This is a genomic window from Niallia sp. FSL M8-0099 (genome assembly GCF_038006945.1).
GTDB classification, from domain to species: Bacteria; Bacillota; Bacilli; order Bacillales; family Cytobacillaceae; genus Niallia; species Niallia circulans.
In genome coordinates this window covers 1,326,446-1,384,116 of sequence record NZ_JBBOWF010000001.1, presented here as the reverse complement: position 1 = coordinate 1,384,116, position 57,671 = coordinate 1,326,446, and the positions used below count along the sequence as shown (strand labels likewise).

Annotated in this window: 60 protein-coding genes and 1 other annotated feature (2 of these 61 running past the window's edge); of the genes, 6 read left to right on the top strand and 54 right to left on the bottom strand. The window is 35.4% G+C overall.

Going from position 1 to position 57,671, the window contains the following annotated elements; genetic code table 11:
• The 35 genes from ileS to NSQ92_RS06280 form a co-directional block, all read right to left on the bottom strand.
• Positions 1-2,115, bottom strand: the 5' portion of a protein-coding gene (gene ileS, locus NSQ92_RS06450) for an isoleucine--tRNA ligase (protein ID WP_047939928.1). Its footprint begins 645 nt before the window's first position; the window shows 2,115 of its 2,760 coding nt (coding positions 1-2,115); the start codon lies at positions 2,113-2,115; its stop codon lies beyond the left edge, outside the window.
• Positions 2,116-2,214: 99 nt separating this feature from the next.
• Positions 2,215-2,449 (bottom strand) — a binding site (T-box leader).
• Between the two features lie 60 nt (positions 2,450-2,509).
• A complete protein-coding gene (locus NSQ92_RS06445; RefSeq protein WP_016201026.1) occupies positions 2,510-3,007 on the bottom strand; it encodes a DivIVA domain-containing protein in 498 nt (165 codons plus the stop codon).
• Between the two features lie 201 nt (positions 3,008-3,208).
• Positions 3,209-3,982 carry a YlmH family RNA-binding protein gene (locus NSQ92_RS06440; RefSeq protein WP_061796768.1) on the bottom strand — a complete coding sequence of 258 codons (774 nt, stop codon included), beginning with the start codon at positions 3,980-3,982 and terminating at the stop codon, positions 3,209-3,211.
• A gap of 54 nt (positions 3,983-4,036) precedes the next feature.
• Positions 4,037-4,300, bottom strand: a complete 264-nt coding sequence (locus NSQ92_RS06435) for a YggT family protein (RefSeq protein WP_095257580.1) — start codon at positions 4,298-4,300, stop codon at positions 4,037-4,039.
• A 6-nt stretch (positions 4,301-4,306) separates the two neighbouring features.
• Entirely contained in the window at positions 4,307-4,804 is a 498-nt protein-coding gene (locus tag NSQ92_RS06430) for a cell division protein SepF (RefSeq protein WP_047939925.1), read from the bottom strand.
• Positions 4,805-4,816: 12 nt separating this feature from the next.
• The gene (locus NSQ92_RS06425; protein ID WP_095319931.1) at positions 4,817-5,494 is read right to left on the bottom strand and encodes a YggS family pyridoxal phosphate-dependent enzyme; all 678 of its coding nucleotides are present in this window, start codon (positions 5,492-5,494) and stop codon (positions 4,817-4,819) included.
• The gene (gene pgeF, locus NSQ92_RS06420; protein WP_095319930.1) at positions 5,495-6,319 is read right to left on the bottom strand and encodes a peptidoglycan editing factor PgeF; all 825 of its coding nucleotides are present in this window, start codon (positions 6,317-6,319) and stop codon (positions 5,495-5,497) included. It lies immediately after the preceding gene.
• Between the two features lie 241 nt (positions 6,320-6,560).
• Positions 6,561-7,340, bottom strand: coding sequence for an RNA polymerase sporulation sigma factor SigG (sigG, locus tag NSQ92_RS06415; protein ID WP_047939922.1), 780 nt, complete (start codon positions 7,338-7,340; stop codon positions 6,561-6,563).
• 152 nt (positions 7,341-7,492) lie between these two features.
• Positions 7,493-8,212 carry an RNA polymerase sporulation sigma factor SigE gene (gene sigE / locus NSQ92_RS06410; RefSeq protein ID WP_047939921.1) on the bottom strand — a complete coding sequence of 240 codons (720 nt, stop codon included), beginning with the start codon at positions 8,210-8,212 and terminating at the stop codon, positions 7,493-7,495.
• A 45-nt stretch (positions 8,213-8,257) separates the two neighbouring features.
• On the bottom strand, positions 8,258-9,190 hold the full coding sequence (gene spoIIGA, locus NSQ92_RS06405; protein ID WP_047939920.1) for a sigma-E processing peptidase SpoIIGA: 933 nt from the start codon (positions 9,188-9,190) through the stop codon (positions 8,258-8,260).
• Between the two features lie 352 nt (positions 9,191-9,542).
• Positions 9,543-10,709, bottom strand: a complete 1,167-nt coding sequence (gene ftsZ, locus NSQ92_RS06400) for a cell division protein FtsZ (protein ID WP_047939919.1) — start codon at positions 10,707-10,709, stop codon at positions 9,543-9,545.
• A gap of 171 nt (positions 10,710-10,880) precedes the next feature.
• Positions 10,881-12,164 (bottom strand): cell division protein FtsA, encoded by a 1,284-nt coding sequence (gene ftsA / locus NSQ92_RS06395; RefSeq protein ID WP_047939918.1) that lies wholly within the window; start codon positions 12,162-12,164, stop codon positions 10,881-10,883.
• A 332-nt stretch (positions 12,165-12,496) separates the two neighbouring features.
• Positions 12,497-12,862 carry a small basic family protein gene (locus NSQ92_RS06390; protein ID WP_047939917.1) on the bottom strand — a complete coding sequence of 122 codons (366 nt, stop codon included), beginning with the start codon at positions 12,860-12,862 and terminating at the stop codon, positions 12,497-12,499.
• Complete coding sequence (locus NSQ92_RS06385; protein ID WP_445669258.1) at positions 12,862-13,590, bottom strand: DUF881 domain-containing protein; 729 nt, start codon at positions 13,588-13,590, stop codon at positions 12,862-12,864. The genes NSQ92_RS06390 and NSQ92_RS06385 overlap by 1 nt, the downstream gene beginning before the upstream one ends.
• Positions 13,591-13,622: 32 nt before the next feature.
• On the bottom strand, positions 13,623-14,321 hold the full coding sequence (locus NSQ92_RS06380) for a DUF881 domain-containing protein (protein ID WP_341152485.1): 699 nt from the start codon (positions 14,319-14,321) through the stop codon (positions 13,623-13,625).
• Positions 14,311-15,087, bottom strand: a complete 777-nt coding sequence (locus NSQ92_RS06375) for a cell division protein FtsQ/DivIB (RefSeq protein WP_095321263.1) — start codon at positions 15,085-15,087, stop codon at positions 14,311-14,313. The genes NSQ92_RS06380 and NSQ92_RS06375 overlap by 11 nt, the downstream gene beginning before the upstream one ends.
• A gap of 95 nt (positions 15,088-15,182) precedes the next feature.
• The gene (gene murG, locus NSQ92_RS06370; protein WP_047939913.1) at positions 15,183-16,286 is read right to left on the bottom strand and encodes an undecaprenyldiphospho-muramoylpentapeptide beta-N-acetylglucosaminyltransferase; all 1,104 of its coding nucleotides are present in this window, start codon (positions 16,284-16,286) and stop codon (positions 15,183-15,185) included.
• Between the two features lie 478 nt (positions 16,287-16,764).
• Positions 16,765-17,865, bottom strand: coding sequence for a stage V sporulation protein E (gene spoVE / locus NSQ92_RS06365; RefSeq protein ID WP_047939912.1), 1,101 nt, complete (start codon positions 17,863-17,865; stop codon positions 16,765-16,767).
• A 312-nt stretch (positions 17,866-18,177) separates the two neighbouring features.
• A complete protein-coding gene (gene murD, locus NSQ92_RS06360; protein WP_047939911.1) occupies positions 18,178-19,530 on the bottom strand; it encodes a UDP-N-acetylmuramoyl-L-alanine--D-glutamate ligase in 1,353 nt (450 codons plus the stop codon).
• On the bottom strand, positions 19,530-20,504 hold the full coding sequence (gene mraY / locus NSQ92_RS06355) for a phospho-N-acetylmuramoyl-pentapeptide-transferase (RefSeq protein WP_047939910.1): 975 nt from the start codon (positions 20,502-20,504) through the stop codon (positions 19,530-19,532). The genes murD and mraY overlap by 1 nt, the downstream gene beginning before the upstream one ends.
• Before the next feature lies 1 nt (position 20,505).
• Complete coding sequence (locus NSQ92_RS06350; RefSeq protein WP_095319928.1) at positions 20,506-20,946, bottom strand: hypothetical protein; 441 nt, start codon at positions 20,944-20,946, stop codon at positions 20,506-20,508.
• The gene (locus NSQ92_RS06345) at positions 20,930-22,411 is read right to left on the bottom strand and encodes a UDP-N-acetylmuramoyl-L-alanyl-D-glutamate--2,6-diaminopimelate ligase (RefSeq protein WP_047939908.1); all 1,482 of its coding nucleotides are present in this window, start codon (positions 22,409-22,411) and stop codon (positions 20,930-20,932) included. The genes NSQ92_RS06350 and NSQ92_RS06345 overlap by 17 nt, the downstream gene beginning before the upstream one ends.
• 313 nt (positions 22,412-22,724) lie before the next feature.
• On the bottom strand, positions 22,725-24,635 hold the full coding sequence (locus tag NSQ92_RS06340) for a stage V sporulation protein D (RefSeq protein WP_061796777.1): 1,911 nt from the start codon (positions 24,633-24,635) through the stop codon (positions 22,725-22,727).
• A gap of 501 nt (positions 24,636-25,136) precedes the next feature.
• Entirely contained in the window at positions 25,137-26,042 is a 906-nt protein-coding gene (locus NSQ92_RS06335) for a nuclease-related domain-containing protein (RefSeq protein ID WP_341152484.1), read from the bottom strand.
• A 121-nt stretch (positions 26,043-26,163) separates the two neighbouring features.
• On the bottom strand, positions 26,164-28,287 hold the full coding sequence (locus NSQ92_RS06330; RefSeq protein ID WP_341152483.1) for a penicillin-binding transpeptidase domain-containing protein: 2,124 nt from the start codon (positions 28,285-28,287) through the stop codon (positions 26,164-26,166).
• 3 nt (positions 28,288-28,290) lie between these two features.
• Positions 28,291-28,650, bottom strand: a complete 360-nt coding sequence (gene ftsL / locus NSQ92_RS06325) for a cell division protein FtsL (RefSeq protein WP_047939904.1) — start codon at positions 28,648-28,650, stop codon at positions 28,291-28,293.
• A gap of 24 nt (positions 28,651-28,674) precedes the next feature.
• Positions 28,675-29,607 carry a 16S rRNA (cytosine(1402)-N(4))-methyltransferase RsmH gene (gene rsmH, locus NSQ92_RS06320; protein ID WP_047939903.1) on the bottom strand — a complete coding sequence of 311 codons (933 nt, stop codon included), beginning with the start codon at positions 29,605-29,607 and terminating at the stop codon, positions 28,675-28,677.
• A gap of 63 nt (positions 29,608-29,670) precedes the next feature.
• Positions 29,671-30,102: a division/cell wall cluster transcriptional repressor MraZ gene (gene mraZ, locus NSQ92_RS06315; protein ID WP_047939902.1), complete on the bottom strand. Its 432-nt coding sequence runs from the start codon at positions 30,100-30,102 to the stop codon at positions 29,671-29,673.
• A gap of 534 nt (positions 30,103-30,636) precedes the next feature.
• A complete protein-coding gene (gene bshC, locus NSQ92_RS06310) occupies positions 30,637-32,271 on the bottom strand; it encodes a bacillithiol biosynthesis cysteine-adding enzyme BshC (protein WP_047939900.1) in 1,635 nt (544 codons plus the stop codon).
• A 302-nt stretch (positions 32,272-32,573) separates the two neighbouring features.
• Complete coding sequence (locus NSQ92_RS06305; protein WP_047939899.1) at positions 32,574-32,969, bottom strand: DUF3397 domain-containing protein; 396 nt, start codon at positions 32,967-32,969, stop codon at positions 32,574-32,576.
• Entirely contained in the window at positions 32,962-33,879 is a 918-nt protein-coding gene (locus tag NSQ92_RS06300) for a 2-dehydropantoate 2-reductase (protein ID WP_341152482.1), read from the bottom strand. Before NSQ92_RS06300 ends, NSQ92_RS06305 begins: the two co-directional genes overlap by 8 nt.
• Positions 33,880-34,414: 535 nt before the next feature.
• On the bottom strand, positions 34,415-34,984 hold the full coding sequence (locus NSQ92_RS06295) for an RsfA family transcriptional regulator (protein ID WP_047939897.1): 570 nt from the start codon (positions 34,982-34,984) through the stop codon (positions 34,415-34,417).
• A gap of 128 nt (positions 34,985-35,112) precedes the next feature.
• Positions 35,113-35,562 carry a DUF523 domain-containing protein gene (locus NSQ92_RS06290; RefSeq protein ID WP_095257603.1) on the bottom strand — a complete coding sequence of 150 codons (450 nt, stop codon included), beginning with the start codon at positions 35,560-35,562 and terminating at the stop codon, positions 35,113-35,115.
• Positions 35,563-35,706: 144 nt separating this feature from the next.
• Positions 35,707-35,880, bottom strand: coding sequence for a 50S ribosomal protein L32 (gene rpmF / locus NSQ92_RS06285; RefSeq protein ID WP_016200993.1), 174 nt, complete (start codon positions 35,878-35,880; stop codon positions 35,707-35,709).
• 93 nt (positions 35,881-35,973) lie between these two features.
• Positions 35,974-36,486, bottom strand: coding sequence for a YceD family protein (locus NSQ92_RS06280; RefSeq protein ID WP_061796783.1), 513 nt, complete (start codon positions 36,484-36,486; stop codon positions 35,974-35,976).
• A 470-nt stretch (positions 36,487-36,956) separates the two neighbouring features.
• On the opposite strand from NSQ92_RS06280, the gene NSQ92_RS06275 reads away from it, so the two are divergent.
• Positions 36,957-38,171, top strand: coding sequence for a nucleotidyltransferase (locus tag NSQ92_RS06275; RefSeq protein ID WP_047939894.1), 1,215 nt, complete (start codon positions 36,957-36,959; stop codon positions 38,169-38,171).
• A gap of 115 nt (positions 38,172-38,286) precedes the next feature.
• Here NSQ92_RS06275 and NSQ92_RS06270 read toward each other — a convergent pair whose 3' ends face one another.
• Positions 38,287-39,078 carry a patatin-like phospholipase family protein gene (locus NSQ92_RS06270; protein WP_047939893.1) on the bottom strand — a complete coding sequence of 264 codons (792 nt, stop codon included), beginning with the start codon at positions 39,076-39,078 and terminating at the stop codon, positions 38,287-38,289.
• Positions 39,079-39,289: 211 nt separating this feature from the next.
• Here NSQ92_RS06270 and ylbJ point away from each other — a divergent pair, with 211 nt between their 5' ends.
• The gene (gene ylbJ / locus NSQ92_RS06265) at positions 39,290-40,510 is read left to right on the top strand and encodes a sporulation integral membrane protein YlbJ (protein ID WP_095319918.1); all 1,221 of its coding nucleotides are present in this window, start codon (positions 39,290-39,292) and stop codon (positions 40,508-40,510) included.
• 81 nt (positions 40,511-40,591) lie between these two features.
• Here the strand turns inward: ylbJ and coaD are convergent, their stop codons facing one another.
• From coaD to NSQ92_RS06205, 12 genes are all read right to left on the bottom strand, one after another.
• On the bottom strand, positions 40,592-41,083 hold the full coding sequence (gene coaD, locus NSQ92_RS06260) for a pantetheine-phosphate adenylyltransferase (protein ID WP_095257605.1): 492 nt from the start codon (positions 41,081-41,083) through the stop codon (positions 40,592-40,594).
• Positions 41,084-41,086: 3 nt separating this feature from the next.
• Positions 41,087-41,653 (bottom strand): 16S rRNA (guanine(966)-N(2))-methyltransferase RsmD, encoded by a 567-nt coding sequence (gene rsmD / locus NSQ92_RS06255; protein ID WP_047939890.1) that lies wholly within the window; start codon positions 41,651-41,653, stop codon positions 41,087-41,089.
• 500 nt (positions 41,654-42,153) lie between these two features.
• A complete protein-coding gene (locus tag NSQ92_RS06250) occupies positions 42,154-42,429 on the bottom strand; it encodes a YlbG family protein (RefSeq protein WP_047939889.1) in 276 nt (91 codons plus the stop codon).
• Positions 42,430-42,523: 94 nt separating this feature from the next.
• The gene (locus NSQ92_RS06245) at positions 42,524-42,970 is read right to left on the bottom strand and encodes a YlbF family regulator (protein ID WP_047939888.1); all 447 of its coding nucleotides are present in this window, start codon (positions 42,968-42,970) and stop codon (positions 42,524-42,526) included.
• Between the two features lie 74 nt (positions 42,971-43,044).
• On the bottom strand, positions 43,045-43,473 hold the full coding sequence (locus tag NSQ92_RS06240) for a hypothetical protein (RefSeq protein WP_341152481.1): 429 nt from the start codon (positions 43,471-43,473) through the stop codon (positions 43,045-43,047).
• A 93-nt stretch (positions 43,474-43,566) separates the two neighbouring features.
• A complete protein-coding gene (locus NSQ92_RS06235) occupies positions 43,567-43,806 on the bottom strand; it encodes a YlbE-like family protein (RefSeq protein WP_047939887.1) in 240 nt (79 codons plus the stop codon).
• A 13-nt stretch (positions 43,807-43,819) separates the two neighbouring features.
• The gene (locus NSQ92_RS06230) at positions 43,820-44,239 is read right to left on the bottom strand and encodes a YlbD family protein (protein WP_235844434.1); all 420 of its coding nucleotides are present in this window, start codon (positions 44,237-44,239) and stop codon (positions 43,820-43,822) included.
• Between the two features lie 221 nt (positions 44,240-44,460).
• The gene (locus NSQ92_RS06225) at positions 44,461-45,318 is read right to left on the bottom strand and encodes a CAP domain-containing protein (protein ID WP_268874792.1); all 858 of its coding nucleotides are present in this window, start codon (positions 45,316-45,318) and stop codon (positions 44,461-44,463) included.
• 403 nt (positions 45,319-45,721) lie between these two features.
• Positions 45,722-46,189 (bottom strand): DUF420 domain-containing protein, encoded by a 468-nt coding sequence (locus NSQ92_RS06220; RefSeq protein WP_047939884.1) that lies wholly within the window; start codon positions 46,187-46,189, stop codon positions 45,722-45,724.
• A gap of 314 nt (positions 46,190-46,503) precedes the next feature.
• A complete protein-coding gene (gene cyoE, locus NSQ92_RS06215; protein ID WP_061796789.1) occupies positions 46,504-47,421 on the bottom strand; it encodes a heme o synthase in 918 nt (305 codons plus the stop codon).
• 426 nt (positions 47,422-47,847) lie between these two features.
• Entirely contained in the window at positions 47,848-49,086 is a 1,239-nt protein-coding gene (locus tag NSQ92_RS06210) for an FtsW/RodA/SpoVE family cell cycle protein (protein ID WP_047939882.1), read from the bottom strand.
• A gap of 300 nt (positions 49,087-49,386) precedes the next feature.
• A complete protein-coding gene (locus tag NSQ92_RS06205; protein WP_016200976.1) occupies positions 49,387-49,668 on the bottom strand; it encodes a YlaN family protein in 282 nt (93 codons plus the stop codon).
• Between the two features lie 274 nt (positions 49,669-49,942).
• On the opposite strand from NSQ92_RS06205, the gene NSQ92_RS06200 reads away from it, so the two are divergent.
• A complete protein-coding gene (locus NSQ92_RS06200; protein ID WP_172866629.1) occupies positions 49,943-50,431 on the top strand; it encodes a peptidyl-prolyl cis-trans isomerase in 489 nt (162 codons plus the stop codon).
• Positions 50,432-50,495: 64 nt separating this feature from the next.
• Here the strand turns inward: NSQ92_RS06200 and NSQ92_RS06195 are convergent, their stop codons facing one another.
• Complete coding sequence (locus tag NSQ92_RS06195) at positions 50,496-51,824, bottom strand: PhoH family protein (RefSeq protein ID WP_047939880.1); 1,329 nt, start codon at positions 51,822-51,824, stop codon at positions 50,496-50,498.
• A 221-nt stretch (positions 51,825-52,045) separates the two neighbouring features.
• Here NSQ92_RS06195 and NSQ92_RS06190 point away from each other — a divergent pair, with 221 nt between their 5' ends.
• The gene (locus tag NSQ92_RS06190) at positions 52,046-52,654 is read left to right on the top strand and encodes a YhcN/YlaJ family sporulation lipoprotein (protein WP_047939879.1); all 609 of its coding nucleotides are present in this window, start codon (positions 52,046-52,048) and stop codon (positions 52,652-52,654) included.
• Between the two features lie 70 nt (positions 52,655-52,724).
• The gene (locus NSQ92_RS06185) at positions 52,725-52,925 is read left to right on the top strand and encodes a YlaI family protein (protein WP_047939878.1); all 201 of its coding nucleotides are present in this window, start codon (positions 52,725-52,727) and stop codon (positions 52,923-52,925) included.
• Positions 52,926-52,977: 52 nt separating this feature from the next.
• Here NSQ92_RS06185 and NSQ92_RS06180 read toward each other — a convergent pair whose 3' ends face one another.
• From NSQ92_RS06180 to typA, 3 genes are all read right to left on the bottom strand, one after another.
• Entirely contained in the window at positions 52,978-53,343 is a 366-nt protein-coding gene (locus NSQ92_RS06180; protein WP_047939877.1) for a cupin, read from the bottom strand.
• Positions 53,344-53,491: 148 nt separating this feature from the next.
• Positions 53,492-53,743, bottom strand: a complete 252-nt coding sequence (locus tag NSQ92_RS06175) for a hypothetical protein (RefSeq protein ID WP_095319915.1) — start codon at positions 53,741-53,743, stop codon at positions 53,492-53,494.
• Positions 53,744-53,978: 235 nt separating this feature from the next.
• Positions 53,979-55,811, bottom strand: a complete 1,833-nt coding sequence (typA, locus tag NSQ92_RS06170) for a translational GTPase TypA (protein WP_047943005.1) — start codon at positions 55,809-55,811, stop codon at positions 53,979-53,981.
• A gap of 335 nt (positions 55,812-56,146) precedes the next feature.
• On the opposite strand from typA, the gene NSQ92_RS26800 reads away from it, so the two are divergent.
• Positions 56,147-56,332, top strand: coding sequence for a DUF5325 family protein (locus NSQ92_RS26800; RefSeq protein WP_222426202.1), 186 nt, complete (start codon positions 56,147-56,149; stop codon positions 56,330-56,332).
• Positions 56,333-56,344: 12 nt separating this feature from the next.
• Here the strand turns inward: NSQ92_RS26800 and NSQ92_RS06165 are convergent, their stop codons facing one another.
• Together NSQ92_RS06165 and NSQ92_RS06160 are read right to left on the bottom strand one after the other, a co-directional pair.
• A complete protein-coding gene (locus NSQ92_RS06165; RefSeq protein WP_144579825.1) occupies positions 56,345-57,145 on the bottom strand; it encodes an inositol monophosphatase family protein in 801 nt (266 codons plus the stop codon).
• Between the two features lie 411 nt (positions 57,146-57,556).
• On the bottom strand, positions 57,557-57,671 hold the 3' portion of the coding sequence (locus tag NSQ92_RS06160; RefSeq protein ID WP_047943020.1) for a hypothetical protein. It continues 80 nt past the right edge of the window; only the last 115 of its 195 coding nucleotides appear in the window; its start codon lies off the right edge, out of view; its stop codon occupies positions 57,557-57,559.

Genomic DNA, 57,671 nt, shown 5'->3' with positions numbered 1-57,671 from the left:
ATTATGATAAATCGTAGAGAATTCGTATTTATCATAGGATTCTGTTACGTTTTTAATCAATTTATTTAATTTAATCAGTATAAACTGATCAACTTCACGTAATTCATCATAGGAAAGTCCATCTGTTTCTGGATTGAAATCAGCAAGATTTCCTAATAAGAAACGGAATGTATTTCTAATTTTACGATATCCTTCTGTTACTTGTTTTAAAATTGCATCAGATACACGTACATCTGCTTGGAAGTCTACAGAAGCTACCCATAGTCGTAAAATATCTGCACCTAATTGATTCATAACTTTTGCAGGAATCATTACATTTCCTAGTGATTTACTCATTTTACGGCCTTCTCCGTCTAAAACAAAGCCATGACTTAAAACAGCTTTATAAGGTGCTTTCCCAGTTACCGCTACACTTGTAGATAAAGAGGAGTTAAACCAGCCGCGATATTGGTCAGAACCTTCTAAATATAAGTCAGCAGGACGTTGTAAATCATCTCTTTCTAGCAATACAGCTTGGTGAGAAGAACCAGAGTCGAACCATACATCCATAATATCTGTTTCTTTCGTAAATTCTCCATTAGGGCTTCCAGGATGTGTAAATCCTTCTGGCAATAATTCCTTCGCAGACTTTTCAAACCAAATATTTGAACCATTTTCTCTAAATAAATTAGAAATATGCTCAATTGTTTCATCTGTAATGATGCTGTCACCGTTTTCTGCATAGAACACTGGAATTGGCACACCCCATGCACGTTGTCTTGAAATACACCAGTCTCCACGATCCCGAACCATATTAAATAATCTTGTTTCGCCCCATGCTGGAACCCACTTTGTTTCTTTTACTGCATCTAATAGTTCGTTTCTAAAGTCTTTAATAGAAGCAAACCATTGTGCGGTAGCACGGAAAATAACTGGTTTTTTCGTTCTCCAGTCATGTGGATAGGAGTGAGTGATAAATTGCAGCTTTAATAATGCACCAGCCTCTTCAAGTTTTTCTGTAATCGGCTTATTCGCTTTATCATAGAATAAGCCTTCAAATCCAGGTGCTTCTTCTGTCATTACCCCTTTATCATCAACAGGACAAAGAACTTCTAATCCGTATTTTTGACCAACTAAGAAGTCATCTTCCCCATGTCCAGGAGCAGTATGAACACATCCAGTACCCGCATCTGTTGTTACATGTTCTCCTAACATTACTAAAGAATCACGGCCGTAGATTGGATGTGCAGCTAGAATGTACTCTAGGTCTGCCCCTTTCACTTCTTGAACAACTTTTGCTTCTTCCCAGCCAATTTCTGTTTTGACACTTTCCAATAAGTCTTGTGCAACTAAGTATTTGCTGCCTTTTTCTTCTACTACAACATACGTTAAAGTAGGGTGAACAGATATACCCAAGTTAGCAGGAATTGTCCATGGAGTAGTTGTCCAAATAACGATTTGTACATCCTCTGCTAGAATCCCTTTGCCATCCTTTACTTTAAACCCAACATAAATGGAGGCAGACTTTTTGTCTTTATATTCAATTTCAGCTTCAGCAAGAGCTGATTCACTTGTTGGAGACCAATATACCGGCTTTTTACCTTTATAAATATAGCCTTTTTTCGCCATTTCTCCAAACACTTTAATTTGCTGTGCTTCATATTCAGGCTTTAAAGTAATATAAGGATTTTCCCAATCTCCGCGAACCCCTAAGCGTTTAAATTGTTCTCGTTGACTGTCGATTTGCCCTAATGCATATTCTTCACATAGCTTACGGAACTCGGCAATCGTCATTTCTTTACGTTTAACCCCTTTATTGGTTAAAGCTTGTTCGATTGGCAGACCGTGTGTATCCCATCCTGGCACATATGGTGCTTGAAAGCCAGTCATTGATTTATAACGTACAATAAAATCTTTTAAAATTTTATTAAGCGCATGTCCAATATGGATATCCCCATTCGCATATGGAGGTCCATCATGCAAAACAAACATTGGGCGACCTTGAGTACGTTCCTGCACTTTTTCGTAAATGTTCATTTCTTTCCATTTCGCTTGAATTTCAGGCTCACGATTAGGCAAGTTTCCTCTCATCGGAAATGCTGTTTTTGGCATAAGCAACGTATCTTTATATTCCATTTTCTTCCTCCAACTTAATTCTCTTTTTTCATGTATACTTCCATCTAACCAATATTCTATAAATTCAGTATAGACAGCAAAAAACCTTCTCATCCCCATGAAAGGGACGAGAAGGTCGATCATTAGGTTCCCGCGGTACCACCCTTATAGATAAAAGTTTCTTTTATCCACTTAGACATTTTTTAACGGCAATGAACCGCTTTTTCTTACTTAACTTTTTCAGAAAAAGACTCCAGGGTGATTTTCAATTTCCAACTTATATCAGGCTCCCACCATCCCTGATTCGCTAATCATAAGTTTTTCGGCAATCTACTTTCCCTATCAACGCTACATGAATATATATATTTGTGAAAAATTATATTGCAAATCTACCTTATCGTCAAGGCCATGGCCTTTATTTTGTAGAATTTAACTCTGATGCATCTAATTCGTATTCTAATAAATGATCCCAATCATCGTTGTTTAACATATCTAATTGTGCTTCAATCAGCATTTTGAAACGTGTACGGAATACTTTTGATTGCTTTTTCAATTCTTCAATCTCTAGCGCAATCTTTCTTGCCTTTGATAATGATTCGTTCACAATTCGATCCGCATTCTTTTCCGCTTCTTTAATAATTAGTTTTGCTTCTTTTTGTGCATTACGTTTAACTTCCTCAGCAGCCTCTTGTGCTACAACAATTGATTTATTTAATGTTTCTTCAATATTATTATAGTGGCCGATACGGTCAGTTAACTCGTTTAATCTTTCTTCTAGTTCTTTTTTCTCGCGGATAATATTTTCATAATCTTTAATTACCTGATCAAGAAATTCATTTACTTCGTCTTCATCGTAACCACGGAAGCCTTTGGCAAATTCCTTATTATGAATATCTAACGGCGTTAATGGCATAAAGCCACCTCCCAAACTTCAATTTCTTATGTATCATCCTTATTTCGACAGTATTACCGGATTTCCTGCATTATTTTTAAAAAATAAGAAGAAACATGAAAAATAATGCTGCTAAAAAATATTGTATCATATATACTCGATAAAAAAACTATGTTTTTTGTCTGAAATAGAAATTATGGGAACTCCTTCATTTCTGATTTTTCACTTCAATTTACCTACTACAATTCTCCATTTATCTTTTTTTGTTTTACCTTCAATAGATTTAATCATGGCCCTACCTGCTCCGCGCACTGAGAAGACATCTCCTTCTTCACACATAAAAGAGACATTTTCATTTAAAGTGAAATTTACTTTGACTAAGCCTTGAGTAATATAGGTCTTTGCTTTTTCTCTTGAAAAATTATAAATAGCAGCAACAATGGCGTCAAGCCGAAGAGAAGTAATAGTCGTTGTCATCTCTGTCCAATGTTCTTCTGTTAAAATTATGTTTTCTAAAGATACAGCAGCAAGTGTTACCTTTGCTTTTCCGATAGAATCAAGTTGAAGTCTCACATAATCCTCAACCTCACTAGCAACGACAAATTGAATATCCCCGTCAAGAACGAATATATCTCCGAATTTACTTCTATTTAATCCAAGAGACATTAAACTTCCTAAAACATGCGGATGCTCTATTGTGATGAATTTCTTGGGATAATTCACTTCTAATAAGGACAAATTAAAATCCGCTTCCATCGGTTGATAATATTCAGGGTATAGGATAGCTCTTTTTCTTTCCGCTTGTTCATGGCCGCCAAAAAATGCATATTTCACTTCCTGATTTTCTCCGATAATCATCCGAAGAACTTTCTGTTCACGCGGATCCAAAAAATCAGTCAATTTCGGTGCATAAGTATTCGCGACATAACTTTGCCAATTTTGCACTTGATCGATAAATTCTCTTTCTTCCGGACGAAAATGTTGATAAATTGACATCTTTGTAACTCCTTTTTGGCATAGAAAAAGGGCTGCCTTAGCCCTTTTGACTTTTTATATAAACCATAATCCTAATTGTTGAATTCCCATTCCTGCAAGATTTAATACGAAGATAGCAACAATTGGCGAAATATCAATCATACCAAGGGGCGGAATAAACCTTCTAAAAATCTCTAAATATGGTTCACAGATTCTAGCTAGGAACATTCCAATTGATGTTTCACGAGCATTGGGAATCCATGACATTAGAATGTAAATAATTAATGCATAAGAGTAATACTGTAATAATTTAGCTAACAAATAGATAATCATTGTCATTCGGTTTTACCACCTCGTATTTTCGTATTCTGCATCTTGCAGGATTTGCGAAATATTCCCTGAAACTTCTACGTTATCCGGCGTACACAGGAATATATCCGTACCGATTTTCTGGATATCGCCGCCAATTGCATAGACAGTTCCACTTAAAAAATCAACAATACGTTTCCCTTGATCTTTTTCAATACGCTGTAAATTCACAACAACTGCACGGCGATTTTTTAATTGATCAGCAATATCTTGTGCTTCTGCGTATACACGAGGTTCCACTAAAAATACTTTCGATGACTTCTGTACACTTTGTAAGCTCACAACATTTTGACTGTTTTTCGGCTGTTGCTGCTGAATATGATGGTTATGGTTATGCTGACTGTGAGTGTGCTGTACAGGCTGCTTATAATTTCTTGCCGGCTCGTTTGGTTCTTCTTGATAGTTTACTTGACCTTCTTCATAATCTTCATCTTCTAAAAAGAAGAACGTTTTAATTTTTGATTTTATGCTCATTTCACTCGCCTCCTATTTCTCGCTTCCTACTAAAGCAGTTCCAATTCTTATCATCGTTGCTCCCTCTTCGATCGCAATAGAATAATCATTCGACATTCCCATAGAAAGCTCTGTACATGGAGCATATGGTAATTGTAGTCCTTTTACATCTTCCTGAATGCTTTTTAATTTTCGAAAGCATTCACGCAAGAATTCTTTATCATCTGTAAATGGTGCCATCGTCATTAATCCAACTACCTGAATATGTGGATATTCGGACAACTGTTTAACAAAATCGATAACTTCCTCTGGCTTCATTCCATGCTTTGACTCTTCGTTCGAAACATTAACCTGTACAAAACACTTTATGGTTCGCTTCGCTCTTTTATGTATTTCTTTTGCTAAAGAAAGCCGATCCAATGAGTGAATGTAGTCTACATAATCTATAATACCTTTTACTTTTCTCGTCTGCAATGATCCGATAAAATGCCATATAGGCTTGTCTTGTAGAACGTCATACTTTGCTAATAATCCTTCTTCACGATTTTCCCCTAAATGAACAATCCCAGCATCGAGTGCTTCTTTTGCTCGCTCTATTGTAACATATTTTGTGACAGCAATTATCGTAACCTCTTCTGGCTGACGATTCACTTTTTTACATGCCGCTGCTATTTCTTGTTTTATTTCATTAAGATTATCTTTCACTAACATTTAATTTCCGTCTTCCTCTCTCCATCCAATATAACTCATCATTCTTCCAGTTTTCCCTTTATCTCTTCTGTGAGAGAAAAAATAAGCATCATCTTCGTAAGTACAATAGTCAGTTAGATGAATATTACTTTCAAGCATACCACTTTCTAACAATATCTGCTTGTTTGCTTCTTGTAAATTCAGTCTGTATTGTCCTGGAGAAATAGTCGTAAATGGCTTTTGTTGCGATTGTATCGCCTTTTCCACTTCATTGATGACACGATCATCCACGACATAATGGCGCTCTGAGATAGAAGGACCAACAACAGCGAGCACTTCTTCTCTTGGAATCTTATGAGAAGCAAAGACTTTCATCATTTCCCCGGCAATACCTTTTACGGTTCCTTGCCATCCAGCATGAGCGATACCTACCGCTTTTGTAGCTGGATGAATAAAATATAATGGAACACAATCCGCAAAACATAAAGTTAATAATATATTTTTTTCAAAAGTAAACAAACCATCCGTATCTTTTAACGCACTATCATAATCGCTTGCACCCATACCTAAATGCGCTTGTGTTACTTCCACAATATTAACCTGATGTGTTTGCACAGCACCAACCCATTGCTCTAATGGGAAAGATAATTTTTGCGCTAGTTCATTACGGTTTGCAACCACTGTATCCTTTTGATCATTTACGTGAAACGCCATATTTAAACTTGCATAATCGCCTATACTTTTCCCACCATTTTTTGTTGTGAAACCAGCTATTAAATTCGGAAACTTCCGCTCCCATAAATCAAGATTGAAAAACTGCTTATTTCTTAAAATAAAAGGTTCCATTATCTAACTCCATCTTTTTGTTTTAGTTTACCATATGGAGCTATCATTGGTCACAGAAAAACATATTTTTCTTTAGAAATAAGCTTGCATTTATGAAATTCACTCTTTTCTTCCCTGCCATTCCTCTCCCTTTTATTTTCCCTCACTAGAGCTATATATAGTAAAATTTTATACCAATAGAAAAGGCTAGACAATCATTAAAGTACCTACTTTAAGAAGTCTAACCTGTTTTATTTCCTATTTAGCTTTGAATGTTTTTATTCATTTGTTTAATAGCAGCTTTTTCCAATCTTGAGACTTGCGCTTGTGAGATGCCGATCTCATCTGCCACTTCCATTTGTGTTTTACCTTGAAAAAACCGCTTTCGCAAAATCAACTTTTCTCGATCATTTAATCGGCGCATTCCTTCTTTTAATGCTAATTCTTCCACCCACTGTATATCCTTGTTCTTTTCATCACTTAATTGATCCATTACATAGATCGGATCTCCACCATCATTATAGATTGGTTCAAAAAGCGATACTGGATCTTGAATAGCATCTAATGCAAAGACAATATCCTCATGTGGAATGTCTAACTCTTTGGCAATTTCCTCAGCTGTTGGTTCTTTTGATGTTTTGTTCATCAACCTTTCTCTGACCTGTAATGCCTTATAAGCAATGTCTCTCAGAGATCTGGAAACCCTAATTGGATTATTGTCGCGTAAATAACGACGAATCTCTCCAATAATCATCGGAACAGCATAGGTGGAAAACTTAACATTTTGACTTAAATCAAAATTATCGATAGATTTCATTAGACCAATACAACCCACTTGAAATAAGTCATCCACGAATTCTCCTCGATTATTAAATCGTTGTATAACACTTAATACGAGGCGGAGATTCCCATTTACGAGACTTTCCCTTGCGGATGTATCTCCCTCATGCATTTGCTTGAAGAGCAATCTCATTTCTTCGTTTTTTAACACTGGAAGCTTTGATGTATCCACACCGCAAATTTCTACTTTATTTCGAGTCAATCTATTTCCCTCCTCACAGGAGCTGCTGTACAAAAAACAGTATCTCCCCGAGAAGGAAAAATATGCATGGGATGAATTTTTGTTAAATTTCCAATTTACGCTAATTTTAACTGAAATTATGTGGGACAAGGCTTTTCAAACGAAAAATTTTTTTAGACCATTTTATTAAATTCTTTTTGTAGTCTTTTAATAATCCTTTTCTCTAATCGAGAAATATACGATTGGGATATCCCAAGCATATCCGCTACATCTTTTTGCGTTTTTTCTTCTCCCGTTCCTAAACCAAACCGTAATTCCATAATTTGTTTCTCTCTTTTAGACAATTGGTGAAGCGCTTTTACTAATAGCTTTTTATCTACACTTGCATCTAAATCTTTCGTTATAATATCATCCTCTGTCCCCATTACATCGGAGAGAAGAAGTTCATTTCCATCCCAATCAATATTTAATGGCTCATCAAATGAAACCTCTGAACGGATTTTATTATTTCTGCGCAAATACATCAATATTTCATTTTCAATACATCTTGAAGCATATGTTGCCAGTTTTATTTTTTTCTCCGGATTAAACGTATTAACCGCCTTAATTAATCCAATTGTGCCAATGCTGATTAAATCTTCGATGTTAATCCCAGTATTTTCAAACTTTCTTGCGATATAAACAACAAGGCGTAAATTTCTCTCTATCAGCATCGAACGAGCTGCTTGGTCTCCTTTTGGGAGTTTTTCTAAAAGGATTTCCTCTTCTTCTTTCGTTAACGGAGGAGGCAGTGCTTCACTTCCACCAATATAAAATACTTCGTCTGTTTTCAATCCAAGTTTCATCAGTAATTTGTACCAATAATAAGATAAGCGAAGCTTCCATTTACTCATGTGCATTTCCTCCTTCTAAACGATGATTTTCGTGAGTATAATATATTAACTAACCTTTTCTTCGATTGATTTTTTTCCTAAAAGCATTTTCGGATGAACAATACAATCAAATATGCCCTCAGCAGATAGAACTTGACTGGTAAACGAGATTAATCCCTTTTCCACAACAATTACTTCCTGCTCTTTTTTTAAAAACAAAGTATCCGGTTTCACGGCAATAAGTAACTGGTGGTCCTTGCCAACTACCTTATATGGAATAATTCGCATCTTGCTTTCCCATTCTGGTGCGATTGGTTGACTGCCATAGATAATGGCTTCTGGCTGCTCCGTGAGACGAATTATTTCTGCTGGCATATCCTTTTCTATATTTTTCAAAGATACAAACATTACTGGAAGGCGGGAAATGGGATCATATACTTGATTACCACTATCCACCAGACCCTTGATAGAAAATTCTTTTCCCCCTATTTGAAAAATAACGTCGATTATTTGTTCATATTGGATTTTTGTCACTTCCATCCCTTCCAGATTTCTTCTCGAAAAGTACCAAACAATCGGAAATCCTAACAAAACAAAAAGCCAACTTATCGGATCACCAAACCCTTTAATACTAGCAAGAAGGACAGAAGAAGAAAGATCGAAATCAAACTGGATAAAATAATGAGCACCTATCAATGTTCCTCCGATTAAGAAAGTAGCTAAGTAAAATATCATTAAAGCTTGGATATAGGTACGAAATCGCTTATATCCAAAAGCCGTTGCCACCATCACAATAGAAAACAGAAGCTTCGATATGGGATGATTAGAATAGGGACTGAGCGGCGTTATCGAAAAAAGGATAATAAGGGAACCAATTAGCCCTCCAAGCAATATTCGCCAATGGATGATTTTTTTCTTTAATAGAATGCCTGTTAAATATAGTAATAAACTGTCAAACAGTAAATTTAATAGCCATATCACATCTAAATAAATGGCCAAGCATGTAACTCCTCCTCTCTTTTATAAAAGCAACAAAAGAAGTAAATCTTCTCTCTACTAATCTGTTACGAAAAAGTATAACGTACTTGTTCTTGAAATTCTGTCACTTTCTGTAATCAAAATATCAGAAATTTGCTCTATTTCTAACGGTTTTTGTCACTATATCTCCTCTGTTAAAAACTTTAAGTTCTAGCGAAATATTATCAGTTTTTTTACTAATTCTAAGGAATAAAAATAAAAGAAGCGATGAGGTTTACTATAAATAAAAGGGGAGATTGCTTCATTTTTGAAAGAGAAAACAAAAAAACCTTTCCATTATGAAAAAATGGAAAGGTTTTTGCTATAGAAATAATTACCTTCTGCGGTTTCTATTTCTTAAGAATGTCGGGATATCTAAAGCATCCTCTGGTTGTTGTGCATTGCTTCTTGGTTGTTGTTCCTTTTGCACATGCGGCTCTTCGCGTTTTACTTCTCTATTGTTAACCTGATTATTAATAGGGTTTGTATTATTGTTATTTGGCTTTAAACCGCCAAATCCAGGTCTATCTGGCTGCAGCTGCGATAAATCTTGGTTAAAGCCAGTAGCAATCACCGTAACAACAATTTCATCTTTCAAATCATCATTGATAATGGATCCGAAAATCATATTTACATCTTGATCGGAAGCGGATGCCACAATATCGGCTGCCTCTTGTACTTCATACAAGCTTAAATTCGTACCACCAGTGATATTCATTAATATTCCTTGTGCTCCATCAATGGAAGTCTCCAGCAGTGGCGAAGAAATTGCTTTTTTCGCTGCTTCAGCTGCACGGTTTTCCCCTGCTGCAACACCTATGCCCATAAGTGCAGAACCTTTATTCACCATAATTGTTTTCACATCAGCGAAATCTAAGTTAATCAGACCTGGTGTTGCGATTAAGTCAGAGATACCTTGTACACCTTGGCGTAATACATTATCCGCTTCTCTAAACGCTTCAAGCATCGGAGTTGATTTATCTACGATTTCAAGTAAGCGGTCGTTTGGAATAACGATCAATGTATCCACAGCATCCTTCAATGCTGTAATTCCGCTTGCAGCATGTGTGGATCTTTTTCTTCCTTCAAAAGTAAATGGTCTTGTAACTACCCCTACTGTTAATGCGCCTAGGTCGTGGGCGATTTGAGCAATAACTGGTGCAGCACCTGTCCCAGTTCCGCCACCCATTCCTGCCGTAACAAAGACCATATCTGCTCCTTTTAATGCTTCTTCTATTTGTTCTTTGCTTTCCTCAGCAGCCTTTTTCCCTACTTCAGGATTTGCACCCGCGCCTAATCCTCTTGTAAGTTTTCCGCCAATTTGCATCTTGATTTCTGCTTTAGATAAATTTAATGCCTGTGCATCTGTATTCACAGCGATAAACTCTACCCCTTGTAGCCCATGCTCAATCATTCGGTTAACAGCGTTATTTCCACCGCCACCTACTCCTATAACCTTTATTACAGCTAGTGAATCTATATTTGTATCAAATTCCAACATGACAAATCCTCCTAATTCGTCGATATTCAGCAGTATCGAACTGTCCGCATCTCAAGTCTTGGTGATATGGAGTAACATACCATTTTAATACCTAGACTGACCCTAAACGACTCTCAGCCTTCTCGAAGTTCTTTTTATCAAAATTATGCTTGTCCTATTAAAGACATTTCATTAATCAAAGAAATATCCCATAAATTTCTTAAACTTTGAGGGTTCTTTTTCCACTTGTTTTTTCTCATAAGCTGGTTTTTGGGATGCTGTTTTTTGAACTTTTTCCCTTGTTTCAGCAGGAACAGTAACAGGGTTATGAATATTTCCCCCTTGAAGTTTACTATTTTTATAGGAGAATTTAATTAAACCAACTGCAGTAGTATATTGTGGCTCTCTTACTCCGATATAATCAGGAATAGCAATTCTAACTCGGCTTTGGAAAATATCTTGCGCTAATTCTAAAATTCCCTTCGTACTAGCTACTCCTCCAGTTAATACGAATCCTCCTGGAAGATCGTATACTCCTAGTCTCGCTAGTTCATGACCAACAAGTTCAAAGATTTCTTCTAATCTTGCTTCTATAATATCAGAAATCTCCAATTGATTAAATTGCTGATGCTGATCGCTTCCGATAATAGGAACGCTGAATACTTCCTCTTCAGAAGCATGATCATAAAAAGCATAACCATACTTTATTTTTATTTTCTCTGCATCTTCTGTTGTAGTTCGAAGACCAATGGATAAGTCTTTGGTAATATGATCTCCACCTACAGGAATAACGCTGGTGGCTTTAAGGAATCCATTTTCAAATACAGCAATTGTAGTAGATCCTCCGCCTATATCTACTAACGCCACTCCTAAGTCTTTCTCATCTTTTGAAAGCGCAAAAGATCCTGCGGCAAGTGGCTGCAAGGAGATATCTTGAATTTCAAGACCTGCTCTTTCCACACATCTTAAGGTGTTATGTAAAATGGTTTTACTTCCAGTAATAATAGTACCTTCCATTTCCAATCTTACACCAATCATTCCTCGCGGATCAGTAATTTCATCTAATCCATCTACAATAAATTGTTTAGGAATTATATCAATAATCTCTTTTTCTGGGGGAATGGAAACTACCTGTGCAGCATCCTTTACCCTAATTACATCTTCAATTGTAATTTCGCGATTTTCACTTGAAACTGCAACTACTCCACGTGAGGTTTGCAGATTTACATGATTTCCCGAAACGCCAACAACTACTTGCTTTATCTCCATCCCAACCATTCGTTCGGCCTGCTCAATTGCTTGTCGAATAGAATGAACGGTTTCATCTATATCCACAATTGAACCTTTTTTTAAACCTTCTGATGGGACGATGCCTACACCAATAATATTTAAAGATTCGTTAATCATTTCTCCAATGATTACTTTTATGCTGGATGTACCGATGTCTAGACTTACATAAAGTTCATTGCTGTTCATTCTCGGGCACCTCCTTTTGCATTTTAAATAATGTGAACAACAAGTTATGTCATACAGTCAAAAATTCAACTTTTTTATCAGAAGTAACGTCTGCTATTTACATAGTTTATTTGATATACATAAAATAATCTAATCTTCACAACTATTCTATTGTATACCAGGCAACACCATATTTTCACTAAGTTTTCGCAAAGTGTCAACACAATTTTGGTCTTTTTTACTACAAATAGGACTAATTACTTATTCCACAAGGAAATATCGTAATTCACTTCCACTATATCTATTAATATTTAAATTATTCGCCAAAACTAATATATTCCCTTTTTTCTCTGTCAACTTTTTTCATTTTTTTCAAGAGAATGCGCATTTGATTTCTTTAAGATAATACTGCGGATGACAGCTATATTTTGAAATAGTCGAACACCAAATGCAAAAATAGCCGCTAAATATAAGTCTACACCAAGATGTACACCTAGAAAAGCTAAACTTGCTGCAAGAGCAATATTAAAGAAGAACCCAGTTACAAATACTTTCTCGTCGAATATATTTTGCAGATGAGCACGAATTCCTCCAAATAAAGTATCCAGTGCAGCGAGAACAGCGATTGATAAATAGTTAGCATATTCGTCTGGCACTTTTATATCGGTTAATAATCCCAATACTATCCCAACAATCAACCCAAATATAGGAAGCCACATTAAGAATCTCCTCCTTTACTTGTACTTACAGGCTTCATATAATGGATATTTATGGGGTTACTATATGCTGGAATGTTGATCGGTTCTTTTGGCATCACGACATTCAATAACAGATTAGATAAGAAAAATTCATCTGCTGACTTGGAAACCTTCATGTAATTAAATAGTTTTTCAGCAGTGTCAGCATCCTTCGCTATCACTTTTATTTCAATTGGCAGCTGATTCAGGGGGTTCCCATCCATTTTTAACACATTGTTAATTTCACGGATAACCGTTGTATTTACATAACGATTATCATTTATCGCTATCTCCTCAGCACCATATAAGTTTAATTCATTTACTAACCGTTGTAATAATTCAGAGGTAACTACTCCGGGATCTTCACCTAAAAGAATTTCTGTACTGACAGGCTCAATCTTTAAGATAATTCCCTTTCCCGTTACCTCTGTTAAGCCCGCTTCCTGCTTTAATTCTGCCAAAGTCTCTTTCAATACCGCTTCTTTGCTTCTTGGGGTTTCATTCTCATATTCTTCTATCTTTCCATTAGTCGAACGTATCTCATCTATTAGCTTTAACTCTATTTTTTTCTCTTGGATAAGATCTTCTCTTAACTCCCAAGTATCTCTCGTGTCTCGGACAGCAGGTTCTTTTATTGTCTGAAATTGAACTGCTATCATAAATCCAGCAATAAGCGTAATTCCCGTCATGGTTATAAATTTCTTATTCAAAGCGCATCATACTTTCTAAATCATACTTATCGTTAATTAACATTTAAAGGATCCATTTGTATCATTCTTTTTTTCTCAAGCGTAAATCTTATATTATCATTTACTAACAAATCCTTTACGCCACCATTGATATTTATTGCGCCTTCTAACACATCGCTGTCGCCAATTGCCGTAATAACAAAAGGGGCCGGGTGCTGGTAACCATCTATTTCAATTACGGGACCATTACAAAGGATATAAGAATTATGTGCTAGTCTTTGTCCATTGATACTAATCGCTTCTGCACCAGCAATATACAGCTCGTTAATCACTTTAAATACATGATGCTCATGTACCAAATAATTATTGACATTATCTTCCTTTGGATTATACTCACCATCTTCCAAAGCAATTTGTACCCCTTCCCCTTTTACTGCAACCTTTCCTAAATATATCCGGTATTTTTCCGCATCTTCTGCCAAGTTATAATAAGTCTCTGCTTCATTAGAAAGCTTCTTCTCTAATTGAACCAATTCCCTTTGGTTTCCCTTTAACTCCTTATATAACTCATTATTCTTTTCTTCCTGCTCGATTAGCTCATTGCGCAAATCCAAATCTCTTTCAAATTGGCTCTCGTTCAGTCCTTTACCTTCATCTTTTTTTGTATTTTGATAGGAAAAAGAAATCATAAATCCAAGTACAAGAAAAACTAAGGAGAAGATAACATTTCTTCTTCTTTTATTATTCTTCACCCTTCTTTTCCCCTTCCGAATCAAAAGCTTTAAAATAGGAACCTACCTCTAAATCAATAACGCCTTTTTTATCTGTATTCAACTGGGAAATGATGGATGGATAATGCTGCATCTTATCAGAAAAAGAGGATAAAGAAGCTAATACCTGATTCCCATCATTCATATATACAGTAACACGCCACTTATCTGTATTCCTAGGAGTATACCTTACTTCAGAAATCGCATTATACACTTCTGCTGACAGTTTATTTAGTTCTTCCCCTATTTTTTTGATTACTTTATCATCGCTCTTCATATCCTTAATAATAGGAGCATCATAGGGACTATTGGTCATTGCTCTATCCTGCAGCATCTCCCCATTTTCAAGAAGTGGAATAAATTCATTCTTTACTTCAAAGTAAGCAATCTTCCTGTACTCTTTTACGTCTATATGAACAGTATTTGGAAAAACAATAGAAATCTTAGCAGATTTAATTCCACCTGAGTCTTTTAATTTCTCTGTGAGCTTATCTTTTTTGATTGTCCAAATATTTGTTTTGCTGTTAATTCCGCTCATTTTCTCCAAGTCTTCAAAAGAATATAAACGATTCCCCGTAATTTCGATGTTTTTCACATGACTTAAAGGTGATTGGAAGTATATAACGCAAACGATGATTAGGAAGAATAGAAGGAGAAGGAAAATAAGGCGGCGATTCGCTTTTCTTCGTCTCTGCTCTTTTAATTTTGGAATTCTATCTTCTAAAGAAACTACCTTCCCTTTTTCCAAAAAATCACCCCGATATTATTAAATAAGGAAATAGTACATAACAATACAATAGGTTGTCCACCTTTTTTTAACAAACACATTTTCTATTTGCTATCTTATTTTTTCTTGTTATTGATTACTTCCTTCATGACATTATACAGCCTCATTGCCGCATCAGGAATACCTAATTTTTTGGAAGCCTCTTTCATCTCCTTCAGCAAAACAGGATTTAGCATGATAGTATCCATTTCTTCTATCAATTTTTGGCCATTCATATCACGTTCAAGGAGCATTTTGGCTGCTCCGTTACTTGTTAATGCATGTGCATTTTTTTCTTGATGATTATTCGTTACATAAGGACTTGGCACAAGAATGCTCGGAATACCAAGCGAGGTTAACTCACTTAATGTTGTTGCGCCGGCTCTTGCAACAGTTAAATCAATACTCGTTAATACTTCAGGCATATTATGGACAAATGGCTTAATAATAACATTTTCCGGATTGCCGACACGCTCTACTTCTTTCTTTACCGCTTCGTAATGTACCTCTCCTGTTACATAAAGAACTTGATAAGCTTTTTCCCCTAATTGTGGTAAAGCCGCAATTACAGCATCATTTATCGGTCTTGCCCCTCTGCTCCCGCCAACAATAAGAACAGCGGGTTCTTTTAATTTTAATCCGACTGATAAGCGACCTTTTATTCCATCCTGGTTTAACACTTCGGATGCCCTTGGATTCCCAGTCATCACTACTTTTTCATCTGGGAAAAAAGAAGCAGCTTCTTCAAAACAAATCGCTACTTTATCGACATATCTACTTAAAAACTTATTGGTCAACCCTGGAACACTATTTTGTTCATGAATAATAGTCGGTATTCCAAGCTTAGCTGCCGCATATACAACCGGGCCACAAACATATCCGCCTGTTCCGATGACAACGTCTGCTTCAAATTCTTTTAAAATCGCTTTACTTTTTTGTACACCTGCAATAAATCTCCAAACTGTTTTCACATTTTCTGGGGAAAGTTTTCGTTTAAACCCTGTGATATGTATTGTTTTAAATGGAATATCTTCTCTTCTAACTAATTTACTTTCTAGCCCTTGCTCTGTTCCGATATAAAGAAATTCAGCATCCTTCACTTCTCTTTTTATTTCGCGAATCAATGCTAATGCAGGGTATATATGTCCCCCTGTTCCTCCGCCGCTTACTACTATTTTCATTCTTTCCACCTCAAAATACTTCTCATCTCTACTTTTTCCTGAAAAAAACGTTGTTTTCTTCTCTTTTACATTATAGCTTCAAATAACATAAAACAGAAATAATCTTCTGCTATTTTTTAAGATATTTTTTAGCTTTGCCGTCATCTCCCAAATAATAGATACCTTATTGTACTATATTTTAAACTTGCTTTATGAATATCTTGAAAATGATAATGAAATGTAATACATTTCGTCTTCCTACAAGTCATATTGTCATGTTTGAAAAAAATTTATCATATGTGTGAAAAAAATAAATTTTTTGTATTCTATAACACGCCTTCCCTTTTTAAGGAAGAAACTACTATGATAAACAATCTTTAGCTTTCCACATAAAAAACCTAGTAAAAGAGAATGCACTCACTTCACTAGGTTTCTATAAATTCTATAAAAATATCCAATTATGAGGCTTCCTCTCCTATTAAAGGATAAGAGGCTGCATTTAATACCGCGAAAATCGGCTGACATTTAGAAGGATGCCTATCGCTATTAACATAAGTGTCAGCGATGAGCCGCCATAGCTTAAAAACGGAAGTGTAATCCCTGTAACTGGCATTAGCCCTGTTACCACCCCAATGTTAATCATAACTTGAATTGCAACCATGGAAATGATCCCGACTGCCACAAAGCTTCCAAATAAATCTTGAGCTCCTAATGCAATTCTTATGCCTCTCCAAAGTAAAAGTGCAAATAATAATAAAATCAGAGAGCCGCCGATAAAGCCTAATTCTTCTGACAGAATCGCAAAAATGAAATCTGTCTGGGGCTCAGGCAAGTAGAAGAATTTTTGTCTGCTTTCCCCAAGGCCTAAACCGAATAAACCGCCTGGACCAATTGCATATAAAGATTGGATTATTTGAAATCCGCTTCCTAATGGATCTGACCACGGATCCAGAAAGGATGTTATCCTTTTAATCCTATAAGGAGCTGATGCAACCAGTCCGATAAAACCAGCTACTCCAATAAGACCTAATATAACAAAATGGCGAATGCGAGCACCAGCAATGAAAATCATGACAATACTTGTACCAACCATAACTGTCCCAGTACCTAAATCCGGCTGAAGCATAATCATTCCGAAGGCAAGGAATACCAGACCTAATGAGGGAAGTAACCCTTTTTTAAAAGAGGTTATATGCTTTTGATTTTCCGATAGAAATTTTCCTAAGAAAAGAATCATTGCTATTTTCATAAATTCAGAGGGCTGAATGGAAAAAGCTCCTACTCCAATCCAGCTTTGTGAACCATTTCGAACTAACCCCACTCCAGGAATTAAAACAACGACAAGTAAAATAAAACAAACAATAATAATCGGTTTAGCCCAGGATCTCCATATCCAATAATCTAGATTCATAATAAATAACATTGCTGCAATTCCGACCCCTGCAAAAAGCATTTGCCTTTTAGCAAAGAAAAAAGAATCACCTAAATTTCGTTCCGCCATAACAGCACTAGCACTATACACCATGATTAACCCTATAGCTAGCAATGTAAATGTAATAATCATTAAAATTATATCTGGAGTCGTTTTTTTTGATGGCACCATTAACACCTCGAACCTGCAAGATTAAGGGCTTGCAACAAAGAAAAGCGATTTATATCCAGATTTCTTTGTATACTACTGAGGAATCGGATAAAAAAAAGAAAGCTCTGTAAATCATCAGTTAAAACAGGAAAAAGGGAAGATTGTTCCTTCCACCCCAATTTAGATGAAATGGAACCTGCATCCTTTTTCTACTAACCTTGTTATCATTTACAGAGCTTACTTTAAAGTAAGTATTTTATATGGATACTTTTTTATTTCTATCCATATAGATCTCAAGTTTTCTTTCAACGCCTACTTACAGACAAGCCCTTATTTAAGCATATGCACCGCATTGATAAAAATGTCTCCTCTGACTTCAAAAGTTTTATATTGATCCCAGCTTGCACATGCTGGGGAAAGAAGAATAACATCTCCGCTTTCTGATAAGTCATAGGCAGCAGGTACTGCTTTGTCCACATTATCGACGCGTTTAATGGTTTTTATTCCTGCAAGCTTGCCTGCCTTCTCCACTTTTTCAGCAGTTTGTCCAAAAGTAATCATAGCTTTTACATTTTTAAGAGATGGAATGAGTTCATCAAATTCATTTCCACGGTCCAGTCCACCAGCTAGCAGAATAACCGGTTCATTAAAGGCTGCAAGGGCATTTTGTGTTGCCAGGATATTCGTTGCTTTCGAGTCATTATAGAATTTCCGTCCGTTAACTTCTTTAATAAATTGCAGACGATGCTTAACCCCTTTAAAGGTACTTAATACTGCAAAAATACTTTCATTTGTTACACCTGATAATTTTGCTGCTGCAACAGATGAAAGGATGTTTTCTAAATTTAATGCACTTAAATACGTTATATCTGACAATGCCATAATTTTTTGATCATTAAAATAAATAATATTATCTTTTACATAGGCCCCATACTCAAGTTCACGTTTTGCAGAAAAAGGAATAATCGTTGCATTGCTGCTGTTCGCGATATCCATGACAATCTCTTGTTCGACGTTCACAATTAAATAGTCACTTTCATCTTGGTTTCTCGTAATGTTTCCTTTTGCCTTCGCATATTCTTCCCGTGTCCCATGATAATCTAAATGTGCCTCATAAATATTTGTAATGATCGCAATTTTCGGCTTGAATTTTTCAATTCCCATTAATTGAAAGGAGGATAATTCAATCACTATTTTATTATCTTCCTCTGCAACTTGGGCTACATTAGAAGCAACTGTTCCAATATTCCCAGCTATCAGTGGCTTTTTCTTATCAACTTCTAACATATCAAACAATAAGGTTGTGGTCGTTGTTTTCCCATTTGACCCAGTGATCGCAAGGAATGGGGCTTCGGAAACTCTATATGCTAGTTCTACCTCTGTGATGACAGGAATGCCGCGCTCCACCGCCCCTTTAATCATTGGATTAAAGTAAGGAATGCCAGGGTTTTTTACGATCAGCTGGAAACCTTCCTCCAGTAACTCAATAGGATGGCTTCCGCAGATAACCGTTATTCCTTGTTCTAATAAACCTTGCGCTTCCGGATTTTCATCCAATGGCTTACTATCATTTACTGTTACAAAGGCCCCTAAATTATGTAGTAATTGAGCTGCGCTTACTCCACTTTTAGCAAGGCCTAATACTAGTATTTTTTTATGATGAAAATCGTTAATCTGCTTCATTATAACCACACCTCAATATAAATTCCTAGAGCGGCGAATAATAATCCTACCGTCCAAAATGTCACAACTACTCGCCATTCAGACCAGCCAACTAGTTCATAATGGTGATGTAATGGACTCATACGGAAAATTCTTCTTCCTGTTGATTTAAAAGATATTACTTGAAGAATGACTGAAAGTGTCTCAATAACAAATACTCCACCTATTAATATTAACAAGATTTCTGTCTTTGTTAAGATAGCAATCGCTGCAATAGCACCTCCAAGTGCAAGTGAACCAGTATCTCCCATAAATACTTTTGCTGGATGGGCATTGAATACTAAGAATCCTAAAACTGCGCCCACAATGGCTACCGAGAAAATACTAATTTCAAACTGTGATTGACTCCATGCAAGGACAGCAAACGCTCCAAACGCCACAGCAGAAGTCCCAGAAACTAATCCGTCCAAGCCATCTGTTAAATTCACCGCATTAGAAAATCCAACTAACCAAAAAATAATAAATAGTGCATAGAACCAACCTAATTCTAGTGGTTTATCTACAAAAGGAATCGAAATAGCAGTAGAAAATTCGTTTTCGCGTAAAACAAAGTAAAAAATAAGCGAAATAACAATCTGCCCTAATAGCTTTTGTCTAGAAGTTAATCCTAAATTACGCTTCATCACTACTTTTATAAAGTCATCTAAAAAGCCTAACAATCCAAACCCGACTAATACTAAAAGTAATAAATACGTCTTAATCGTCGGCTCTGAAAATTTATTAATCATTACCAAAGTCGTTACCACAATGGAGAAAATAATCATTAAGCCCCCCATAGTTGGCGTTCCCGTTTTTTTCTGATGAGATTTCGGTCCTTCTTCTCTAATGCTTTGTCCGAATTTTAATCTTCGCAAGAAGGGAATAAAAAAGGGAGAAATTAATACCGTTATTAAAAAGCCTAATAGAATCGTAAAAAAGATAACTTTCTCCTGCATTTTAATTCCCTCCTTTCACTTGATTGTTTGTATTTAACACATGCTCTCTAATTACCGCTATATCATATGTTTCTATATGGGAATTCAGACTGTTTTCTTGCAAAAAAATAAATTTAGTTGTTTTTTCTTGTGCTTGTAATTGTTGCTCGTAAATTTTGCTCATTTTTAATATGCCTTCCTTTAAATCTTTTGTATAAAAAATTGGAAAATGATTAGGTGTATAGATTGGGAGTTCCATCCCCTCTTCCCAAATCGCTCCAATTGCTCCATTTGTTATAGCAGCACTCAAATCACCAGAGTTATCTTTATATAATGGAATAAACAGTCCTTTTGGCTGTTCGCACTCTGCTAAGAATGACACGGTTTGAAAACGCAAATCTTCTTTCACAAACCCTTTTGCTTCAGGTATAGCCTGGAGGATTAATTTATAGGACAGTGTCATTTTTTCTCTCCTCTATCGCTTCTTTTGCAACTAAACGGTCATCAAAATCTAACACTTTAGAACCAATAATTTGATACGTTTCATGGCCTTTCCCTGCAATTAGAATAACATCATCAGGCTGGGCTTGATCAACAGCAAAGGCAATAGCCTCTTTGCGATCAGAGATTATTGTATAATTCTGTTCTCCCTTAACTCCTTGCTCCATATCTTTTAATATGGCAAGCGGATCTTCACTTCTAGGATTATCGGAGGTTAGGATAGCATAGCTCGCTTCCTCGCAAGCAATTTTCGCCATTAAAGGACGCTTCGTCTTGTCTCTATCTCCCCCACAGCCAACGATTACATATATGTTATTCTTAGCAAATTCTTTTACCGTTTGCAAAGCGTTTTGCAAACTATCAGGTGTATGTGAATAATCAACGATCACTGAAAAATCTTGGCCGGCATTAACCGTTTCAAATCTCCCTGCGACTCCTGCTACCTTTTCAAGTGCATTGATGGTCACTTCCATTGGAATATTACTTGCAATTGCAGCACCAATGCTTGCTAGTGTATTATACACGTTAAATTTTCCAACCATTTTCAACTGGACAGAATGTATGCCAAGCGGAGAATGTAAATCGAATGATGTACCTGCTGCCGTGATTTTTATATTTTTTGCCATTATATCAGCTTCTGTATCAATTCCATATGTTAGAATATGAGCCGCTGTAATGGTTTCATACTCATTTGCTGCTGCATCATCTTTATTTAGAATAGCAAATTTCGGCTTTTCAGACGAAAAGGCATTTCCTAGTCTTGTAAAAAGCAATCCTTTCGCTTTTTTATATTCTTCCATCGTACCATGATAATCTAAATGATCTTGACTAAGATTGGTAAAAACAGCAATATCATAATCACAGCCAAATACTCTGCCTTCTACAAGGGCATGGGAAGATACTTCCATAACAGCTGTATCAACTTTTTGTTCCACCATTTGATGAAACAGCTTCTGAAGTGTCACAGCTTCTGGAGTTGTATTTTTTGTTTCTTGTATTTCCTCACCGATTTTGGTATACATCGTACCGATGATTCCTGTTTTTTTATGCGCCTCTTTTAATATAGCATCTATTAAATGGCTAGTTGTTGTCTTTCCATTTGTACCTGTTATCCCAATAAGCTGAAGCTTTTGGGTCGGCTTTTGATAAAATACATCTGCAAGCACACTACTAGCTCTTTTTGTATCTTTTACAATGATAACTGGAATAGGCAAGGATAAACTTCTTTCTGCTATGACAGCGACTGCCCCAGATTCATATGCTTTTTGGGCAAAATCATGACCATCCACTGTATATCCTTTTATACAAATAAAAAGACTGCCATCTGATACTTTGCGATTATCATTCTCTATTGATTTTATTTCCACATCTTCTCCGGTATAAGAAGTGTATGGCTGTAAACTCTCAATAAGTTTTTTTAATTGCATCGCTTTTTGATTCCTCTTTTCTCTAGCTCTATATGTAATCTTTGATTGCTCATAAATATTAATTATATACTAAATAATGAACCAGCCATATAGATTATACAATTTTCTTAGCGTATATTATTTTACATGATTAAAAAAAATTTATCTATGTTGTACCTTATTGTTGGAGAATTTATATTAGAAGAATAATTTAAGATAGAGGAAAATTTTAATTATGTACATACGAGCTCGATTCCAGTATTAACAGGATCTAGAGGCTTTTTTTATAGGGGAAAGAGAAGCGGCACGTATTATTCGGCCGCCTCTTATCCAATTAATTAAACTGAATCAAAATGGTTGATCCTTCCTTCACTTTTGTTCCAGGTTCTGGAGACTGCTTAATCACCGTATCCCCGCTTCCGCTTGAATCAATTTTAAGATTAATAAACATTTCACTAATATCTTTTTTCGTATGCCCAACAAGGTCTGGCACTTCTATTAATGGATTTTCCGGATATTTATATACTTTGTCAATTTGATCTTTACGCGGTTCCACACCAAGGGCTCTCAAACTATCTCCCATAATCGCACCAACAATTGGAGCAGCAACCGCACTACCGAATTGCACCGTTCCTTTTGGGTTATCTACTGCCACGTACACAACTAATTCAGGATCATCAGCAGGTGCAAAGCCGATAAAGGAAAGAATATAGTTATTTTCTAAATATCTTCCACCAGAAGCTTTTTGAGCCGTCCCAGTTTTTCCACCAACTCGATAGCCTTCCACAAAGGCCTTTCCTCCAGATCCCTTTGCCACAACATTTTCTAATGCCCGTCTCACTTCTTTAGATGTTTCTTCAGAAACTACCTTTCTCTTTGCAACAGGTTTTTTCTCCATAACTACTTCACCTGTAGATGGATCAATCAATTCTTTTGCTACATAAGGAGTATATAAAGTACCTCCATTAATTGCGGCAGATAGTGCCGTAACTTGCTGAATTGGTGTTACGGCGACACCTTGACCAAATGCTGTAGTCGCTTGCTCCACCGGGCCTACTCTGTCCATGTTAAACAAAATCCCTTTTGATTCTCCTTGTAAATCAATTCCTGTTTTTTGCCCAAATCCAAAATCACGAATATATTGAAACAGCTTATCTTTGCCAAGACGTTCCCCTAATTCTACAAAACCAGGGTTACAAGAATTTTGAACGACCTCTAAAAACGTTTGCGAGCCATGTCCTCCTCGCTTCCAGCATTTAAGTTTTGCTCCACCCACTTCTGCATACCCTTTATCATAAAAAGTGTCCTTATCTAAGTCCACTTTTCCTTCTTCTAAAGCTGCTGCCAATGTAATAATTTTAAAGGTAGATCCTGGTTCATACGAACTCCAGATCGGTAAATTACGATTATAAACAGTGGAATCCACATTTTGAAAATCAGATGGATTAAAGCCTGGTCGACTTGACATTGCCAAAACCTCGCCAGTTTTTGGGTTCATCGCAAGTGCGATAATCGATTCAGGATCATAGGTTTGTTGAGCTATATCCAATTCTCTTTCTACAATCGTTTGAATTTTTGTATCAATAGTAAGGACTAAATCATTCCCATTTACCGGAGCTTCATAGGCATCAGCCATATCATTCATTCTCTGCCCTTTCGCATCCGAATAATATTGAACAGATCCCTTCTTTCCCTTCAACTCATCATCATATTCCAGCTCTAAACCTATTAGCCCTTGATTATCAATACCAGCAAACCCTAATACATGGGATAAATAATTTCCAAAAGGATAAGATCGCTTTGAATCTTCACCAATATATACACCGTCTATATCAAGTGCACGAACTTTTTTGGCTTTTTCATGCGTGATTTTCCTGCCTTCTTTTAAGCGAACACTCATCTCCCTTTGAATAATCTGCTTATAAACAGATTCCTTATCTGCTTCTAATACTTCTGCAAGCTTTTCAGCGGTGTCGGCTGGATCTTTAATTTGGCGTGGTACTATATAAACCGTTGGCGCACTGACATTAGTGGCAAGCGCTATTCCATTGCGATCCAAGATCTCTCCTCGTTGTGGCTCAAAAGCAATTTGTCTACTCCATAAATTTTTCGCTTTCGTTGTAAGCTCGTCCCCTAGAAAAAATTGAACATACGCTAATCTTGTATCAATTATTAGAAAAATAACTATCCCAGCAACAAGCGCTATCAACAATCGCTTCCGAACGGTTACGTTTGAAACCCGCATACAGATGGAACCTCCTTTATACTAACTCAATTGAAATATATGCTTGTACGAATCGGAATAGAACGGGGAGTATTGGTTAGTTGGTTTGTAAGGAGGGAGGGGATTTTGTGAGGAATTTTTTTGCTGAAAACCACTTTTCCTGCTTCTTCTGGTTATTTTGGTGTTCATCCCTTTGATGAAAACCACTTTTCCTGCTTCTTCTAGTTATTTTGGTGTTCATCCCTTTGATGAAAACAACTTTTCCTGCTTCTTCTGGTTATTTTGGTGTTCATTCCTTTGATGAAAACCACTTTTCCTGCTTCTTCTAGTTATTTTGGTGTTCATTCCTTTGATGAAAACCACTTTTCCTGCTTCTTCTGGTTATTTTGGTGTTCATCCCTTTGATGAAAACCACTTTTCCTGCTTCTTCTGGTTATTTTGGTGTTCATTCCTTTGATGAAAACCACTTTTCCTGCTTCTTCTGGTTACTTCGGCGTTCATCCCCTTGTTGAATACTGTCTGTCACTCATAATACGCCCACTGATGTACACCAATAAGCCTATAAAGCTTATCTAATATTCTCTTAATCCTTCGCATTCCTCCCGATATCAGACACCAGTCATGTATTTCTTTTGTCGTTATCTTTCTTTCTGGAAAAAGCAGCTTAAATTCTTTAACACTTCGTAAAACAGCTAACTCCAAGCTTTCTGTATATCCACATACATCACATTTGATCATTGCACTTTCTGTTGAAATGAACAGTGAGTTACATTTATCGCAAAGGATTCCTTTCTTAAGTTCTTCATAGGTATAACTTGGTATTCTTCGATAAGGTGATTCATCCATATGAAGAGCGATCAACTTTTCAGCAAAGACCGCATGCTGTTTTTTTACTTGTGATTTATTTTTTTCTAATAATTTAACATAACGATTTAATTGGTTAGGATAAATGCAAGGCAAATGAAGTGGAGCTTGATATAAGATAAATTCGGGGTTTATAAAAACAACGTGTGGAATAATTGTAATGGAGTAACCAAGCTGGTGAACTAATTGTCTTAATAATGAATCGGTTCGTTTTAATTGAGTAATAGGATTACTGATTTCTACTTTATTTTTTTTCTTATAGAATCGATCATTTTCATAATAAAAGTCACCTTCATAGTTCTTAATTTCATAGAGATGAAGTGCATCTCCTTCTATCAATAAGGAGTCGATTTGAAATGTCGTCTGGTGTGATTGTAATAATAAATCATTTAATATAATACTATTTGGGGCTAAATCCTTTAAATACTTATCAAACTTCCTCTCTCCTTCCCAGCCTTTCCCTTGATTTAAGTACTTTGTCTTCAATTCATCAGATAATTCCATTCGGCTATTTAATGATTTTAATAAAGCTAATTCCAGTGGTTCCCTTCTTTTCTTATACAATTTTTCACCCTCCTATTTTACTGAAGCATTACAAACGAACGCTTATTTCTAGTATACAATACCGCGTCCATCTCCAACAAAAAAGCTTCACTACATCTCAAAAATGTAGTGAAGCTCTCTCTTACTCTGGTTCTTTTAACTTAACCGATACCTTATCGTTTTCTTTAACCTTAGACCCTGCTTTTATACTCTGAGAGGACACATATCCACTGCCAGAACTTTCAAGTTTCAGCTTATTGAGGTCCACTACTTTTAAAACATCGCGTAATGACCAGCCCTTCATATTAGGAACTGTTTCTTTACCATCCGTCTTTAAGATTACTTTCTCGCCTTTTAGATAAGTATCTCCTTTGACTGGAAGCTGTTCTTCCACTGCCTTACCGTCTCCGATAATAACGGCATTCAGCCCTTTATCCTCTAGAATTTTCTTCGCCTCTTCTGCAGTCATTCCACTTAAATTGGGGATTTCAATCGGCTTCGAAATTACTTCTTTTGTTGGTACTATATCCATATACTGCAGACTGCTCTTCATGACTGAAGTGAAAATTTCAGCGACTGGTTCAGACCCAGTTTCCGTTTCCTTTAGCTCTGGCTGCTGAACAGCAACATACATTATTAATTCAGGATCATCCTTCGGAGCCATACCTAAAAAAGAAAAAATGTAATCATTTTTACCTTCTAAATAACCGCCGCCGCTTTTAGGAATTTGTGCGGTTCCTGTTTTACCGGCAACATCATATCCATCAATATTGAATTTTTTGTAACCCGTCCCTTTTTTACTCGTAATAACCGTTTCAAGAATATCGCGGACTTCTTTGGCTGTTTTGGCAGAGATTGGTGTTCCTGCCACTTGCGTCTCGCCTTTTTTGATAATTTTCCCTGTATTTGGATCTTTAATCTGTTCAATAACGTACGGCTTCACCATTTTTCCATCATTGGCAATAGCTGTTGCCGCTTGAATTTGCTGAATTGGTGTTAAAGCTGTACCTTGACCAAAAGCAGTTGTAATTTTTTCTATTGGCCAATTAAATACAATCGAGCTATTTGCTTCTCTAGGCAGATCGATTCCAGTTGGCTGATCAAGGCCGAATTTTGTTAAATACTCTCTAAATGTCTCAAAGCCGATTTTTTCCTTGGCAAGTTTCGCGAACGCTACATTGGAAGATCGCTGAACTCCTTCTAAATAAGAAATCTTTCCCCAACCAGCTCCATTATTATGATCTCCTATTCCTTCATATCTGCCTGACGGATACTCCTCGTTTGGATTGAATACTCCTTCTTCCACCGCTGCAGCTAAAGTAAATATTTTCATAGTGGATCCTGGTTCATAATTGGTTTCAATTGCTTCATTATGCCAGGAAGCTGTAATACCTTCTCTTGTTTCGGGATCAAAGGATGGTCTTTGACTCATCGCTAATATTTCTCCTGTTTTCGGATTAGCTACAATCGCAATCATTTTTACAGGATTATATTCTGCATTTACCTTATTCAGCGTATCTTCTAAAAAGGATTGGATTTTCTTATCAAGTGTCAAATAAACATTCTTGCCATTTTGAGCAGGCACGATTTTATCCTTACTGTTTGGCAAAATATAACCCCAAAAATCTTTACTATACTGCATACTGCCATTTGTACCTGTCAGCATTTTATTTAAACTTTCTTCAATACCTAATCTGCCTGTTTCTTTACCTTCATCCTCTTCTAAATAGCCGATAACATGGGAAGCAAAGATTCCATTCGGATAAAAACGTTTTTTCCCTTCAACAATTTGAATACCAGGAAGCTTTAAATCTTCAATTTTCTTTTTCGTCTCATAGGAAAGATCTTTTCCGGCCTCCCCAAATTCCACTTGTTTTGCGCCCTTTTTGGTTAAAATTCTATAAATCTCCGATTCTTTTAAATCGATATATTTTGCTAATTCTCTAGCTGTCAATTCGGGATCCGCAACATGAACATTTTTATCCAGATTCTTACTCAATGATTCATCTGTTACAGCAACTAGCTTATAGGAAACTGCATCCTCTGCAATTACGTCCCCATTGCGATCTAATATACTTCCTCTTGAAGCCTCTAGCACACGGGAAGTGTTATGTTTTTTTTCTGCTTGCGCAGCTATCTCTACTCCTGACACTTCTCCTGTCGCCTGAATATAGACAAACCGAATAACTAAAACAAAAAAGAGCAGACAAAAGAAAACAAAAAGGATGGCTGCTCCAACATTAATATTAGGTTGTTTTCGGATCATTGCTTAATGCACAACCTTTACATTGTCTTTACTAAAATCTAAACCTAATTTCCCTGCTACTTTGCGTAAGCGTTCAAAGCTGCTTAAATCCTTTACTTGTGTATCTAATTCTTTGTTTGACTTTTCAAGCGAATTAATGGAGCTTTCCGCTACTTGAATATCTTTATTTACTTGATAAATCTCCGATTGATTGCTTACAATTTTTACGCCGCCAATACAAATAATGACTACAAAGGCAATTCCTAAAATCTTCTCTCCAGGAGATAATAATGATTTAGTCTGTTTAATAACCTTTTTAACCGACTGCTTTTCTTCTTGTTGTTGATATTGATCCTGCTGCATTTTTCTTGCTAAGTTGCTCATTTAATTACCTCCTGCACCCTTTGGTTATTGTTTTTCTGCAACACGTAGTTTCGCTGATCTTGCTCTGTTATTAAATTCTAATTCTTCTTCAGATGGGATAATCGGCTTTCTAGTAATTAATTTCAATTCTGGTTTAAACTCATCTGGAATAACCGGTAGTCCTGGCGGCAATGGCGGCAGATCACTCATCTTTTTAAATGTCGACTTACAAATTCTGTCTTCAAGGGAATGGAAGGTGATAACGCTGATTCTTCCGCCTGGATTTAGTAACGTAATGGCTTGCTCTAACGAAGCTTCAAATACGCCAAGTTCATCATTAACTGCAATTCGTATTGCTTGAAAAACTCTTTTTGCAGGATGACCGCCTTTTCGTCTAGCTGGCGCTGGAATAGCTTCCTTAATTAATTCAACCAACTCTCCAGTCGTTTCTATTGGGCGATTTTCTCTTGCTGCCTCAATTTTCCTTGCTATTTGTTTAGAGAATTTCTCCTCTCCATAACGAAAGAAAATTTTAACTAGTGATTCATAAGACCAAGAATTAACAACATCATATGCAGTAACATCCGCTTCATTATCCATACGCATATCAAGTGGTGCATCATGGTGATAACTAAATCCACGCTCAGGAGTATCCAATTGCGGGGAAGATACACCTAAGTCATAAAGAATTCCATCTACATGTGTAATCCCTAAGTTGTGAATTTCTTCTTTTAAATAGCGGAAGTTACTTTTGACAATCGTCAATCTGTCCTTATATGGGGCTAATTTTACTTGTGCATTTTTTATTGCTACTTCATCTTGATCAAATGCAATTAACCTTCCACTGCCTGATAATTTGGAAAGAATTAATTCGCTGTGCCCTGCTCCACCTAAAGTACAATCCACATAAATTCCATCTGGCTTAATATCGAGAGCATCGACAGCTTCATTCAGTAATACTGTTGTATGATTAAACATGAATCCACACCTGTCTATAAATTTTTCTTGTAGGTAGTATTTATTATGTACATAGTGAAAAAATTAAATATCAAACCCAATCATATTTTCTGCAATTTCTGCAAAAGAATCCTCTGATTCGGAAAAATAATTTTCCCACTCTTGTTTATCCCATATTTCAATACGATTAGAAACACCGAGAATAACACATTCCTTCTCTAACTGTGCATATTGAAATAAGGGGGAGGCAATATTAATGCGACCTTGTTTATCAATTTCACATTCTGTTGCTCCGGAGAAGAAAAATCGGGTAAATGCTCTAGCATCTTTTTTGGTTAAAGGTAATTGCTTGAGCTTGTCTTCAATTATCTCCCATTCATTAAGTGGGTAACCGAAAAGACATCGATCGAGGCCACGGGTTAGAATAAAGGTTTCACCTAAGTTCTCTCTAAACTTCGCAGGAACAATGATACGTCCTTTTGCATCAACATTATGATGATATTCACCCATAAACATACCCTTGTCCCCCACTTTCTAACCTCAATGTACCACATTCCCCCACTTTCCTCCACTATTAATTTTAATTCTATCTATTTTGTATATTTCCTGCAACAAAAATAATAATTTTGAAAAGAATAAACGGGGTTCTTTATCACTACTTTTTGAGAATTGTCTGTTTATTTTCTAAAAGACAAAACTAAAGGAGGGAATGAAAATGCGTTATAACAATAAAAAAACCGTCCTATAATTAGGACGGTACAGCTTGTTGACAAAAGGAATTTAGGAAATGCAAATGGAATTATTATGCATTGATTGGAATGGAAGGGGTGAGACTCTGTGGGATCTGCGAGACAGTCTGAGATTCTGCAGGCCTTTAGGCCGAAGCGGCTCAGCGCGAGCCCCACGGAAAGCGTACCCCTGCAACGGAAATCAATTCTTATTTAAAAAAATGTATATGTATAAACTAAAACAAACTCCTAATTACTGAATTAGGAGTTTGTCGACAGTCTGAACCGTCCTATAATTAGGGGGGAATCATTCTTTTCTTCCTTATAATTTAATAACCTTATGTGTTCCATCAAAGGCCATCGGCAATTCCATTACATCTTGAATAAAATCCATTCCATATTTATTTAAGAAATAGGTGATATTCCAGACTCTTTCTTGGGGAGACCCTTCTGGCTTTAAATTTTGTTCAATACGGTTAAATTTATTTACCAGTACTTCATGCTTTAATTTTACGGAAGCATCAACTTTGTTCTGCAAAAATTCAAGCTGGCTTACTAAAAAATCTTCATTTTTTTCTAATAACGGCAGCAAACCTTTATACTCTGCCTTCATTTCCTCTTCCACTTGATCATATTTCGTTTTAATTACCTCTTTTATTTCATTAAGTATCTGTTCAATCCGTTCATTTGAGACAGACTTTAAAAATTCCGCACATCTTTCAGAAGTTCCATTAACAAGAACATCCTTTATTGATAATTTTAGTTCCTCTATGTCTGCTTCCACGCTTCTCTCTAAGAGCGTAATATTTAAGCGAGGAATAACTGGCGGCATTTTAATTCCTAAGTGTTCAAAAGCCTTTTTAAGTTCCGCCCAGTACGCAATCTCTCCAGGTCCGCCAATAAATGCTAACGTAGGAAATAATAGGTCTTGCGTTATTGGTCTCGTTACGACATTATTGCTTAGCTTTTGAGGGAATTCACTCGCAATCTCTATTAACTGTTCCATAGTAAAGGATACTGTTCTATCTTTCCCGATAAAACAATTTTCTATTTCATCGTATTGCAGCAATACTCTTTCTTGCTCTACTTCATCATAATAAAACAAGTTAACAGGATTTTCTGCCATTTCAATCACAAGCGAATATCCCTTCTCCTGTACTAACTTTTGTTGTTCTGAAACGGAATCTGCTAATTTTTGAAATTCATTAATTTGTTTAAGGAAAATTTCTTTCTCCAACTTGCGAATCTCTTTATCACCAGAATCAACCAATAGTAATCCATAATCTTGGAATAAACTCATTGTAATATAGCTAAAGAAGTCAACAATCGTAGTGGATTCATGGACAGCATTGTGCAAAAGTTGCAATAAAGGCTTAGAATGATCTGTTTCACCATAGGATTCGACGATTTTTTCCAGCCATTCTATACAGACCTCTTTTTCCAGCAATATATCGGAAGCCATTCTTTTATCCAACACTCTTTGTGGATAAACTGCCTTCTTCATTTTTTCCTTACCTGGTGTATAAATATGATTAATTTCTAAATAATCATGGTCTTCTCCCGCTACCCAGAACACTGGTACAACCGGAATACCTAATTCTTCTTCTTTTTGTTCAGCTAACAGGATAATACTAATTACTTTATGAATAGAGTATAATGGACCTGTTAAAACACCCGCTTGTTGTCCACCTATAACAACTACACTGTTTTCCTTTCTTAATTTAGAAAGGGATTGCCTCACCTTTTCCCCTTGAGGGAACTTTTTCATGTAATCTTCGATATAATCTGCAAGATCATTCCTCATAAAAGTTCTCGTTTCTAATTCTTTAACTCTCTTCTCATAGCTACCATTATCAAGATAAGAATAATGAAAAAAGTCTTCCGCACTATTCTTTTGTTCTAAATAATCTGTTACGAATTTATTTGCCACAGGCAAAGAGAGATTCATCATCTCCATCTATGTACTTCCTTTCTCCAATTCGAGTTTTCCTATATATGTATTTTCTCCTTATTAAAGACTCTTTCTATAGTGGGAGTCCAACCACGAGCTTATCATCCAGCTGCTTATAAAAAGCATTCATTTTATTTCGCTACATAGAAAAGTATAGCATCCCTTTACTATAAAAGAAAAAAAGTTGCTTATAAGCCTTTATCTTTTCGATTTATCTTCTTATTAGCATCTTCCAGATTGAGTCCACCTATTCATTCTAAGTAGCACTGACTTGCTATACATTTAAGTTATTTTATTGTAATCAACTATTATACCATTCCAAGTGTTCTCCATATAGATAGGAAAAGACCATAAACGAGCAATACAATATATAAAAGGAAAAAAAGAAGAAAGCTTACACGCCAAATTCCTTTAAATACTTTTTTGTATTGTATTTCCTCTTTAAACTTCCAATGAACAATAACAAATAACATGCCAATCAACAAGATAAATATCACAATATACAATAAGACCGAAGTATGCCAGATAGATTGTATAAGAAAATGGACGGAAACAATAAAAAAGATGGTACTAATATCTAGTGCTAGATGTATAGATAGACGATGCTTTTTTGTAATCAACTTACTAATAACAAAAACAATAAACAATGTAAAGATTGGAAAAACCACGAGAAAACTAATGAGATGTGAAGTTAGATTAATCATGGATAAACACCTCTCTTTCTCGTTCTTTTCCCTTAATCATCAGATAAACCGTATTTGCAATAGGCACACTCTGTTTTTTCTTTTTTGCTTCTTCTATTATGTATCCTAAGATTGCATCTATTTCCGTAGGTCTTCCCGCCTCCATATCCTTTAGCATCGAAGATTTATTTAAAGCTGTTTTTCCTATGACTTCCATACAATACTCTCGATAGATTTTTTTTTCAGATTCGGTTATCGTTAAAACCTCTAATACCTCATTCATCAACATAGTCATCAATTGAGAATAATAAGCGTTTTCCAGCAAAAGACCATTTGGCACCAGCAAAATACTAGTTAAACTATTTACAATACAATTTACGACTAATTTTTTTTGCAGCATTATTTCATATTTATGTTCCATTATAAATAAAAAGTCTTTATTAGTAGCTGTTGTGAGCGTGGTAACTATATCGTCCATTTTTCCTTTTATACAAGCTATTTTTATTGCTCCTACACCAGTATGAATTACTGTTTGCTCATCTTCTTTCATCGCTCCATGTTCGACAATACCTATCAATATATTAGCAACTCGCGAATTCCTAATTGTCTCTATGTGTCCCATTCCATTTTGCAAAAAGCACATTGCTTTTATTTTATCGCCCATTTTTTCCATCTTCTCGTAAATGGACGCTAGTTGATATTGCTTTACTGCGACGATCGTCAACTCTTCTTGTCCATTCCACTCTTTAAAAAACCGTACGCGTACTGTTCGATTTTTCTTTTCGTCATTTGCTTTATAATATATTCCTTTCTCTAGGATTCGCTCGTATTGCTGCTTTGACCGAACATATAAGGTGACATCATGCTTTTCCTTTAACTGGTATGCACATAATAAGCCAATTGCCCCAGCTCCAATAATTGCAATTTCCATTAGAAGCTCCTTTATCGTTTCAAGTTATCGTTAGTTATATATTAACATTTTCTGAAATGTTTGTAGTACGAAAATCACAGGAATAGAAAAAAAATAAAATATGATGCTTGCCTCAAAAACGAAAGAAAAGCTAAAAGACGAGTGCAATCACATAGTTTTGAAAGATAATCTATAAAAGAGTTTTTTAAGGTTTAATAATATAGAAAGGAATAAAATTAGAGAAGAATGTTACAACTTAATGGGGAGGATGCGGTATTATACTCATTGGATAGATTAAAACACCAACAAATTGATTTTGTTTTCTTTTGCATATGAAAGATTAGAGATTTTAATTGACTTATATAAAGCAGCCGCCCAGATTCTCCTTGTGAGTCAAGTGAATCCAATGATTCTCCTCTGCCTCACTTTTTTATATACAGGAGTCGAGCGGATGCTTCCTAACTGACAGGATTCCTCCTGCAATATAGCATATTTATTTGACCATGTTATTATAGATATAGATCCCATTAGCATTTTAGCTAAAGAAAAACTTTACTTACACCTTGGGAAGTTTATCCTCATCTTTAAAAACCACCATTTGCCTTGCTTTTTCCATCAGCTCCACTAATGCTTTATAAGCGCCTTCCATGGAGTCTAATTCACTTTGCAACGCTTCATTTTCCTTCTTTAATATAGCTAGCTTTTCCTCTAATACCTTCGTTTTCTCTTTAACGGTGGAAGAGTCAATATTTTCTTGCTCCCACTTAGTTGCTTTATCATATAAATCTTTTAAATATAACATCATTTCATCAAATTGATTCTGTATAGGAGCTGGAGATATAGCAGGCTGGACAGCAGTTACTTCTTCTTGAGAAAACTCTTCTGCTACATTTGTCTTTTTCAATTGCTTTCTTTGTTTTTTGGCAAGTTCGATACCAGATTTATATTGTTTGCGTACATATGAATTCCAGCGAAATCCACATGCTGCACTTGTTCTTGATAATAATTTCCCCACTTCTTCAAATGCTTGAAGCTGTGTACCGCCTTCTCTAATATGACGAAGAACAATTTCAGCAAGTAAAATATCTTCATCTTTTGACCAAGCATCTTGTCTCGTTGTTGTCATCAGTATACCCTCCTAGTGTTTTTTATTCATACATATGCATCTACTAGAAAAGATAGACTGATTTATTCATATTACAAAAAGAAAAATTAGCAGCATGCAAAAAGAAAATTTGCTACTTATAGACCTAGTTAAGAAAATAATTCGTCTTCTGACACCACTTTGATACCGTTTCTTCTTAAAAGCGCAGTGGTTACACCCACACCGCCCATTTTTGTGCCATCAAAGTTCCCTGAATATATACTACCACTACCACAAGAAGGACTATTTTCTTTTAAGACTACCATTTCCGCCTCCAAGTCTTTAATAAAGACTAAGGTTTTATTAGCCCCTTCGATATACATTTGCGTCACATCATTCCCTTTAGCATCTTTAACAAATGCTTTTCCATCGAGAACATCATAACCATCCCCTCCGACTATCTCAGCTGGTTCCCTCGGAGTAGAGAAGCCTCCCAATAATTCCGGACAAACCGTTCTTATGTTTTCTTTTTTTATAAACTCTTCTATGTTGGTATCTAAACAATCCGTCCCATTATACCGAACTTTCAGACCTGCTAAACAAGAACTTATGACAATCATTGCTTATCACCTCATATTATGTATTTCTTCTAACTTTCAAAACTTCCTTTTATTTTACTTCAGCTATTTTGGTAATAATAGCTATAATATGAAAAAAAGCACAAGAACTTAAGTTCTTGTGCTTTTAATCAACAAAAAAGATAATTAGTTGCTTACAACTTCTTTCCCTTTGTATGTTCCGCAAGCGCTGCATACACGGTGAGCAAGTTTCATTTCACCACAGTTAGGGCATTCTACCATACCAGGCACTTGTAATTTAAAATGTGTACGACGTTTTCTCTTTGCAGTTTTAGATGTTCTTCTAAAAGGTACAGCCATTCGTCCCACCTCCTTAAAGAGTATTAAGAAAGTAATGAGAAAAGATATTTCCAATCTCACATTTTTCTTTTGCATAATTAAATATGAGTTAATTTACTCATTTTCAAAAAACTTAGCAAGTCCTGCAAGACGAGGATCAACTTTCTTCTCCTGTAAATCTTGCTCTTGGATTACTTCCCAATCATTTCCTGATTGCGGAGCTCCCTCTTCTGTTACATCTTCACAGAAGACTTGCATCGGTACCTCAAGTAAAAGTATTTCGGCTATAATTGGCTTTAAGTCAATTACATCCCCTTTTACCTGATGAACTTCCTCTTCGTCTGTTTCATATTCCGAAACTTTTAATAGGAAGGTTTCTGTTGTTTCAACATTAATTGGATAATCCACGTCTACTAAAGTACGAGAGCAAGGTAGCACGAGCGATCCTTTTATATTTAAATGAAAAGTCACTTTCGTTGAATCAATATCCGTACGTCCTGTTATATGAATAGGAGATACTTTTCTTATGGTCGGATCTGTTTCTTTGATCTCATCCATATTTATTGTTTCATCAATTGGCAATCCCTTACTTCGAAATTTTTGTAACTGGCTTAACGTCCATTTCATATATATCACCCCAAGGCAACAAAGGTAATTATAGCTTTCATATAATTATTTGTCAATATTTTTTCTTTACAGTAAATAATAAGAGATATGTCCTGAATCACGATCATATTTCGTGATTTCTTTTCTATTCTACCCATATTCATCAGAATTGCAACCAAAACTTCCTAAAATGATCTTGATTTCTCTCCCCCTTGCTTCCATTTAAGCTATTTTAGCAAAGCTTTACTTCAAAAATTCGTAGAATAGAAACTATATTAGAAAGTAGACAGCACTATTAAAACCTCGGTTATATTATATAGCCTCTTTGAAACCATCATTTAGTCCTATTCTTTTACTGTTTCTCACATATAAATTTACAAGGAATCTTTTTTAAAACAGGCATATCCATATAGGTTTCTCTTTTATAACCACTATTTTTAGGATAAACTTTTATTAATACAACCATAAAGAATATAGTTAGGGAGAATGTGATGAAAGCAGTTGGAGTAGTAGTAGAATATAATCCATTTCATAATGGTCATTTGTATCATATCCAAAAAGCGAAAGAACTAACACAGGCGGATATTGTGGCTGCTGTTATGAGCGGTCCTTTTCTACAAAGAGGAGAACCTGCCCTTGTTTCTAAGTGGGCTCGAGCAGAAATGGCTTTGGAAAGTGGAGTAGATCTTATTGTGGAGCTTCCCTATGCTTTTGCCACACAGCATGCTGCCGTATTTGCATCTGGCGCTGTTGATATTTTGCAAAGCTTAAGTTGTGATTTCTTATGTTTTGGCAGTGAATCAGGCAGCATCGATGCTTTTCAGCAGACTTTTACCCTGCTGCAAGGAAAAGGAATGGAAGAGGATTTACTTGTTAAGGGGTTTATGAAACAAGGAATGAGCTATCCGAAAGCTAAATCATTGGCGATAAAAGAATTAACAACTAGTGATGATCACACCGCGCTAAATCTTAGTATGCCAAATAACATCTTGGGATATGAATACTATAAGGCAGTGCATACCAATAAGTATCCCATGGAGATTTGCACAGTTGCCCGCATGAAAGCAGACTATCATGACAAAACATTTACTTCGGATACAATAGCTAGCGCAACAAGCATTCGCGAAGAACTATTGCATGATAAAGGAGACATAAGAAAAATAAAACCCTTCCTCCCCGCAAGTAGTTATCAATTACTACAGCAGTATAAGGAAACATACCTCACTTACCATACTTGGGAGAATTACTGGCACTATTTAAAATTCCGTCTCCTTCAGTCAACAGCAGAAGAGTTAGCTGCCATATATGAGATGGAGGAAGGTTTAGAGTATCGCTTCCTTAAATATGTAAAAACAGCATCCTCTTTTCACGATTTTATTCGTTTAGTAAAGACGAAAAGATATACATGGACAAGGCTGCAAAGAATTTGCGTACATATTTTAACAAATACCAAAAAGGCAGAAATGAGTTCTTCATTGAAGCCAAATTATATTCGTTTACTTGGAACAACTGTAAATGGCCGTCTCTATTTAAAAGAAAAAAAGAAGCAGTTTCAGCTGCCAATTATCAGCAAGCTTTCTGCTTTTGATAAAGAAAAAATCGCATTGGATATTCGCGCTTCGCAGATTTATGCTTTAGGTGTTCCTAATCTTGTTCAGCATCAACTATTAGAGATGGATTACACCAAACCTCCTATCATGAAATAATTCCTTTGTTAGGACTAGTTTTTATTAGTTGAAGTTCTTAATAAACAGCTTAAAGATTAAAGGCACTCCACTGTATTAAGCGAGAACCTTTAATCTTTATTTGTTCACTCTATAATTACTTTTTTTCATTCTTTCTTCTCTTTCTGATTTCCTTTTTAATCCCTTCTATATATTTTCTCGTTTCTGTTTCCCCTATTTCAATAATTTTCTCCAAATCAGTAAATGCCTTACTATTAAACATTTCAACAGGCGGCTTAATCATCACATTACTTGCAACCTCGCGTGATTCTACTAGTTCCATTTGCATGATATCTAATGAACGCATAATTACATCATAAATGTTAGAAATATCTGTATGAATGTTCACTTTTGCGACATCGACAGCAATTACAATATCTGCTCCCATTTCCTTCACAACTGAGACGGGAACACGATCGATTACTCCTCCGTCTACAAGCAATCGCCCGTCAATTTTTTCTGGAACAAATATACCTGGAATAGAAATACTAGCCCGAACAGCATCAGCAATTGGCCCTTTTGTGAAAACTACTTTTTCTGCCGTTAATAAATCAGTCGCAACAATGGCAACAGGGATATCCAACTCCTCTAAATTTTTTCCATAGGTAAACAAATGAATTAACTCCTTTACACGGTTCCCTGCGATAAACCCCATTTTAGGGACAGTAAAATCCAAATAGTATTTTCTTTTAAAGAACTTGGATAAAGTGTATAATCGCTCAATATCGGATCCTGCTCCATATAAACAGCCAATTATAGCCCCTATACTGCTGCCAGCAATATAATCTATTGGGATATTCTCTTCTCTTAGTATTTTTATGACCCCAATATGTGCAAATCCTCTCGCTCCACCTGACCCTAACGCTAATCCAATTTTTGGGCGTTCCATATTGTCCCACCTATTCTTTTCAAAATAATAATCTATATATTCTTATGGTCTTTTTTTTTATGTTATGAGTATATTGATTGGTAGAGGGATATTCTTCAGGCTGTTTGTGTACAAGTATTCTTTTTTACTAAATAAGTTTCTTAAACAGCCTTTCTTCTATAAATAAGAATACTTACCTACTATTTTCTATTTGAAGGGGGAGCAATATAATTTGTTACGCTCAAAATTTAAGACAATCGTACTCGCTTTATCTGCATCCCTATTAGCTCTTGCTCTAATTTCTTTTCCAGGAGTTGCAGTTGACGCTTCCAAAAATGGACTAAACACATGGTGGACGATTGTTTTTCCTTCACTTCTTCCTTTCCTTATTTTATCCGAAATTTTAATCGGTTTTGGTGTAGTTCGTTTTATTGGTGTTTTATTGGAACCCATTATGCGACCTCTCTTTAAAGTTCCAGGTGTAGGCGGATTCGTTTGGGCAATGGGCATGGTATCAGGCTTTCCTACTGGTGCAAAATTAACAGCAAGAATGCGTGAAGAAAAACAATTAACAAGAACAGAAGCAGAAAGACTCGTTTCTTTTTCTAACGCTTCTAATCCGATGTTTATTATTGGTGCAGTTTCAGCTTCTTTTTTTCATAGTCCCAAACTAGGACTGCTTCTTGCCTTTTCTCATTATTTAGCCAACTTTACAGTAGGACTATTTATGAGATTTCATGGCAAGGACACAGAAATAAAGAAACAGGAGGCAACTGAAAAAGCCTCCATCAAAAGAGCGTTACGGGAATTACATCATACTCGGTTAAAAGACAAGCGTCCACTTGGCAAATTAATGGGAGATGCTGTAACTTCTTCGATTCAATCGTTATTAATGGTCGGCGGCTTCATTATTCTTTTTTCTGTTATAAATCGATTACTATTTCACTTACATATTACTTCTTTTGCTGCTAAATTGTTAGAAGCCGTTTTCCAGCTATTCACTTTTTCTGGCGAATTAGCGATTCCATTCATTGCTGGGATATTTGAAATTACATTAGGAAGTCAATTAACAAGTGATGTAGAAACTTCCACCCTTATGCATCAAGCAATCCTGACTAGCTGTATCCTCGGCTTTAGTGGTTTGAGTGTACAAGCACAGGTTGCAAGTATTCTAGCACAGACAGATATTCGCTTTAAACCTTTTTTTATAGCAAGAATAATGCAAGCAATCTTCTCTGGAATTTATACATTTATCGCGTGGGATTTCTTTAACAAAACCTTTTTGGCAAAAGATGCTCCAACGATTGCGATCCCAGGATTAAACCAAGAGGGAGCTTTCTTGCAACAAATATTTGAAAATATTAGCACATGGGGTCCAATTGTCACGATTATTTCCCTAATGATTTATTGTTTTATCTTAGTAAAAAGATTATCTCCAAGAGAAGAAGTATAAAAAGGACTTATTGCCAAAAAGATGTTAAAAATCTTTTTTGGGCAATAAGTCCTTTTTATTCATATTACTGGAGAGTAAGCGTTAGGGACGATTTTTATGAAACTTTGCTCTTAACGCATCATGAACAATCTTTGGGACAAGCTCCGAAATGTCTCCATCATACTTGCTGACTTCTTTCACTATACTTGAACTTAAGAAAGAATATTGATTATTTGTCATAATAAAGAATGTCTCAATATCATCTGATAGAACTCGGTTCATAGAGGTAATCTGCATTTCGTATTCAAAATCTGATACAGCTCGTAATCCTCTAATAATTGCATTCGCTTTTACACTTTTTGCATAATCAATCAAAAGTCCTTCATAGGACGACACAGAAACATTTTTAATATCTTTTGTTACTTCTCTAATTAACTCTAATCTTTCCTCTACTGAAAAAAAAGGTTTTTTGGCAGAATTATTTAATACACATATGTATACATGGTCAAATACCTTTGCTGATCGTTTAATAATATCAATATGACCATACGTTATCGGATCAAAACTACCTGGGCAAACTGCTATACTAGCCATTTCTTAGTCCTCCATACCATTTTGTAAGGAATAAATAGAAACCGCAATTATTCCGTATTTTTCATGTTTCACTTGTTGAAGTCTGCTAACTGCCTCAGGCAAAGAAATTTCCGAACCGTGTTCACAAACAATAACTCCGTCTTCCTTTAAGAGACCTGCTTCATCAATAAATGTTAGGATTTTTTCTAACTGCTGCTTTTTATATGGCGGATCTAAAAAAATATAATCGAATCTTTTTTCTCTTTTTTGTAATGCTTTTAAAGCACGATCCGCATTATTGCGATATACCTCTGCTTGACTATTTAATTTGCATATAGAAAGATTTTCTTTAATAGTATGTATCGCTTTTCCTTCTTTGTCTACAAAAATAACAAGATCCAATCCTCTACTTAAAGCTTCAATACCTAGTCCACCACTACCAGCAAATAAATCAAGGCCTTCTCCTCCTTGAAAGTATGGGCCTATCATGTTAAAGATGGCTTCTTTGACTTTATCTGTAGTAGGTCTAGTCGAGTTACCAGGCACTGCCTTCAATGGAATCCCCTTATTCTTACCGGAGACAACTCTCATTTCAATCACCACAACCCTAATTTTACTTTAACTGCTTTTACCTTCCCTATCCTACCATAAACCTTATACCGAGCCAACATTTTAAAGATTTTTTACTATTCATACCATGAATAGTTTTATTCCACCTATTAACTAAAAAAGGAGACTATCTTACTTTATCCAAAAAAAATATTTTGATTAGGTATAAGTGTTCCATGGTTGGGGATAATGTAATTAACAGCATCTATTCGAGGATGTTGTTGCCAACCGCGGAGAAGACTTACGTTTCCCCTAAGTTTTCCTCCGGTTTCTCCTCTCCCTTTACCTTCTTTCCTTATGAATAGTAAGGATGTGGAAGGAGCCTGCAGGTATTTGCCTGCAGGCTTTTTTTACTTCCCTTCTCAATTTATATGGGATTCTATAAAAGAAAAAACAGTATGTATGATGACTTAGTCGCAGAAATAATACTTCTAACTAAGCTTCCATACATACTGTTTTTAATATCTTTTTTAAGCAAGCTATTAAATTCCCATTTTATAATCATATTCTTTCGCTTTATCTGGCCGCGAATTTTCAAATTCCATTTTTAAAAATGGTTTATAGGAAGGTTCTACCTTTTTAACAAAAGAATGAGCATTTATTTTTTCCATTATGCTTTCCACGTCACTTTGGTTTGTGTAGAGCACAACATATTTTAACCTTTTGGAAATAAAATGAACATTCCCATATCTTCTTAACATTTTTGCTTGTTTTAGTGAAAATAACCAAACAATGATCCCTTGTCGTTGCCCTAGCATAATTTAACCCCTTTAAATACCATTATTTATCATAATAGCATAGGAAAAGAAAATAGAAAAGCAATGATCATCTGGATCATTGCTTTTAAGTATATTATGCAGAACAACTACAGCTTCCACCACTACCACAACCTCCGGAGCAGCCAGAAAGTTCATCAAAAAATGGATTACCTGTTGGTACTTTAATGAAAGTAGAAACAGAACGCCCAATAATAACGCTAACATCATCTAAAAGCTTTTGTAAACCATTCTCAGCTATTTTAAATGCTGCTACATTATCATCTAAATCCATCTCGCGTTTAAGCTGTCTTATTTCCATCATCACTTTTTTATATTCAGGATGATATTTTCCAAAACGCTGAACTTCTTCATATAGCTCTTTCATTTTGTTAAAAGAATGAATTTTCCGCTGTGTTTCCTTGTTTGATTGTATATTGGCCAAACAAATACGGTATTGTTCTGCAACATCTGATTCTAATATCATTTCAGCAATCTCTTCTGCTTCCTCTTGAATAAGGAGTATTTCAGTTGTCGCAAGCACGTATTCGCTCACCTCCATTTCTTATTCTACATGAAAGACACTAGAAAGAAAAGGTTTGTGATTTCCTTTTTTATCTAACTTTTAATCATTACTTGAAATGACTTTTGATATTGTGTTGTCTTATTTACTGCATCTATAACAGAAAGATTAATTGTATGGTTTCCTGCTTTCAACCCTTCGATTACAAAGGCTGCAGAAGAATATTCATACTTCTGGCCATCAACTTCTAAAAGTATTTTGCCTAATTTCCCCTGACTATCTTCTCTGAATGAATAGTCTTTTACTCTGCATTCTACAAATACTTTATTTCCCTTCACTAAATGATGCACAACCATCTTTTCCGTATCGCTAGAAGTAATAGAGGCTTGTACAGCCATATTTGGTGAGATTACATCATTTACTGCTTCCTTATGAGGTTTTACTTTTGGATCAGGGATATCATTGTGGCACCCTGTTAAAAAGAGAAAAGCAGGAATACAAATCAATCGGATTTTTTTCAACATAAACACTCCTGGTAATTTTAATAATGTTTTATTTTCGGTTAGTATTACCATTCCTGTTTGTTTTACTCGGAGTATTTATTGAATTTTAAAGACTTAGGATTGTGCATTCATTGCCTGAAACATGCTAACCATCATAGACGCCATTTGTACACCATTTGAAAACTTTTCCACATGATCTGGGATGGTTTTTTTATAATAATGAAGGGAAGCAATCTCAAAGACTTCTAACTGATTTGGATTTCTGCTTAATTCTCTATACCATTGTGGCTGTTCTCGAATAAACTGTTGCAATTCTGCATTCTGCGCAATATATTCTTTAATATTCTGTCTCATATAGTCCTCCTATTTAATCTTTCCTAAAAGAAAATGGTCCAGAAGGTTTTTGTTCAGTTGGCGCAGATGATCCACTAGAACCACTATTTGGAGCGAATTGAGAGATAACACCTTGCAACGTACCTAAAGCTTGGTTTAAGTTTGCCAAATATCCTTGGATTTGATTTTGGTCCATATTTTTTAATGTATCAACAATATTAGACATCCAGACAGTCCGATTACCTGATGCCTCTTCTTCCTTTTGGGTGGACACAGCACTTCCTTCTAATAAACCATCCCATCTAGTATCGTTCGGACCTAATAAATACCAATCCTCATATAATTCCTGTAATGTCACATTCCCACTTCTTGCCTCTTTCAATATTTTTGGGTTTGCTCTTACAAATGCTTTAAATTCTTCTACAGAAGGATGAAGTTTTTTATCAGCCATCATTATTTCACCTCTAATTTGATACATCTGCCTATATTACTTTATGATGGCTTTTAAAAAAATGTGCCTTTCTCTTTAAATTCTCTCTCAAAGCCCTATGACTAACAAGATTGGTTGAAGATAATCAAACCTGCAATGTAATTATCCCCGCCATGTAATAACTCAGGTAAAAAAACAGCCGACCACTCCTCCGCTGAGTTTGTCGACTGATTGTCTTTCTGCCCTTACCATTTTTCGATAAAATTTTGGGTATAGTATTTATCAAATACTCCTACTCCAAGATGAGTAAATTTCTCATTTAATAAACATTCACGATGACCTTTGCTATTTAGCCAACCTTCCATTACCGCGGGAGCATCTGAATACCCTGCTGCGATATTCTCTCCAGCAACTTGATAAAAGACATCCCCTGCTTTTAAACGATCCTCAAGATCACCATACTTCTCAGATGTATGAGAAAAGTTTTCCGTATCAAACATATCCTTACTATGCCCTAATGCTACTTCCGCAGTAGGCTGATCCCATTCTACTGTATTGAGCTTGAATCTTTTTCTTAATACATTCGTCATATCTAGAATTTGTCGTTCGTTTCCTTCTTGTATTGCTTCATTATTCTTCCCATTACTCTCTGTCTCTAATAATTCTCCCCGATAAACTAACTCATATGGTCTTAAATGAAGTAACGTTCGAGCATCCATATACCGAATACTTGATAAAGTACCATTAAATTTATCAAAGTATAGCTGTGCATAATAATCACCGATTTGAATGAGCGGGCGGTTATTTATTTCATCCTCCGATAATTCAAAACGGTAGGAAGAATTTTCGTAGTTAAAGCTAATATTGGTTTCAATGGGAGTCATTGTATAAATATCTCCAACTTCTTGTCCAATTTTATAAGGCGTAATATTCACTGAGCTTCCAATTGCATAAATGGTAACTACTTTGTCATCAAGAATTCCAGCTTGAAAATACTTAGAGTCATCCTTATTGAATATCCACCAGTCATATTCATAAGCGGAAGGATCAATTCTCGCTGGCTCCCCATACTTCTTTTTAAGTTCACTTGTACTCTTACCGATTAAACTCCCTAACCCTTCTTTAGGAGTTGGTAAAATTTGCGTATTTTCACTTGCCTCTTTGAGATTATCCTCTACTTTTTTAGGATGATCACCATTTTCAACTAATACATCTGGCTGATTATTATCATCAGTTATACTAAAATAGATTCCAATCGCTGATAATACTGCAATAATTATGACAGTTCTTAATAAAATTTTCAGAGGATTCCCCCCTCTCTAGCATTGTTTCTATTAATATATGTGGCTTTCTTACTAAATAGTATAACTTACTTTAAATAATTTTAATAGAATAAGTAGTTTTTCAATTATGTAAATAAAGTTGCATTTAAAACCACCCATTTCTCTCTTAGATAGCAAATAAAAAAATGCTTCTATTTTTTAGAAGCATTTTTACATTTTGATTTTAAAAACCTAATATTGCTTTAATAACAGATGTCGTTTCTCCTCCATGATAAAAAACATAGAGTAGTAAATAAACTGCTGTTCCTGTAATAGCTGTAATAAACCAAATAATACTTGTGATCGGTCCTAACTTTCGGTGCTTTGCATATTGCTGCTTATAACCTGTATATAACATAATGATTCCTAATACAGCACCTATTGTTGCCAAGGTGATATGAAAAATAAGAAATATAGTATAGTAAATCTTAATATCATCTGGTCCTCCAAAAGAAGTGTTACCAATAAAAATCGTTCTTGATGCATAAATGATGAAAAAGATTACAGCAAAAATCGCTGCAAATAACATGACAGTCTGGTGTTGTTGTCTTTTTTTCTGCTTAATTAATCCCCAACCAATCGCTACAAAAATGGCACTTAAAATAATAAACGTAGTACTTATTGTCGGCAATATCGGTAATGTAAATTCCATTTAGCTACCCACTCCATAAAGTATTTACCTCTTTGTTTAACAAACTCCCAAAGTTCCTTTTTTCCATAAGACTGGTTCACAAATTTAGTGTAGGTGACCAAAGCAACCTTGAATGCACACCCTCGATCTTTCTATGAAAGTGAGCTTTGCTTGATCTCCTCTGTCTCACTAATCCCACCGACGTCTATATGTATTCAGACTCCTCCGAATTTCAGGATATTAAATGTTTCTTATTGGAAAAAGCATCAAGCTTTAACCAATAAGAAATCAACCATTATTCTCCTGGAATGTTCTCCCCTAAAAACAAATCCTTTTTAGAATAATGTAAATACTACCATTGAGACAAATAATATTGTTAAATATTGAATAGAATAAATGAACATTGCTGTTGCCCATTTGTATTCATCTTGCTTTTTACTTGCACGTATTCCAGTAATAACCCAACCGATATTTAATAATGTTGCTAATATTAAAAATGGAATACCGATTTGGTATAACAAAAATGGCAGTGGAAATAAAGCAATAATCCATATATACGTATGCCTTTTTGCTACCTCAAAACCTTTAACAACAGGGAGCATTGGGATTCCTGCTGCTCGGTACTCTTCTGCTCTTCGAATTGCTAAAGAATAAAAATGTGGCGGCTGCCAAACAAACATAATTAAAAACAAGCTCCAAGCAATAACATGAAGGCCAGGATCAATGGCAGCCCATCCAATTAGTGGTGGAAATGCTCCTGAAAAGCTTCCTATTACGGTGTTAGATACTAGTCGACGCTTTGTCCACATAGTATAGACAACGACATAGCTAAATGCCCCGATTAAAGCAATGACAGTTGCAGTTATTGTCGTTAATAATAAGAATAAAGTACCAATGAAGAGAAAACTAAAACCTAAAACAGCAACTTTTGCAGGCTTCACTTTTCCTGTTACTGTCGGTCTTGTCTTCGTTCTTTCCATTAATGGATCAATATCACGATCGATAAAATTATTTAATACACAGGAACCTGCCATAATTAAGCCTGATCCGATTAGTGTATATAATACTGTATCAATTCGCTCTAAAAACTTTGCATCTGTGAAAACTATTGCAAGCCAGATTCCAGTAAATACAGTGATTAAATTTGAATTTACGATTCCTATTTTAATTAATGCGAGAAAATCCTTCCACGCACTTGTTTCTGATTGTTGATTCGTCAATTTGGCCTCAGGATAAACGCGAGAATTAGCCATTTGATCATGCTCCCCTTTCATTACATAGAAAAAGATATCATACTATATAAAATACCGTTCGTTTCATTGTGTCATTATTCACATTTAAACATCATAGCAATGTTAAAAAAGACTCTTTTGCTATTAAACCATATTTTCATGAATATTTCTCTCTTTTTACGCTAAAAACTTCAGTTGTCACATTATTGGTAAACTTTAACATTCCTCACATCATATTCGAAAGCGTTTTACAAACAAAAAGACACTCTATATATTATAGCCTTTTTTAGCAAGGAAGCAAATGAATCAACCTCTTTCCAATAGCATTCATCTATAAAAAAGATAAAAAACCAAAATCCTGATACGAAATACTTTAATATCTTCGTAAATGATTTTGGTTTTTCTTCAGCTGGAAAACTTATATCCCAGCCATTATTATCTAATTGATTAAAAATGACGGTTTGGCCGTACAAAACCTGAAGTAGGCTGCTTTTTCACTGCTATTTCTGCAACATTCTCTTCTTTATGCTTATAAACTCTTTCATATTTAACGAACATAGAAACATTAACAAGAATCCCCATACCTATGGACAATTGTAATAAAGACGATCCCCCGTAACTAATAAAAGGTAACGGGACACCTGTTAATGGTATTAATCCAGAAACTCCTCCAATATTGATAAAAGCTTGGATTCCTATCATACTGGAAATACCGATTGCTAATAAGCTTCCAAATGGATCTTTACACTTTAGTCCTGTATAAATCCCTCTTAAAACAATATAGCTTAGTCCTACCACTACAAAGCCTACACCAAAAATCCCCAATTCTTCAGCAATTACTGCCATAATAAAATCAGTGTGACCATCTGTTAAGTAACCCAGTTTTTGAACACCTTGACCCAAGCCTAGCCCTTTTAGACCACCAGATCCAATAGCAATAAGAGAGTTACTCATATGGTAACCAGATTCTTGTACAACATCTTCAGCAAAAGGGGAATCCAGAAAAACAAAGATTCTCGCCATTTGCTTTTCAGTGAAAATGCTTTTTCCTGCTAGCTGGAGGATTAAAACAAGTAATAATAGAAACGCCAAGCCAATCAGCACTAACTTGGACAAGTTTTTCCAGTTCATTCCTGAACATAAAATAACCGTAGCACCAATCATAAAAATAATCGCTGCCGTACCAAAATCTGGCTGAAGAATAATCAATGCACAAACAATAACCAAATATGCTAGCGGGGGAACAACTCCCCGATTAAACTCATTTATATACGCCTGCTTTTTAGAGTAAATTGCTGATAAATAAATAATCACAGCCAATTTAACAAACTCAGCTGGCTGAAGACTAGCTGTTCCAACTTTATACCAGCTTTGCGCATTTCCAAAAACACTACCGAATAAAAAGATTCCACCTAAAAAAATAATTGAGCCAAATACCATTGGTACTAATATTTTATTGCTTAACAATGCCTTATATGGAAAAATAGCTACTATCACAAAAGCAATCAAGGCAATGATAATATATTTTAGTTGTCTTTTATAAAAAAAATCACTGCTGTCTTCTCCATAATATTGGACTGCCGAAACCATGCTGGCACTATAAATCATAATCAATCCAAATAGAATTAAAAGTACCATTGCTATAATTAATGTATAATCATACGATTTTAATATCTTCTTTATCATTCAACCGCATCCCTTATTCAATCTCCTCATTTAGAGTATTCGTTATGTCTTATCTTTTTCCTGCTGAAAAGGATAAACTTCTAATTTTCATTCTCTTAAAATATTGGGCCGTCTTCTGTTATTTTTGCTAATTATCATAACAAATTACTTATTTTTATCGCTGCTTACGGTCCATTAATAAGTCACTACAAGCTTATGAGATCAAGTGCTTTTGTTCGTATGTACTTCCCTTATTTATAAATAATACACATAGCCACTAAAAAAACTCAAACAATACATGCTTTTGTTTGAGTTTACTTTTTATTTTCTTATAGATGCTTCGTGCAAAATCGATAGCTCTTTTTCCAATTCATCTAAAATTTTCTTACCAACCTGTTCTTCTACTAAACCTAATCGAATAGCAAAATCTATCTCTTTAGACAATCCATACATTTGCGTATCCAAAACCTCTTCATATAGAGGGCATTGTGGCATTGTTAAATTATCCATCTGAACTTTAATTAGTTTTAATATTTTTTCAGCATCTGCTTTCAATAACTCATTTGCTTTTTCTTTATGATTAATAATCATTTCAGAAGTCAATCCTATCCCCCCGTTTCCGAGCGATTATCCTATCTATAAAGTTTAAACTCAACCTAGAAAAATTGCAAGAACAATCCCTTTTAAAAAATTTAAAAGTTTACATTCTATCATCTCAAATGACAGAAAGACAAGAAAAAGCTATACTTAACGTAACAACTGTTTTAATCTGCCAATTAAAATTTAGCCGATATAAAATATTTTCTTTTAGAAGCAGCTACTAATTTGCAGAATTTTTTATACATAACAAAGAACACGTTTACGGAGGAGATATAAAATGAATAGTATTATTCAAGTTTCTGGGTTGGTAAATTTTCCGATTACTATTGATCCTACTGTCTGGATCTTTGATGATCGAAAACAATCAGCTGATACGGTATTTGCCCCAGTTGAAGTAAAGGACGAATTAGAAGCGTATACAAAAGAAGCCTCCAAACACTGGGATCAAGAGATTACAGAGGGAGCCAAAGCCCCAGAGCAATCCACAAAAACCTATAAAAAAGTGGAAATGCTAACCGGTACCTTCTATATGGCTTTAGCTCCCTTTATAAAAAATGCAGAACCGCAGGAAGAGGCAACAACTCTTTTAATCACAACAGAAGAGGCAGAATATGCGATTCCTTTAGAAGAAATCGATTCGATCTTCTTATTATTTTGCGTAAAAGGAAAACCGCTTACAGAAGATGGTCCTGTACATATTTTTGATCAAACAAAAGGCCCAGATCAAACCCCTATCAAAAATATCAGAGCATTTAAAATTACATAATGTCTTCATCCATACCTACGCCATCTAGCTATTGGCAGATGGCGTAACAATGTTTTACTCTAAATTATAATAAATCTGCGGCAAGCTGCGCTAAAGAAGATCTTTCCCCTTTAACTAGTTTTACATGACCTGCTAGCGGCTGGTCTTTAAAACGTTCTACTACATAGCTTAATCCATTATTAAAAGCATCTAAATAGGGATGATCAATTTGTTCAGGATCTCCCATCAAAACAATCTTACTACCTTCTCCAACCCTTGTTAAAATTGTTTTCACTTCATGCTTCGTTAGGTTTTGGGCCTCATCAATAATAATAAACTGGTCTGGAATACTTCTTCCTCTAATGTACGTTAATGCCTCCACTTCAATAGATCCCATTCCAGCCAGAATTGCTTCTAACTCTCCTGGTTTCTTTGTATTAAACAAATACTCAAGATTATCAAAAATAGGCTGCATCCACGGACGTAATTTTTCTTCCTTTTCTCCAGGTAGAAAACCTAAATCCTTCCCCATCGGTACAATCGGTCTTGCCACTAATAGTTTTTTGTAGTCTCCAAAATCTTCTGTCTGCATTAATCCAGATGCTAATGCCAATAGTGTTTTCCCTGTACCTGCTTTTCCTATTAATGTCACTAATGGCATATCTTTTTTTAATAGCATTTCAATTGCCATCGTTTGCTGCACATTTCTTGGACGGATTCCCCAAATATGCTCATGATCGAACACTAGCTTTTTAACAAACTTCCGCGATGAATCCACAATTGCTAATGCAGAAGAGGAAGATCCCAATACATCCTTTAAAATAAGAAACTGATTTGGATAGTAATTGCCATTCCCAATTTCCGTAATCGGGAGTTGACCATTTTCATAAAAGTTATTCAACACATCTATGGTTACTTGTACATCCATAAAACCAGTATATAAATGTTCATTTTCTACTACTCGATCACTTAAAAAATCCTCACTCTTCAAACCAATTGCATCTGCTTTTACACGGACAAGTGTATCTTTACTAACAAGAATAACGGTTCGTCCATTTTCTTTTTTACTTTCTTCTATTGATAAATTTTTTGCGACTGCTAATATGCGATTATCATTTGTTTTTTCTACAAATATTTCTTGGAGTTCGTGAAAAGAACGGTGATTTAATTCTATCCGTAAAGTTCCACCATTCTCCAATGGAATTTTATCGTGCAACTTTCCTGACTCTCTTAAGTTATCGATCAATCTAGATATTTGCCTTGCGTTCCTTCCGATTTCATCCATGTACCGTTTTTTGCTGTCTACCTCTTCTAAAGCTACTGCTGGAATTACTACATCATTGTCACTAAAAGAAAAAATAGAATAAGGATCTTGTAACAAGACATTTGTATCCAATACGTAAATTTTACTCAAACCGATGCCCCCTGCTCTAAAACGTCATATATTGCTGCACTTATCCGTGTAACGGAAAGAACCTTGGTAAAATATATGTTTTACCGCATAAAGATAGAAGATATTTTGCACAATAAAGAAAGAGGAAGTGTAAAAAATCGTAAAAATGCTCATTTCCACCTACAAATCAGGGAAATGTACACTTTTAAATGTAGTTCTTCAATATTAAAGGAGGGAATTTTATGAAAAAATGGTTTTTCTTCATCGCAGTCCTTTTTCTTCTTGCAGGATGTACAAATAATAACGCAGAAAATAACCAGCAATCTGAGAATAGAGAAAACAGCCCTCAAGTTACAAATGTAAAAAATTCTACCAACCAAAGGGTTGACCGGAAGACTGGACAGGATATCGCCAAAAGGCTCGTAGCTCTTGCAACAAGCATTGATAATGTTAATGATGCAACAGCGGTAGTAATCGGTAAATATGCGCTCGTAGGAATTGATATCAACGCAGACTTAGATCGTTCTGAGGTTGGTTCAATAAAATATGCGGTAGCCGAGAGTTTAAAAAACGATCCTGATGGCGCTAATGCTGTTGTCATTGCCGACCCTGACATTAATGCAAGACTGAAAGAAATTGGGGAAGATATTCAAAACGGAAAGCCTATTCAAGGCATATTCAATGAATTAGCTGATATTAGCGGCAGACTTATCCCAGAGGTACCAGCGGATATGATTCGAAATGAGCCAGATAGAGATCTCAAAAAACCAGATGAAAAATTGAATGATAAAGAAGAAAAAGAGTTGAAAAATGACCAAGATGAACAATCAAATAATCATATAAGAGATTAAAATTCGATTTTCTATATGATTATATATTATAATGTGCCTATAATCTATTTTATGATTAGAGGTGCAAGTATTGAAAGTTAAATGTGTGATATGTGATAAAATTGAAGATATAGACGAAAACTCCTTTCAGGCAAAACGACTACGAAATCGCCCAATTCATACGTATATGTGTAATGAGTGTGACGATAGAATCGCCAAAAACACAAAAAAAAGAATCGATTCGGGTAACTTTGTTCTTTATCAAAACAAAACTCAAGAAGATGATTGGTAAGTAGACAAGCATTTTAAATAAAAAGAAGATCTTTTACCTAAGGTCTTCTTTTTTATATGTTCTTCTCTTTTAAACGCATCATTAATGCTGGCATTATCTCTTCACTTTCAATAACGATGGCTGTTAACCCTAGATCTGTTTTCGTTTCATGCCATTCCTTTTTATCCCAGTATACCGCATCTCCACTTCTAACTTGAAACCATTCATTCTTTTCTCCTCGAACATAGCCTACGCCGCTAACGATTAACAGAAGTTGTGGTATTACAGCTTGATGTAAACCAATAATCCCATTTTCTTCAAGATACATACATCCAATATGAGCTTCTTTCTTAGTTTCCACTATACGACTCATAATAAAATAGGAATTATATTGAGTGATTTGCTTACCATACTCTTTATTAAATTGAAAAATTTTCATTCTATTCCTCCCTTTCCTTTATTTACTAATTATAAATTAGAGATGGGTTGAAGAAAACACCTAATTTATTTTTGAAATATGTGCTTGTATTACGATTGGAGATTGGGTTTAACTTATGAGAGCTACGAGAGATGGTCTCCATGACCTTTTACTCTGATTTCTTTGTCCTCCATTTCCTTGATGAACGCCATTTTCTGCTCTCCCCATACTGAATGTGGCTTTCATTCCCTCGATGAACACCATTTTCTACACTCTCCATGCTGAATGTAGCTTTCATTTCCTCGATGAACACCATTCTTCTGCTCTCCCCATACTGAATGTGGCTTTCATTCCCTCGATGAACACCATTTTCTACACTCCCAATGCTGAATGTGGCTTTCATTTCCTCGATGAACACCATTCTTCTTCTCTCCCAATGCAAAAACGGAGTTCATTTCCTCCATGAACTCCGTTTCCCTCTCTCACAATTCAAAATAATGAACCCTATTCTTCCAACTTGCTTACAGTCACTGAGGACTCTTCTTTGTTCACACTCACTTTAGTTTTCCTTGCTTGCATTCTCAGTCATATTCCACACCTCCACTCTACTGAATACAAAAAAAGAAGCCATCAATAGATGACTTCCTTATCTTTTATTATTCAGCAGATTTTTTCTTCTTGCCAGCTCTTTCACGTTCTGCTTTATTTAAGATTTTTTTGCGTAAGCGAATAGATTCAGGAGTTACTTCACAATACTCATCTTCGTTCAAGTATTCTAAAGATTCCTCTAAAGTCATAATTCTTGGTTTTTTCATTGTTGCCGTTTGGTCTTTGTTTGCTGAACGGATGTTTGTTGCTTGTTTTACTTTTGTGATATTAACAGTAATGTCATTTTCACGAGTATGCTCCCCAACAATCATTCCTTCGTAAATTTCTGTTCCAGCTTCTACAAAGATAATTCCACGGTCTTCTACTTGCATAATTCCATAAGTAGATGATTTTCCAGACTCCATGCTTACTAATACACCTTGACGACGTCCACCAACTTGACCTGATGCCATTGGTTGATAGCTATCAAATGTATGGTTGATGATACCATAACCGCGTGTTAATGTTAAGAATTCAGTGGTATAACCAATTAGTCCACGAGCAGGTACGTTAAAGATTAAACGAACTTGTCCATTACCATTGTTAATCATATCTAACATTTCACCTTTACGAGCACCAATAGATTCCATAACTGCACCTGTATGCTCTTCAGGTACATCAATTTGTACACGTTCAATTGGCTCACAACGAACACCATCAATTGTTTTAACGATAACTTCAGGTTTTGACACTTGAAGCTCGTAACCTTCACGACGCATATTTTCTATCAAGATAGATAAATGAAGCTCCCCACGTCCTGATACTGTCCATGCATCTGGTGAATCTGTATTTTCAACACGTAAACTTACATCTGTTTCTAATTGTGCACGCAATCTTTCTTCAATTTTTCTTGAAGTTAAATATTTACCTTCTTTACCTGCGAAAGGAGAGTTGTTAACTAAGAATGTCATTTGCAGAGTTGGTTCATCAATACGTAAAACTGGAAGTGCCTCTTGGTGTTCAAACGGACATACTGTCTCACCAACGTTAATATCTTCCATTCCTGATACTGCGATTAAATCCCCAGCATATGCTTCTTCGATTTCTTGACGCTTCAATCCGAAGAAACCAAAGATTTTGGTTACACGGAACTGCTTAACTGTTCCATCTAATTTCATTAACGCTACTTGCTGTCCAACCTTCATCGTACCGCGGAATACACGGCCGATACCGATTCTTCCAACATAATCGTTGTAATCTAAAAGAGCTACTTGGAATTGTAAAGGCTCTTCACGATTATCAACTGGTGCAGGAATATGATCAACAATTGCATCATATAATGATTGCATGTTTTCATCTTGTTTTTCAGGATTTGTGCTAGCAGTACCATTAATAGCAGATGCGTAGATAACAGGGAATTCTAATTGTTCTTCTGTTGCATCTAACTCAATAAATAAATCTAATACTTCATCAATAACCTCAGCAGGACGAGCAAAGTCACGGTCAATTTTGTTAACAACAACAATTGGAGTTAAGTTTTGCTCTAAAGCTTTTTTTAAAACGAAACGTGTTTGAGGCATACAACCTTCATATGCATCAACAACTAGTAGAACACCATCAACCATTTTCATAATACGCTCTACTTCTCCACCAAAATCAGCATGTCCTGGTGTGTCTAGGATATTAATACGTTTATCTTTATATTGAATAGCAGTATTTTTCGCTAATATTGTTATTCCACGTTCTCTTTCTAAATCGTTGGAATCCATTGCACGTTCTTCCACATGTTCATTTGTACGGAATGTGCCGGATTGTTTTAACAGCTGGTCAACCAATGTAGTTTTACCATGGTCAACGTGAGCAATAATAGCAATATTACGAATATCTTCTCTAATTTTCAAAAATTTCACTCCTACCTAAATATGTCTATCTGGATTAATTTATTTTTTTAATAATATTATAACTGAGTCATTATATCACATAATTTCACAGAAACCTAAAACCTTTTATAAAAATAACAAATGTAAACGTTATTATTACAAAATAATTTATTTTAGCATCAATTTACGCTTAAATATAACAATTTATTTACATTATCGCTGTTCTTTCCATTCCATACCATAGTATGATAGAGGAGACACAGTTAAAAAATACCCACAACATTCGCTGTGGGATTTCTTTACTATCATATGCTATTATTTATGATAAATATAGACCATAATAAAGGAAGATAAACATGAATTTTGATAATTATCCATATTTTTACTATAATGTTTACGGTACATCTAGTTTTATCAGCATTGGAATATGTATTTTAGAAAAAACGTTAGCTGGCAGTATAATTTGTTTTTGCCTCTTTTGTGGAATTTGGTTCTTAAAATCCCAAAAGAAAAAGAAAATGCTACATGTAACCGAAAAATAACTTTAACAACTATTACCAATTTCCTTCTTTTAAATATTTTTGTAGTATTTCATCATGCAATCCAGGTTTGGATGCAAAGAAAGATTGCTGCGTTAATAAATCAAGTGGTTCGTTTCTTAAAGTTGTTACCTTGCCGCCTAGTTCTTCTACCATTATCTTACCTGCTGCATAATCCCAGGGCGATAATCTTAAAGTTAAATAAGCATCCATTCTTCCGGCTGCTATGTACGCTAATTCTAAACAGGCAGATCCAAATGACCTCGTTCCCCTTGACTCTTTCACAAGTGGTTCTAGGATAGTCGGATCAATCCGCTTATTTTTCGTTACCCACGTAGCATTTAATCCGATAATAGCCTCATCCACAGCCGTATCTTTTAAAGGTAATAGCCTTATGTCATTCATAAAAACACCATTGCCCTTTCGAACATGATATAGCTCGTCTGCTACTACATCATATATTAATCCAATCTTTCCTACTCCATCTTCATAAATGCCGATAGAGATGGCAAAATCCCGCTGCATATGGACAAAATTCATCGTTCCATCAATAGGATCAATAATCCAGACTATCCCTTTCAAATCTTCTAATTCTTCACTTAATCCTTCTTCGCCTAAAATACGATGGGAAGGAAAAACATTATTGATCTTATTAATCAAAAATTCTTCTGTCCCCTTATCTATTTGGGTAACCAAGTCATTTTTATTTGATTTCGTTTGGATAATGAGCTCAGACGAAAATGACTTGATAATTCTTGCCCCTGCCTCTTTTATCCATTCTTTCGCATATTGATCGATTTCCAGCCAATTTGTCATCTTCTCAACCCTTCTTTACTTTCTTTTTTCATCGTTTCCTATATTTTAGCTTAGATTATCCCTAAACATACTTCTAAAAAAATCTATCCTTCTTCTATATAGTATCATAAAACAAGAAAATTCTATGAATACAGTTTTTTTGGATAATTTATGAATTTTGTTTCTTAAAGTCTATTACTAGGAGCCCAAGCATAAACACATTTTCCTTTCCAATCCTTTTCTTCACTGCAGTTACAATCCACATTCAAACTGCGCAGTATTTCTAAAGCTCATTTGCCTATTGAAAACAGCTTGATATATTAGCTATTGTGAAATCATATGGTATGCAAAATCATGCAGCTGACTTTATAGGAATGAAAGGTTGCTTCCTATAGAGTCAGCTGCATGATTACCTATCAGCTTATTCATTAGTTATAATGCTTTAAGTCTTAGAAGTTCCTGTCTAATTCTTTCTAATTTTTGTTTACTTAATTTTTTTTGTTTTTCATCCTTTTCATTCATTGCATCGAATAAGGTAGCCAATTCA

Coding starts and splice junctions, on each gene's coding strand:
- NSQ92_RS06445 (WP_016201026.1), bottom strand. CDS start 3,007: ATGCCATTAACGCCGTTAGATATTCATAATAAGGAATTTGCCAAAGGC.
- NSQ92_RS06440 (WP_061796768.1), bottom strand. CDS start 3,982: ATGTCAATTTATCAACATTTTCGTCCGGAAGAAAGAGAATTTATCGAT.
- NSQ92_RS06435 (WP_095257580.1), bottom strand. CDS start 4,300: ATGACAATGATTATCTATTTGTTAGCTAAATTATTACAGTATTACTCT.
- NSQ92_RS06430 (WP_047939925.1), bottom strand. CDS start 4,804: ATGAGCATAAAATCAAAAATTAAAACGTTCTTCTTTTTAGAAGATGAA.
- NSQ92_RS06425 (WP_095319931.1), bottom strand. CDS start 5,494: ATGTTAGTGAAAGATAATCTTAATGAAATAAAACAAGAAATAGCAGCG.
- pgeF (WP_095319930.1), bottom strand. CDS start 6,319: ATGGAACCTTTTATTTTAAGAAATAAGCAGTTTTTCAATCTTGATTTA.
- sigE (WP_047939921.1), bottom strand. CDS start 8,212: ATGAGTAAATGGAAGCTTCGCTTATCTTATTATTGGTACAAATTACTG.
- ftsZ (WP_047939919.1), bottom strand. CDS start 10,709: ATGTTGGAATTTGATACAAATATAGATTCACTAGCTGTAATAAAGGTT.
- ftsA (WP_047939918.1), bottom strand. CDS start 12,164: ATGAACAGCAATGAACTTTATGTAAGTCTAGACATCGGTACATCCAGC.
- NSQ92_RS06390 (WP_047939917.1), bottom strand. CDS start 12,862: ATGTGGCTTCCTATATTTGGGTTGATTGTTGGGATAGTATTGGGATTA.
- murG (WP_047939913.1), bottom strand. CDS start 16,286: ATGAAAATAGTAGTAAGCGGCGGAGGAACAGGGGGACATATATACCCT.
- murD (WP_047939911.1), bottom strand. CDS start 19,530: ATGAAGCAGATTAACGATTTTCATCATAAAAAAATACTAGTATTAGGC.
- mraY (WP_047939910.1), bottom strand. CDS start 20,504: ATGCAGGAGAAAGTTATCTTTTTTACGATTCTATTAGGCTTTTTAATA.
- NSQ92_RS06350 (WP_095319928.1), bottom strand. CDS start 20,946: ATGACACTGTCCTATAAATTAATCCTCCAGGCTATACCTGAAGCAAAA.
- NSQ92_RS06345 (WP_047939908.1), bottom strand. CDS start 22,411: ATGCAATTAAAAAAACTTATTGAGAGTTTACAGCCATACACTTCTTAT.
- NSQ92_RS06340 (WP_061796777.1), bottom strand. CDS start 24,635: ATGCGGGTTTCAAACGTAACCGTTCGGAAGCGATTGTTGATAGCGCTT.
- NSQ92_RS06330 (WP_341152483.1), bottom strand. CDS start 28,287: ATGATCCGAAAACAACCTAATATTAATGTTGGAGCAGCCATCCTTTTT.
- ftsL (WP_047939904.1), bottom strand. CDS start 28,650: ATGAGCAACTTAGCAAGAAAAATGCAGCAGGATCAATATCAACAACAA.
- rsmH (WP_047939903.1), bottom strand. CDS start 29,607: ATGTTTAATCATACAACAGTATTACTGAATGAAGCTGTCGATGCTCTC.
- mraZ (WP_047939902.1), bottom strand. CDS start 30,102: ATGTTTATGGGTGAATATCATCATAATGTTGATGCAAAAGGACGTATC.
- bshC (WP_047939900.1), bottom strand. CDS start 32,271: ATGGAGATGATGAATCTCTCTTTGCCTGTGGCAAATAAATTCGTAACA.
- NSQ92_RS06305 (WP_047939899.1), bottom strand. CDS start 32,969: ATGATTAATCTAACTTCACATCTCATTAGTTTTCTCGTGGTTTTTCCA.
- NSQ92_RS06300 (WP_341152482.1), bottom strand. CDS start 33,879: ATGGAAATTGCAATTATTGGAGCTGGGGCAATTGGCTTATTATGTGCA.
- NSQ92_RS06295 (WP_047939897.1), bottom strand. CDS start 34,984: ATGACAACAACGAGACAAGATGCTTGGTCAAAAGATGAAGATATTTTA.
- NSQ92_RS06290 (WP_095257603.1), bottom strand. CDS start 35,562: ATGATTGTCATAAGTTCTTGTTTAGCAGGTCTGAAAGTTCGGTATAAT.
- rpmF (WP_016200993.1), bottom strand. CDS start 35,880: ATGGCTGTACCTTTTAGAAGAACATCTAAAACTGCAAAGAGAAAACGT.
- NSQ92_RS06280 (WP_061796783.1), bottom strand. CDS start 36,486: ATGAAATGGACGTTAAGCCAGTTACAAAAATTTCGAAGTAAGGGATTG.
- NSQ92_RS06275 (WP_047939894.1), top strand. CDS start 36,957: ATGAAAGCAGTTGGAGTAGTAGTAGAATATAATCCATTTCATAATGGT.
- NSQ92_RS06270 (WP_047939893.1), bottom strand. CDS start 39,078: ATGGAACGCCCAAAAATTGGATTAGCGTTAGGGTCAGGTGGAGCGAGA.
- coaD (WP_095257605.1), bottom strand. CDS start 41,083: ATGGCTAGTATAGCAGTTTGCCCAGGTAGTTTTGATCCGATAACGTAT.
- rsmD (WP_047939890.1), bottom strand. CDS start 41,653: ATGAGAGTTGTCTCCGGTAAGAATAAGGGGATTCCATTGAAGGCAGTG.
- NSQ92_RS06250 (WP_047939889.1), bottom strand. CDS start 42,429: ATGCTAGGGCAACGACAAGGGATCATTGTTTGGTTATTTTCACTAAAA.
- NSQ92_RS06240 (WP_341152481.1), bottom strand. CDS start 43,473: ATGTTGAAAAAAATCCGATTGATTTGTATTCCTGCTTTTCTCTTTTTA.
- NSQ92_RS06235 (WP_047939887.1), bottom strand. CDS start 43,806: ATGAGACAGAATATTAAAGAATATATTGCGCAGAATGCAGAATTGCAA.
- NSQ92_RS06230 (WP_235844434.1), bottom strand. CDS start 44,239: ATGATGGCTGATAAAAAACTTCATCCTTCTGTAGAAGAATTTAAAGCA.
- NSQ92_RS06220 (WP_047939884.1), bottom strand. CDS start 46,189: ATGGAATTTACATTACCGATATTGCCGACAATAAGTACTACGTTTATT.
- cyoE (WP_061796789.1), bottom strand. CDS start 47,421: ATGGCTAATTCTCGCGTTTATCCTGAGGCCAAATTGACGAATCAACAA.
- NSQ92_RS06210 (WP_047939882.1), bottom strand. CDS start 49,086: ATGATAAAGAAGATATTAAAATCGTATGATTATACATTAATTATAGCA.
- NSQ92_RS06200 (WP_172866629.1), top strand. CDS start 49,943: ATGAATAGTATTATTCAAGTTTCTGGGTTGGTAAATTTTCCGATTACT.
- NSQ92_RS06190 (WP_047939879.1), top strand. CDS start 52,046: ATGAAAAAATGGTTTTTCTTCATCGCAGTCCTTTTTCTTCTTGCAGGA.
- NSQ92_RS06180 (WP_047939877.1), bottom strand. CDS start 53,343: ATGAAAATTTTTCAATTTAATAAAGAGTATGGTAAGCAAATCACTCAA.
- NSQ92_RS06175 (WP_095319915.1), bottom strand. CDS start 53,743: ATGGTGTTCATCGAGGAAATGAAAGCCACATTCAGCATTGGGAGTGTA.
- NSQ92_RS26800 (WP_222426202.1), top strand. CDS start 56,147: ATGAATTTTGATAATTATCCATATTTTTACTATAATGTTTACGGTACA.
- NSQ92_RS06165 (WP_144579825.1), bottom strand. CDS start 57,145: ATGACAAATTGGCTGGAAATCGATCAATATGCGAAAGAATGGATAAAA.